Source organism: Vibrio sp. DW001 (genome assembly GCF_029016285.1).
Lineage (GTDB): Bacteria > Pseudomonadota > Gammaproteobacteria > Enterobacterales > Vibrionaceae > Vibrio.
This window is the reverse complement of record NZ_CP091976.1, coordinates 749,730-807,400: the sequence shown is the minus strand read 5'-3', so window position 1 is coordinate 807,400 and position 57,671 is coordinate 749,730. Positions and strand designations below refer to the sequence as shown.

53 protein-coding genes (2 of these 53 cut by a window edge) are annotated in these 57,671 nt (G+C 41.9%); 31 read left to right on the top strand and 22 right to left on the bottom strand.

What is annotated here, in order from left to right; genetic code table 11:
* The 4 genes from L3V77_RS21005 to L3V77_RS20990 all read left to right on the top strand — a co-directional run.
* Positions 1–358, top strand: the 3' end of a protein-coding gene (locus tag L3V77_RS21005) for a hypothetical protein (protein ID WP_275138181.1). 521 nt of this gene lie to the left of the window's left edge; 358 of the gene's 879 nt are visible here — the last part of the coding sequence; its start codon lies beyond the left edge, outside the window; its stop codon occupies positions 356–358.
* A 124-nt stretch (positions 359–482) separates the two neighbouring features.
* Positions 483–668 (top strand): hypothetical protein, encoded by a 186-nt coding sequence (locus L3V77_RS21000; protein ID WP_275138180.1) that lies wholly within the window; start codon positions 483–485, stop codon positions 666–668.
* 1 nt (position 669) lies between these two features.
* Entirely contained in the window at positions 670–1,206 is a 537-nt protein-coding gene (locus L3V77_RS20995) for a lysozyme (RefSeq protein ID WP_275138179.1), read from the top strand.
* A complete protein-coding gene (locus L3V77_RS20990) occupies positions 1,196–1,729 on the top strand; it encodes a hypothetical protein (protein ID WP_275138178.1) in 534 nt (177 codons plus the stop codon). The genes L3V77_RS20995 and L3V77_RS20990 overlap by 11 nt, the downstream gene beginning before the upstream one ends.
* 191 nt (positions 1,730–1,920) lie before the next feature.
* Here L3V77_RS20990 and L3V77_RS20985 read toward each other — a convergent pair whose 3' ends face one another.
* The 3 genes from L3V77_RS20985 to L3V77_RS20975 all read right to left on the bottom strand — a co-directional run bounded on the left by L3V77_RS20985 (position 1,921) and on the right by L3V77_RS20975 (position 5,896).
* Positions 1,921–2,910 (bottom strand): zinc-dependent alcohol dehydrogenase family protein, encoded by a 990-nt coding sequence (locus L3V77_RS20985; protein ID WP_275138177.1) that lies wholly within the window; start codon positions 2,908–2,910, stop codon positions 1,921–1,923.
* Positions 2,911–3,159: 249 nt separating this feature from the next.
* Entirely contained in the window at positions 3,160–4,128 is a 969-nt protein-coding gene (locus tag L3V77_RS20980) for a phage portal protein (RefSeq protein WP_275138176.1), read from the bottom strand.
* 10 nt (positions 4,129–4,138) lie between these two features.
* Positions 4,139–5,896 carry a terminase family protein gene (locus L3V77_RS20975; RefSeq protein ID WP_275138175.1) on the bottom strand — a complete coding sequence of 586 codons (1,758 nt, stop codon included), beginning with the start codon at positions 5,894–5,896 and terminating at the stop codon, positions 4,139–4,141.
* 135 nt (positions 5,897–6,031) lie between these two features.
* Here L3V77_RS20975 and L3V77_RS20970 point away from each other — a divergent pair, with 135 nt between their 5' ends.
* The 12 genes from L3V77_RS20970 (at position 6,032) to L3V77_RS20920 (ending at position 14,303) form a co-directional block, all read left to right on the top strand.
* A complete protein-coding gene (locus tag L3V77_RS20970) occupies positions 6,032–6,865 on the top strand; it encodes a GPO family capsid scaffolding protein (RefSeq protein ID WP_275138174.1) in 834 nt (277 codons plus the stop codon).
* Positions 6,866–6,907: 42 nt separating this feature from the next.
* A complete protein-coding gene (locus L3V77_RS20965; protein WP_275138173.1) occupies positions 6,908–7,942 on the top strand; it encodes a phage major capsid protein, P2 family in 1,035 nt (344 codons plus the stop codon).
* A 119-nt stretch (positions 7,943–8,061) separates the two neighbouring features.
* The gene (locus tag L3V77_RS20960) at positions 8,062–8,511 is read left to right on the top strand and encodes a head completion/stabilization protein (protein WP_275138172.1); all 450 of its coding nucleotides are present in this window, start codon (positions 8,062–8,064) and stop codon (positions 8,509–8,511) included.
* The gene (locus L3V77_RS20955; RefSeq protein WP_275138171.1) at positions 8,511–8,981 is read left to right on the top strand and encodes a phage tail protein; all 471 of its coding nucleotides are present in this window, start codon (positions 8,511–8,513) and stop codon (positions 8,979–8,981) included. The genes L3V77_RS20960 and L3V77_RS20955 overlap by 1 nt, the downstream gene beginning before the upstream one ends.
* The gene (locus L3V77_RS20950) at positions 8,972–9,538 is read left to right on the top strand and encodes a phage virion morphogenesis protein (RefSeq protein ID WP_275138170.1); all 567 of its coding nucleotides are present in this window, start codon (positions 8,972–8,974) and stop codon (positions 9,536–9,538) included. Before L3V77_RS20955 ends, L3V77_RS20950 begins: the two co-directional genes overlap by 10 nt.
* A complete protein-coding gene (locus tag L3V77_RS20945; protein WP_275138169.1) occupies positions 9,539–9,736 on the top strand; it encodes a DUF2635 domain-containing protein in 198 nt (65 codons plus the stop codon).
* Complete coding sequence (locus L3V77_RS20940) at positions 9,733–10,866, top strand: phage tail sheath subtilisin-like domain-containing protein (RefSeq protein WP_275138168.1); 1,134 nt, start codon at positions 9,733–9,735, stop codon at positions 10,864–10,866. Before L3V77_RS20945 ends, L3V77_RS20940 begins: the two co-directional genes overlap by 4 nt.
* 3 nt (positions 10,867–10,869) lie before the next feature.
* Positions 10,870–11,235 (top strand): phage tail tube protein, encoded by a 366-nt coding sequence (locus tag L3V77_RS20935; RefSeq protein ID WP_275138167.1) that lies wholly within the window; start codon positions 10,870–10,872, stop codon positions 11,233–11,235.
* A gap of 9 nt (positions 11,236–11,244) precedes the next feature.
* Positions 11,245–11,961: a phage terminase small subunit gene (gpM, locus tag L3V77_RS20930; RefSeq protein ID WP_275138166.1), complete on the top strand. Its 717-nt coding sequence runs from the start codon at positions 11,245–11,247 to the stop codon at positions 11,959–11,961.
* The gene (locus tag L3V77_RS20925; protein WP_275138165.1) at positions 11,945–12,232 is read left to right on the top strand and encodes a phage tail assembly protein; all 288 of its coding nucleotides are present in this window, start codon (positions 11,945–11,947) and stop codon (positions 12,230–12,232) included. The genes gpM and L3V77_RS20925 overlap by 17 nt, the downstream gene beginning before the upstream one ends.
* A gap of 35 nt (positions 12,233–12,267) precedes the next feature.
* A complete protein-coding gene (locus tag L3V77_RS25085; protein ID WP_342752113.1) occupies positions 12,268–12,375 on the top strand; it encodes a GpE family phage tail protein in 108 nt (35 codons plus the stop codon).
* Positions 12,376–12,407: 32 nt separating this feature from the next.
* Positions 12,408–14,303, top strand: a complete 1,896-nt coding sequence (locus tag L3V77_RS20920) for a hypothetical protein (protein ID WP_275138164.1) — start codon at positions 12,408–12,410, stop codon at positions 14,301–14,303.
* 58 nt (positions 14,304–14,361) lie between these two features.
* On the opposite strand, the gene L3V77_RS20915 is transcribed toward L3V77_RS20920, so the two are convergent.
* The gene (locus L3V77_RS20915; RefSeq protein ID WP_275138163.1) at positions 14,362–14,637 is read right to left on the bottom strand and encodes a hypothetical protein; all 276 of its coding nucleotides are present in this window, start codon (positions 14,635–14,637) and stop codon (positions 14,362–14,364) included.
* Between the two features lies 1 nt (position 14,638).
* The gene (locus L3V77_RS20910; RefSeq protein ID WP_275138162.1) at positions 14,639–14,845 is read right to left on the bottom strand and encodes a hypothetical protein; all 207 of its coding nucleotides are present in this window, start codon (positions 14,843–14,845) and stop codon (positions 14,639–14,641) included.
* 470 nt (positions 14,846–15,315) lie between these two features.
* Here L3V77_RS20910 and L3V77_RS20905 point away from each other — a divergent pair, with 470 nt between their 5' ends.
* A complete protein-coding gene (locus L3V77_RS20905) occupies positions 15,316–16,020 on the top strand; it encodes a DUF445 domain-containing protein (RefSeq protein WP_275138161.1) in 705 nt (234 codons plus the stop codon).
* A gap of 81 nt (positions 16,021–16,101) precedes the next feature.
* Here L3V77_RS20905 and L3V77_RS20900 read toward each other — a convergent pair whose 3' ends face one another.
* The gene (locus L3V77_RS20900; RefSeq protein WP_275138160.1) at positions 16,102–17,958 is read right to left on the bottom strand and encodes a methyl-accepting chemotaxis protein; all 1,857 of its coding nucleotides are present in this window, start codon (positions 17,956–17,958) and stop codon (positions 16,102–16,104) included.
* A gap of 351 nt (positions 17,959–18,309) precedes the next feature.
* On the opposite strand from L3V77_RS20900, the gene L3V77_RS20895 reads away from it, so the two are divergent.
* Entirely contained in the window at positions 18,310–18,675 is a 366-nt protein-coding gene (locus L3V77_RS20895) for a hypothetical protein (protein ID WP_275138159.1), read from the top strand.
* 22 nt (positions 18,676–18,697) lie between these two features.
* Here the strand turns inward: L3V77_RS20895 and L3V77_RS20890 are convergent, their stop codons facing one another.
* From L3V77_RS20890 to L3V77_RS20870, 5 genes are all read right to left on the bottom strand, one after another.
* Positions 18,698–19,180, bottom strand: coding sequence for an Lrp/AsnC ligand binding domain-containing protein (locus L3V77_RS20890; protein ID WP_195705791.1), 483 nt, complete (start codon positions 19,178–19,180; stop codon positions 18,698–18,700).
* 591 nt (positions 19,181–19,771) lie between these two features.
* Complete coding sequence (putP, locus tag L3V77_RS20885; RefSeq protein ID WP_275138158.1) at positions 19,772–21,265, bottom strand: sodium/proline symporter PutP; 1,494 nt, start codon at positions 21,263–21,265, stop codon at positions 19,772–19,774.
* Positions 21,266–21,336: 71 nt separating this feature from the next.
* Positions 21,337–22,026, bottom strand: coding sequence for a 1-pyrroline-5-carboxylate dehydrogenase (locus tag L3V77_RS20880; RefSeq protein ID WP_275138157.1), 690 nt, complete (start codon positions 22,024–22,026; stop codon positions 21,337–21,339).
* The gene (putA, locus tag L3V77_RS20875; RefSeq protein WP_275138156.1) at positions 22,026–25,154 is read right to left on the bottom strand and encodes a bifunctional proline dehydrogenase/L-glutamate gamma-semialdehyde dehydrogenase PutA; all 3,129 of its coding nucleotides are present in this window, start codon (positions 25,152–25,154) and stop codon (positions 22,026–22,028) included. The genes L3V77_RS20880 and putA overlap by 1 nt, the downstream gene beginning before the upstream one ends.
* 175 nt (positions 25,155–25,329) lie before the next feature.
* Entirely contained in the window at positions 25,330–26,148 is an 819-nt protein-coding gene (locus L3V77_RS20870; protein ID WP_275138221.1) for an AraC family transcriptional regulator, read from the bottom strand.
* 357 nt (positions 26,149–26,505) lie between these two features.
* Here L3V77_RS20870 and L3V77_RS20865 point away from each other — a divergent pair, with 357 nt between their 5' ends.
* Positions 26,506–27,609 carry a PEGA domain-containing protein gene (locus L3V77_RS20865; protein ID WP_275138155.1) on the top strand — a complete coding sequence of 368 codons (1,104 nt, stop codon included), beginning with the start codon at positions 26,506–26,508 and terminating at the stop codon, positions 27,607–27,609.
* Between the two features lie 180 nt (positions 27,610–27,789).
* Positions 27,790–29,613 (top strand): SUMF1/EgtB/PvdO family nonheme iron enzyme, encoded by a 1,824-nt coding sequence (locus L3V77_RS20860; RefSeq protein WP_275138154.1) that lies wholly within the window; start codon positions 27,790–27,792, stop codon positions 29,611–29,613.
* 76 nt (positions 29,614–29,689) lie between these two features.
* Here the strand turns inward: L3V77_RS20860 and pdxH are convergent, their stop codons facing one another.
* Positions 29,690–30,361, bottom strand: a complete 672-nt coding sequence (pdxH, locus tag L3V77_RS20855; protein WP_275138153.1) for a pyridoxamine 5'-phosphate oxidase — start codon at positions 30,359–30,361, stop codon at positions 29,690–29,692.
* A 297-nt stretch (positions 30,362–30,658) separates the two neighbouring features.
* Between pdxH and L3V77_RS20850 the strand changes: the two genes are divergently transcribed.
* The 4 genes from L3V77_RS20850 (at position 30,659) to L3V77_RS20835 (ending at position 36,824) form a co-directional block, all read left to right on the top strand.
* Positions 30,659–32,050, top strand: coding sequence for an HlyD family type I secretion periplasmic adaptor subunit (locus L3V77_RS20850; RefSeq protein WP_275138152.1), 1,392 nt, complete (start codon positions 30,659–30,661; stop codon positions 32,048–32,050).
* An 80-nt stretch (positions 32,051–32,130) separates the two neighbouring features.
* The gene (locus L3V77_RS20845; protein WP_342752115.1) at positions 32,131–32,766 is read left to right on the top strand and encodes a transglutaminase-like cysteine peptidase; all 636 of its coding nucleotides are present in this window, start codon (positions 32,131–32,133) and stop codon (positions 32,764–32,766) included.
* Between the two features lie 5 nt (positions 32,767–32,771).
* The gene (locus L3V77_RS20840) at positions 32,772–34,682 is read left to right on the top strand and encodes an EAL domain-containing protein (protein WP_275138150.1); all 1,911 of its coding nucleotides are present in this window, start codon (positions 32,772–32,774) and stop codon (positions 34,680–34,682) included.
* Positions 34,683–34,709: 27 nt separating this feature from the next.
* Entirely contained in the window at positions 34,710–36,824 is a 2,115-nt protein-coding gene (locus L3V77_RS20835; protein ID WP_275138149.1) for a type I secretion system permease/ATPase, read from the top strand.
* Positions 36,825–36,898: 74 nt separating this feature from the next.
* Here L3V77_RS20835 and L3V77_RS20830 read toward each other — a convergent pair whose 3' ends face one another.
* The 4 genes from L3V77_RS20830 to L3V77_RS20815 all read right to left on the bottom strand — a co-directional run bounded on the left by L3V77_RS20830 (position 36,899) and on the right by L3V77_RS20815 (position 43,041).
* Positions 36,899–38,578 (bottom strand): FapA family protein, encoded by a 1,680-nt coding sequence (locus tag L3V77_RS20830; RefSeq protein WP_275138148.1) that lies wholly within the window; start codon positions 38,576–38,578, stop codon positions 36,899–36,901.
* 162 nt (positions 38,579–38,740) lie between these two features.
* Positions 38,741–40,750, bottom strand: coding sequence for a GNAT family N-acetyltransferase (locus tag L3V77_RS20825; RefSeq protein WP_275138147.1), 2,010 nt, complete (start codon positions 40,748–40,750; stop codon positions 38,741–38,743).
* A gap of 77 nt (positions 40,751–40,827) precedes the next feature.
* The gene (locus tag L3V77_RS20820; RefSeq protein WP_275138146.1) at positions 40,828–41,799 is read right to left on the bottom strand and encodes a ParB/RepB/Spo0J family partition protein; all 972 of its coding nucleotides are present in this window, start codon (positions 41,797–41,799) and stop codon (positions 40,828–40,830) included.
* A 6-nt stretch (positions 41,800–41,805) separates the two neighbouring features.
* Entirely contained in the window at positions 41,806–43,041 is a 1,236-nt protein-coding gene (locus L3V77_RS20815) for a ParA family protein (protein ID WP_275138145.1), read from the bottom strand.
* 1,135 nt (positions 43,042–44,176) lie between these two features.
* Here L3V77_RS20815 and L3V77_RS20810 point away from each other — a divergent pair.
* The 5 genes from L3V77_RS20810 to L3V77_RS20790 all read left to right on the top strand — a co-directional run bounded on the left by L3V77_RS20810 (position 44,177) and on the right by L3V77_RS20790 (position 49,412).
* Complete coding sequence (locus L3V77_RS20810) at positions 44,177–46,165, top strand: replication initiator protein RctB domain-containing protein (RefSeq protein WP_275138144.1); 1,989 nt, start codon at positions 44,177–44,179, stop codon at positions 46,163–46,165.
* 575 nt (positions 46,166–46,740) lie between these two features.
* Entirely contained in the window at positions 46,741–46,935 is a 195-nt protein-coding gene (locus L3V77_RS20805) for a hypothetical protein (protein ID WP_275138143.1), read from the top strand.
* 188 nt (positions 46,936–47,123) lie between these two features.
* On the top strand, positions 47,124–47,333 hold the full coding sequence (locus L3V77_RS20800; RefSeq protein WP_275138142.1) for a DUF3283 family protein: 210 nt from the start codon (positions 47,124–47,126) through the stop codon (positions 47,331–47,333).
* A 77-nt stretch (positions 47,334–47,410) separates the two neighbouring features.
* The gene (locus tag L3V77_RS20795) at positions 47,411–48,136 is read left to right on the top strand and encodes a YebC/PmpR family DNA-binding transcriptional regulator (RefSeq protein WP_275138141.1); all 726 of its coding nucleotides are present in this window, start codon (positions 47,411–47,413) and stop codon (positions 48,134–48,136) included.
* Between the two features lie 403 nt (positions 48,137–48,539).
* The gene (locus L3V77_RS20790; protein ID WP_275138140.1) at positions 48,540–49,412 is read left to right on the top strand and encodes an NAD(P)-dependent oxidoreductase; all 873 of its coding nucleotides are present in this window, start codon (positions 48,540–48,542) and stop codon (positions 49,410–49,412) included.
* Positions 49,413–49,586: 174 nt separating this feature from the next.
* Here L3V77_RS20790 and L3V77_RS20785 read toward each other — a convergent pair whose 3' ends face one another.
* Entirely contained in the window at positions 49,587–51,251 is a 1,665-nt protein-coding gene (locus L3V77_RS20785; RefSeq protein WP_275138139.1) for a methyl-accepting chemotaxis protein, read from the bottom strand.
* Between the two features lie 265 nt (positions 51,252–51,516).
* On the opposite strand from L3V77_RS20785, the gene L3V77_RS20780 reads away from it, so the two are divergent.
* Positions 51,517–51,873, top strand: coding sequence for a YibL family ribosome-associated protein (locus L3V77_RS20780; RefSeq protein ID WP_195705811.1), 357 nt, complete (start codon positions 51,517–51,519; stop codon positions 51,871–51,873).
* Between the two features lie 123 nt (positions 51,874–51,996).
* Here L3V77_RS20780 and L3V77_RS20775 read toward each other — a convergent pair whose 3' ends face one another.
* Positions 51,997–52,863, bottom strand: coding sequence for a glycerol kinase (locus L3V77_RS20775; RefSeq protein ID WP_275138138.1), 867 nt, complete (start codon positions 52,861–52,863; stop codon positions 51,997–51,999).
* A 200-nt stretch (positions 52,864–53,063) separates the two neighbouring features.
* Between L3V77_RS20775 and L3V77_RS20770 the strand changes: the two genes are divergently transcribed.
* Positions 53,064–53,315: a DUF3081 domain-containing protein gene (locus L3V77_RS20770; RefSeq protein WP_195705813.1), complete on the top strand. Its 252-nt coding sequence runs from the start codon at positions 53,064–53,066 to the stop codon at positions 53,313–53,315.
* Positions 53,316–53,357: 42 nt separating this feature from the next.
* On the opposite strand, the gene nhaD is transcribed toward L3V77_RS20770, so the two are convergent.
* The 4 genes from nhaD to L3V77_RS20750 form a co-directional block, all read right to left on the bottom strand.
* Positions 53,358–54,797 carry a sodium:proton antiporter NhaD gene (gene nhaD / locus L3V77_RS20765; protein ID WP_275138137.1) on the bottom strand — a complete coding sequence of 480 codons (1,440 nt, stop codon included), beginning with the start codon at positions 54,795–54,797 and terminating at the stop codon, positions 53,358–53,360.
* Between the two features lie 357 nt (positions 54,798–55,154).
* Entirely contained in the window at positions 55,155–56,177 is a 1,023-nt protein-coding gene (locus L3V77_RS20760; protein WP_275138136.1) for a GGDEF domain-containing protein, read from the bottom strand.
* Between the two features lie 260 nt (positions 56,178–56,437).
* Complete coding sequence (locus tag L3V77_RS20755; protein ID WP_275138135.1) at positions 56,438–57,568, bottom strand: HlyD family secretion protein; 1,131 nt, start codon at positions 57,566–57,568, stop codon at positions 56,438–56,440.
* Positions 57,568–57,671: the final stretch of a DUF3302 domain-containing protein gene (locus L3V77_RS20750; RefSeq protein WP_275138134.1), read on the bottom strand. The gene runs 307 nt beyond the window's last position; 104 of the gene's 411 nt are visible here — the last part of the coding sequence; the start codon falls outside the window, past its right edge; it ends in the stop codon at positions 57,568–57,570. The genes L3V77_RS20755 and L3V77_RS20750 overlap by 1 nt, the downstream gene beginning before the upstream one ends.

Sequence of the window (57,671 nt, the reverse complement as noted above, 5' to 3'; positions counted from 1 at the left end):
CGATCATCGTGAGAAAACCATTTTTGATCAGACCGATTGCACACAATCAAAAGAAGTCACCGAATTGGGGGACATTCCGCAAGGTTGGACACTGGATGAACCTGCCACTCAATTTGATGAATGGACAGACGGTATATGGGTAACCAATCTAAGCGAGCAATACATTGATGACTATGACGAGGTGGATAGCACCCGCCGAAGTTTGTATAGCCAAATGTGCGATCCTTTAATCTCAGAAGCCAACATCAAACGGCTACAAGGTGATGAAGCAGGCGCAAAAATGTTGGAAGTACAAGCACTCGCCGCATGGCAAAAAATCCACGACGAAAACCCATGGCCAACGAAACCAATCAGCTAAGTACGCCCTCTATTCAAACCCAGTACCGTACTGGGTTTTCTACATCTACCATCTAGAACTAGCCTAAATATCCGTCACTCATCACGCGCGATACACTAAAGAAAACCAACCATTGAGAGCGCTAATGAACATCGGTAAACCAAGCCTAATCACCAGTATTACGGCCACTTTGGGCTCTATGTCAGTTAATGACATTGCCCAACTTATTGCCTGCATTGTGGCTATCGTATCGGGCTTAATGGCCATGCGTCATTATTGGGTCAGAACTAAATTAGATAGCTTACAAATCCAGAACATTGAGGACAAATAGCATGGGCATGAAACAAAAGGTCATCTCCAGTACGGTATGCTCTGTCATGGCCGTTCTGGCCATTGTGTTTGGTCAATCAACCGTTCTAAAAACCAGTGAACAAGGGTTAGCTCATGTTGCTAATCAAGAGGGGTGTCGACTCGCCGCTTATCAATGCTCCGCCGATAAATGGACGGCAGGTCTCGGCCATACCGAAGGGATAAAAAAGAACGCGAAAGTCACCCTAGAACAAGCGGCCGACTATTTCATTCAAGATGTGGCCATCGCTGAAAAAGTGGTGACAAAGGCCATCACTAAGCAAGCCAGTCAAGGCGAATTCGATATGATGGTGAGTTTTGTGTTTAACCTGGGCGCGGGCAACTTCAAACGTTCAACACTGCTTAAAAAATTTAACGCAGGGCAAAACAAACAAGCCTGCAATGAGTACTTACGGTGGGTGTACGTAAACGGCAAAAATTGCAGGGTAAATAAAAGCAATTGCGCCGGTATTGTGAAAAGGCGCCAGACAGAACGCGAGGTCTGCTTGAATGGTTACTAAATACCTTACTTTAGCCAAAGCGTTGGGCGCCATACTTTTGCTTGCGCTTACTTCGTATTTCTCTTACGACTACGGCGCAACCAGTAACGAGCGCGCCAATCAAGTCGCACAAAATAAGCTACTGGATAAGTTAGAGCAGAAACAAGACGAGGCTTATGTATTGGCCGTCGAGCTCGCCAACCAAGAGCCCATTGTAAATATTCAATACCGAACCATTGAAAAAGAGGTGATCAAATATGCTCAAGCCAATAATGACAAGCAGTGTGTTGCTACTGACGCTCACTGGCTGCGCATCCGCGCCGACGCAGTGCGAGCGCATAATAGAACAATCGGTATTTTCCAACCCGCCACCGTTCCTAATGACTCCGCCCAAACCACTCGAAGCTCAACACCCTACCAACAAGACGTCGAAGTCTTAGCGGAAGATGTAAACAATCTGAAAACATGTGGGGAAAATGCGAAAAAGCTCCAATCCTTGCAAACATGGATTAAAGCTCAGTTACCGGGTTATCCCACAGAATAAGAACCTTACCCCTCTATGATTTAGAAGTGTGCTAGGCTTTAGCAAGCACATTTCTGCCCCGAAGCTTGCTAGGAAAGTTGTGATTCATGGCTAGCCAGTTTGAGTACGATACTTCAATGAGCTATTTCTCAATTAACTATTATGGTTACGAATGGTTCAGGACAAACAGTCTCAAACCATCACATTTTGGCTTACTCGACAGTCAAAATGATCTTTCCGTTTAAAGATTTTGACTCAGATTCAATATGTTCAATCGCTGATAGAACGCTATCTAAGGGAACATAGCGATCCACATCTAGCTGTACTTGGTTCTCAATGAAATGGTCTAACATCACCTTAAACTTACCTTGACGAATATCTCTTCCGACCGAATCCTCCCAGAACCGTAAGAAAAATGTACTAAAATCAATACTCTGACGTTTAATGCACTCGAAAAATATAGGTTCATAAAACTCGAGAGAGAGGGTGCCATAGTTGATATAACGTCCCTGCTTACAGACTGTTTTAACGAGCTCAGTTCCCGCTTTACCGCCAATAGCATCAAAAGCCAAGTTTGGTTTGGGTACGCCAATCTTTTGAATTTGGGACAATAAGTCATCTCTTGCATCTAACACGTGGGCGACAGAGTAGGGGTAGCCTTCTGGTTTAGAGGTTACAACAACCAGAGTAAATCCTAGTGATGCGGATAATTGAGCGAAGATCTTGCCTATTGCAGAGCTACCAGCATTGATAATAACTACGTCTTTTCTTGTCAGTTGGGCAATTTCCGTAGTAAGAACCCAAGCTGTCAACGCATTAATATATAGCTGACATGCATAACCACTTTCCAATGTCAGGGGAATGTGGAAAAGATTCTCGGGTAATACATCAATATACTTCTGCCACGTTCCACTTGTTGCCACGACAACTCGTTGACCAGATATAAATTCCGTTTGATTAGACTCAACCACTGTTCCAACGGCTTCAAACCCTGGAACCCTAGGTGTTCGGTGGTTATGTCTATATTGACCGATACCACGAATAGATAATAAATCACTAGGATTAATGTTGGTTGCTTCGATTCGAACTCGAACTAAACCTTCAATAAGAGTACCTAATGGAACATTTTCTAGTTTCAGTGAGCTTTGGGGATGTCCAAAGCAAATTTGGTTAACTCGTATATTTCGCTCAATATTTGTCATGTATAGATTACTTAAAAATTTTATGAAAAGTGTTGCTGTTGATAAGGTGACCTAGCCACTCGTTTACAGTCAAAGAAGAATCTTTGACTGTATAAACTAAATTCGAGCACGAGTATTTCATAGACTGGTTAACAAAGAAATGTCCACAAGTGAGTTTGTTCAGTAGATCCGCTAAGAAGGTTCTGTCCAAAAGCTTCTTAGAAACGAGCTAAAGCTGATTTTAGCCTAACCAGCTCGTTCTTAACCCAACTAAGTTACTGACTCCAACCCCTCATACTCATTTGCCCCAATAACATCCAGCCCCACAAATTCATTCAATTCACAAAGCGAATCAATCAGCGGCAACAATTCATTCTTATGGAAGATACGGTCGACTTTGCTTAAATCAAGGCTAGCCGTAATGCCTTCACGCCTTACGCTCATTAACTCTAGTGGAACGCGGTGAAGGGAAAGCACATCATTGGTGGTTTGGTTCATTACATCTTTAAACGCGTCTTTAGCTTCAACCTGTCCAATCGGTTTCAGCTCAGGTGCTTTTGAGTCTTTACCTCTGCTATTCACAAACAGGTTCTTGAACGCCATACCTTCTTTTGCGGTAAGTTTATTGCGAATATCCTTCTCGGTATCTTCCGTCATTTTTGGCTCGTTCATATACAATAAGTAACCCGCATGAGAGCCATTCCGATAATATTGGCGACGAAACAAGGTCGCATCATCATTTAGCCAAATCGAGGTAAGCCCACTCACATGCTGCGGCATACCATAAATCTCTTGAGCAATATCATATTCAGCCAGATGAAAAACTTGATCACGTTTAAAATTAATTCGCCCGTCATCGTCATACGCTCTTGGCTTGTAACTGTAACCCAAATCCTCACGCCTACGCATATACAACGCAGGAAGGTGTTTAATTTGTACAACATGGCCAAGAAGGTTGCGCACCACCTGAAAGTAGCCATTACCAAAGGTAAGGTAGTCCTGGATAAAACGTTTTAGATCACGACGAGACAAAATCTCATTAACCGATACCGCATAGGCCAATGTATTTCGCTTAAACTCGATGGCGCTGGAATGCATGGGGTTTACGCGCAACGCCTTCGCCAAGGTATCCAATGCTATCGGTGGCTCATATAAACCGTCAATGAGCGCCACTTCAAGATAACTGAGAATGTCGCTATTCATCACACTCACAGGGTTGGAAAATTCAAGATCGATCACTTTGCCTCTCTTAGAAAAACGCTACGGTCGTATCGTCTTCATTATGAATATCAATCGGCTCCCAACGCATCACGTGCATCGAAGCCCAAGCAAGGTCAGCGTGAGAGCCTATCTTGCTTCGGTTAGAAATAAAGGTTATCTGGTTACTGGCTTTGGTGGTTTGCTGGCGTATCATCAAGAACGAGTGCACCAGATCATCCCACTCGCCATCAAACTGCAATCGACCATCGTTAATGATTTCGCGCGCCTTATAGACCATCATTCGCTTCATTTCTGGTGAGTAATCTAGCTCTTCAAGGCCCGGATAAAACTTACGTACTAATTCGGCAACCGCCGAGCCTACGCCACTGACGTCCATGGCCATGTAGACCACATTGTATTTTTCGGTGATGCCTTTGATAGCTTGCGCCTGGTCTTCGTAGCTTGACCCTTTCAGCCGAACCCGCTCAATAAAGCGAAATACGCCGCCTTTACGTTTCGGTTTAAGTGAAACAACCAGACCCGCATCATCAGAGCCTTCACCTTGACCGCCGCCTCTTGGGTCATAACCAACCAACACTTCGGCATCACTGACAGGACGAGCTTTGTTATGGTCAACGTCTGTCCAGTTGTCGATATCTGTTTTACAAGCCAGTAGTGATTTGAGCGAGAATATAGACGCGGAGTCATCCAAAAATAAGCATCGTAGTAGGTTATTAAACACCTCTTTAACCGGATATTTTCGCTTGAGTTTATCCATACTAAAGAAGGTTGCCCCTTTAGCAATTGCATCATCCACGGTGATCATTTGACGAAATATAAAGTCCGCACCCAGTTGCCCATTTTTTAAGGACTCATGGCTAAGGTCGATTTTTAGCTCTTTTTTGCCCCGCCATTTGGGATACGCTTCGTGCGCTATCGTTGATGGTGTCGAAATATAGGTCGTTCGGTACTTCGATTGGATGGACATACCGCCCGCGTAATCATCTAATTCTGCAAAGCGAGGTATCCAAAATACTTCATCCCAATACATATGGCCGTTAAAGCCCTGAGAGGTTGCTGCGTTGGTCGACATAAAGCCCAAGCTAGCACCATTGCTGAGTGTAAGGTCGTCTTTACCCTTTAGGTCTATGTCACCTATCTCAAGTGCAAACTTACGGATGTAGTTTTTGAATATATACGCCTGTTTTTTAGATGCTGAGATAAATACTTGATTATCACCATTGAGCACCGCGTCCTCGAATGCTTCAAAGGCGAAATAGAAAGTAAGACCGATTTGCCGTGATTTAAGATAAAAACGAGTTTCGTTGATCTCATCATTTAATTTATGGTCATGAATCTCTTTCTGGTATGGGAAGAAAAGTTTTTCGCGGTATTCGTCCAACATTTCTTTGGTGATGTGCGAAACATCATTTTTTACTTTATTCGGTTTTCTGCCTCGCTTGTTGTCACCATTGCGATAACTTGCCGCATTCCGCCTGTTATCCGCATCATCTCGCTTGCGCTTTTGTTCAAGCAGCAACTCCAACTCTTTGAGCTGAGCCTCGTGCTTGTGATCAACCCACATTAGATAAGCAATACGTTGGCGCAACATCAGCTCAACAGGCGCATCGTCCCGCATCTCTTTCCAACCAAACTTAGCAATCCATTTTTGAATCGTTCTGGGAGAGACGTTCACATTCTTCGCTACTTCGGCGATTTTGTGTTGACGTAAATAGAGATTAAACGCCTGCGTTTGGGCGGCGGTATACATTGGCTCGTTTGATGGTGTGACAACATTCGTATTCATAACGGCATAGTGCTACAGGCGTTGAAATTACTCAGCTTGCACCGTTTCTATATCCAACTTCTAGAATCAGTATGAATACAAAAAGGTAAGGGTATTCGCTAAATTGGCATCATCAGATTTAGAAGAGAAAACGGTATGTTTCAATCAGAGCCCATTTGTATTTTACAGGCAGGCACCACGGTAGATGGACGTGTTATAGAGCAAAAACTCATTGACGAGATTGCAGAAACGTATAGCACCGATATTTACACCGCTCGAATCAATGAAGAGCATTACGATTGGAGCTATAAGTTTGGCTCGGTGCAATCGCTAGAAAAGAGAGAAGACAAGCTATTTGCCGTAATTAAACCAAACTCAATGCTACTTCGAGCCGTTGAACAAGGGCAACTACTGCATACCTCATGCGAATACATTGAGAAGTTCTCAGATACGGAAAAAGCCTACCTCACAGGTTTAGCGCTGACGGACAAACCTGCCTCGTTAGGAACAACGCAAATTCACCTTTCTGGCAAAGATGAAGACAAGATTTATGTAAATACAAACTTCCCCATCAAACCTGAACAGTTCTCTTTACAGAGTACCGAGGATGAAACCTCGATGTTCAACAAATTTAAAAGCTGGCTCAAAGGTGAAAAATCCATAGAGCAGCTTTCTCAACAAGAGGAATCAGAAGACATGAGTAAAGAAACAGAAGAACTACTCAAGCAAAGCGTTGAACAAAACAAAGAGCTGAACAGCAACCTTGGTGTGCTCATCACACAATTATCGAAGCAAGATAAAGAAGACGCTTCCGAGCCAAAAGGTGATGAGCCTAAAGGCGATGAAAACACGCAAGTAACCGAGCTTACTGGCAAGGTTGACCTGCTTTCTACTCAAATGACCGACTTGACCGAAAAGCTAAGCAAAATCACCGACGAAGATGCTCGCCAGCTCGCGGGTCAAGGCGGCGAAGACGACGCTTATTTGTAAGTCTTTTCGTTAAGGCAATAACCGATTTTTAAAGGTAGACACATGCAAAAGAATACCCAAGTAAAGCTTAATGCTTACGTTAAACAAGTCGCGGCACAAAACGACGTGGATGATGCGACAGAAAAATTTAATGTAACCCCCAACGGGACGCAGAAAATCATTGCTCAGATGCGTGAGAAAAACTGGTTTCTTAAAATGATAAACGTCATTTCAGTGAAGAACCAGAAAGGTGAATCGATTGGCCTTGGTGTCACAGGTATGATTGCCAGTCGTACTGATACCTCTGGAGCGGGTAAACGTACGCCGAAAGACCATTCAAGCATGGGCACAATGCCGTACATGTGTGAACAGACTAACTTCGATACGGCCATACGCTACGCCAAACTGGATGCGTGGGCACATGACAAGCGATTCAGTAGCATCATTTCATCCCATACACGTGAACAAATTGACGCCAATAAAATTACCATTGGCTGGTATGGCGAAAGTGTGGCAACCAATACAGATGCACAAGCCAATCCGAATGGTGAAGACGTCAACAAAGGCTGGTACCAAGCGATGCGTGCTGACAATGCTGACCGACTCATTACTCGAGGTAAAGTTGAGAACGAGATTCGAATTGGTGAAGCGGGTGATTTCATCAACTTAGATCTTGCGGTATTGGAAACCAAGAACCTATTACACGATGCATGTGAAAACGATGCAAACTTAATCGCTATCATCGGCTCAGACCTATTGGCTTATGACAAAGCCAAATTCTACGAAGCACATGGCAACACGCCAAGCGAAAAAGGCAAGATCCAAGAGCTGCAGGTCATTGGTACTTATGGTGGCCTACCTGCGGTAAAAGTACCGGGCTTCCCATCAACTGGTCTTATGGTGACTAGCTACGATAACTTGTCTATCTACATCCAAGAAGGGTCGGTTCGTCGCTCTGCTGGTAAGAAAAATGAAGAAAAAGACCAGATTGAAAACTTCGAGTCAATGAACATCGCTTACGTTCTTGAAGAGCTGGGTAAAGCGGCAGCCATCGAGTTTAAAAACGTCAAGCTTTGGATTGAAGGTGCGTGGGTATAACCACACGCCATTAACACCCCCCCAATGCAGGCACTATCGCATTCTCAGCAAAGCCTCGGTTTTCACTGTTATTTGCGTGTGTTGCCTGCGTTCTCCAGATTATTTATTAAGGTGCCGTGATGGAATTTGTCGGGAATAAAAACGAAGCTTTTGCATCCGTTCTACCAGCAACAAGCAAGTACCCTGAGCTCAAACTCTCAGAGTTTCAATCTGTGTTTAATTTCCTTAGCAATGAGACAGAGATTGGCATTCTTCAACAGGCCAAAGTGTCACGTATCAAAGTGCATCTAGAGCTGAAAGACACCATTAGGCCGTACTCGACCCTGAGCGAACTATCACAAGAGCGGTTTGGTGATGAAGATTCGGCCAACACACTCTACAAACAAGCCATCTTTGCCTTAACGGCCAGTGAATTAGTCGGCATTCAAATGAGCACGGACGCCACGGCAGAAGCGGCCGACAGACAAGAAGCATTAACCCATAAAAAACAGCACTGTGATGTGCAATATCGTCAGGCGATCGACCTACTTTTGAATGGCCGCGAGACCTACTGTTTTGAGGTGGTGTAATGAAAGCGCTGCAAAGTCTCACTGACCTATTCAAACAACATGTAGTCGATGCCCATAGCCTCGACGTATGGGCCGAAGATGGCGCCATGTTTTGTGGGCAAGGGCCGTTTGTTGATGGCTATGAGTTGGAATACACCGCGATAGTGTTTATCCAGAACACCAAAGTGGCGCCACATATTATGTTTATGCACCTGGTCAACTGGCTAAACCGATTCGATCCAGAGCGCCTTGAAAAAGGCTTACCAGCACCAACGTTTGCGACCGAGCTGCTCGATGGCGGTAAGTGCGACATTAAATTGAAAATTGACCTGCGTGAAAGCTATGAGCTCAAAGAAAACCCGCAAGGTAACTGGAACCAACAAGGTTCGCGTTATGAATGCATCAGTGAATTTGAAGCAACCGTTAATACCGCAGATTTGAATGAACTGGTTTACCTTGTCGGGCATCTGGATGACTTGCCATGCAACTAACGAATCCTGAGCAATTGACTCAGATGGTCGACGCTTTGGTGCTTACCGCCAGTGACAAGTTTGAATTAAACAAGCGCATGGCCAATCGTGCCAGGCAGTTCTTTCGCGCGCAGATACGAGCTCAAAAAGACATAGAGAACAATCCTTATCAGCCGAGAAATACGCGCAAGGTGTCATTGGTTAGCCGTGGAGTCCGAGGTAAGCATGGTGACAAACATCAACGCACTCTGATCGCACTCAATACCGTGAACAATAAAAACATGTTGCTCGGTTTTAGTAAGGCGCTGCGCACCAGTGTGACACATGACAGTTTTGAAGTGGGTATTAAAGGTCTGGCTGGCCGAATGGCGGCCGAGCATAACGAAGGGGCGCAGATTTCATTTACCACCCGAGTTAACGGTTTCTACAACAACAAAACAGGGCAATGGGAAGGTGGCGTCGCGACAAAACGCAATTACAAAATGCCGAAGCGAACACTCATTGGCTGGACGCCCGCGCTCGAGCGCGAATTGATGGCGATGGCTGCCGAGCACTTTACAACCGAGATGGGAAATTAAATGGCAACGTTCAAAGTAAAACCAAAACAAGGGTTACTGGTGCGCGATCCCGACACCCGCACGCCGCTCAAGGCCGAAGGGGAAGAAAAACCGCGTGATACATATTGGCTACGTCGAATCAAAGACGGGTCAGTGACTCAGATGACCAGCAACACGAAAGCCAGCACCGTTAGAGCGAAAAAGGAGACGGCCTCATGAGTATTAGTTTTTCAGAAGTACCGAGTAGTGCTCGCGTTCCCGGCATGTACGTTGAAATAGACAATAGTCTGGCCAACAGCGCCGAAGAGCAACAGCTTGTTCTTGTTATCGGCAACGCGGCGGATGGCGCCGCCGTTGCAGAAAATATCGTCAAACTGTGCATGGATGAAACCATTGCAGCAACGCATTTTGGTACCAGCGATATTGTTGAGATGGTTGCCTTCTTTCGAAAGCAAGATGAAACAATGCCAATCTACGCCATTAGTGTGGCAGACAGCGACACGGTATCTGCACTGGCGGCGTTGGGTGATACGCAGTACCACCATATCCTTTGCTCTCTTAACGATGAAACCACTATTCGAGAGTTGGGCGAGTTCTTAGAAAAACGCTATGACGCGCTCAACCAGATACCCGGCTTGGCCTATCTACCAAAGAAAGGGAGCAATGCCGAGCTGGTCACCTTTGGCGCTAAAAGTAACTGCCCGTTAATCAGTTTTATGGGTATTGATAGCCTCGGTAATTCAGCCAATGAAGCGTTGAGTGATGCCGCCGTCATTGGTGCATGGGCGGGACAAATCGCGCCATCGCTTGCTAACGACCCTTGCAGGCCATTGCAAACGCTCAAGCTCAGCGGTGTGTATTCAATTGCGGAAAGTGAATTTGATTGGGCGGAGCGTAACTTATTGCTGTTTGAAGGCATTGGCACTTACACCGTCACTTCAACCAAAGAAGTACAGGTAGAGCGCCCAGTAACCGCCTATACCGAAAACGCGTCGGGCATTGCCGACAACAGTTATCTGGACATCATGACCCCTGCGACCGCGATGTACTTTCGTCAAAAGCAGCGTTCACGCATTTTAAGTAAATACGCCCGTTATAAAGTGGCCGCCGATGGCACCAGTTTTGCGCCCGGTCAGGTCATTGTTACGCCGAGTCTTTTTAAGACAGAGCTATTAACCCTTTATAAAGAGCTTGAATATAACGGTATCGTGCAAGATTTTGACGGCTATAAAAAGTCGCTCATTGTTGAGCTCGATGAAACCAATAAACAGCGCATCAATTATCAAGATTCACCGCAGTTCGTGAACGGCTTGATTATCGTTGCAGGTAAAATTCAATTTAGGAAGTAAGCCATGAGTACAAAAATTACCAGCCGTGGTTTTTTAGATGCCGGCTCTTTAGGTCGCCTACCTACCAAAGAAGGCGCCACAATAAACTTTGGCAACCTGAAACGCGAAGCGGTGATGGGTGACGAAGGTGTGCTGGGCTTTAGTGAGGCTTATGATGGCGCGCCGTTTATTAAAGTCACGATAGCGCACGCCAACAGTACCGATGAAGACACGATTAAGGATTTTGTGGGCGAGAGTCTGACCTACCAAACCAATAGTGGAAAAATCTATACCTTAATGAATGCCTGGACCGTCGACCCGCTTGAGCTGTCGGTAAAAGATGGCCAGCTTGATGTGCTGTTCAACGGCACAGAGCTTATCTCACAATAAGGAATGGCTATGTTATCCATACTATTAAAACGGCAAGCCAAAGCGAAGCGAGCGCAGGACGAGAAGGTTAAGACAGAAAACGTCACCATCGCGCCTGCAGGTAGCATCGTTAACAAGACTCGCCTCGCACTGCTTGATAAGCCGTGGGATGAAACCCAGAGCATGTTAAAGCAAGATTTATCTCGCTTGCGAACATTGGCCGGCTCTCAGGAAAAAGAGCCTTACAAAAAAGAACTCGTGAAAAAATACCGACCTTTGGTTATTAAACTGGAGAGCTCGCACGACAACCTAGACGGATTAGACGTTGTTTGGTGGTTCTATCAGTGGCAAGTCGATATCGGTCTATTGCCTTTGGTGCATGGCAGACTAAAGGACGCGGTCTTTAAAGGACTAGAAACACCGCACAACTGGAAAGCCAACGGGCAAACCACCTTTTGCGATATTGTCTTCAAATACTCACATAACGCCTACGCCAACAAAGCGGATTTTTGTCGTGAATACTTGATTGACGCCGTACAAGGTTTACTTGAAGGCAAACTTGCCACGAACGCCCCACTCAAAGTGAAAATGTTCCGCCTGGTCGGGGATTGGTATTTTGATGACGGCGAGAACGAGAAAGCGTATCACCTGTTTGATTTAGTGATGAAACTCGATCCTAAAAAAGGTGGTCGCAAAACCAAACTAAACGATTTGAAAGAGGAGCTTGGCTATGGCGACCCCCATTAAAAACCAGAAACAGACGAGAATAGTTGCGCTCGCGGTGCCGATTGAAAAAAACGGTAGTGAGTTTACTGAAATTGAGATCAGTAAACCCAACTCAGGCCAGTTGCGTGGGCTCAGCCTGATTGATGTGTGTGAAATGAAGTTTGAAGCCGGTGAAGTTTTGCTACCGCGTATCACATGCCTGAATGAACGAGACCTGCTCAACATGGCCCCAGAGAATTGGGCGCCATTGCTGACCACTATCGCCTCTTTTTTCGTCAACACGGAACAGTAATAGAACGAGTTGAAGACTATTACGCTGATATCGCCATGGTGTTTCACTGGCCACTCAGCGAGCTAGATAAACTCAGTTACGACGACTTACTGTTGTTCCGTGAACTCGCAAGGCAAAGGCACGAACAAGAAGAGAGCGAATAGGCTCTCTTTTTTTATTTATAAAGGTAACCCTTATGAAAATGAATCTATCTGTGGTTATGGGTGTCGTAGACAAAACGACCGCACCATTGAAAGGCATGTCGAGTGAATCGGACCACTACGCCAAAGCCATCAAAAAAATACAGAAAGCACAGGCCGATGATTCAGCGGCACTAGGCATGATTGACTCATTCAAAAATTCTCAAAAGGCGATGAAAACAAACACCGTATCCATTGCGGCGACCAGTGAGAAGCTAGAAGAACTCAAAGAAAAAGAAAAAGCCGCAGGTAAGCCTAGCGCCGCCTTAACCGAGAAAATCACCAAGCAGCAAGAAAAGTTAGACAAACTAAACAGCGAACAAGATAACTATAAAAACCACTTAACCAAACTTGATCAGCAGCTTAAAAAGACAGGCGTCAATACTGGAAAACTAGACAGTGAATATAACCGGCTAAACAAGAGTTATAAAAAGCACGGCGCCGAAATAGGCAAACTCAGTAAACGCTATAGCAAGCTGCAATCTGTCATGAAGCCCATTCAAAAGCTCAGTGGAAAAATAAAGCTGCCTAACGTTGGCCGAGCGGCCGTAGGAAAAGGCGTCGCATTATTGGGCGGAATTAGTCTTGCGGGTTTATTTAGCGAAGTAAACCGCACCGCTGAAGAAATGGATAAACTGGCGAAAACGGCGGGTAACCTGCAACTACCGATAGGCGAACTGCAGGCGATGCAATCACAAGCGGAACATGCTGGTGTCAGTTCAGATTCGTTAGCCAATTCAATGATACGTTTCAACAAGCGGCTCGGTGTGTTGCAAGAAACAGGCTCTGGTGCATTGGGGTCGTTCTTAAAGAAAAGTGGCAACTCGCTTCATAGAGAGCTTCAAAACGTCACCGATAACCAACAAGCTTATGAGATGCTACTCGATTCCTTTTCTAAGTTAAAAACAACGCAAGAGCAGATGGCCTTCGCCGATGCCGCGTTCGGTCAAGACGGTCGCAGAATGTTGATCATGCTGCGTGAAGGCACCGAAGGGTTAACTGCCGCACGTACAGAACTTAATGAACTGGGCGGCGGAGCAAAAGCAGAAGATGCCGCCAAGGCCGAAGCCTATGACGATGCCTTACAAAAGGTACAAGAAAGCATTCGTTCAATAAAGTTTGCAGCCCTCGCGCCGGTCATGGAAAAAATCACCAAAGCGTTTACCACGTTTTCAAACAAGTTTAAGAACGCAAAGTGGCGAACCGCTTTTATAGAGAAAATCATTACAACCGTCGATGGCCTGTACCAGGGGTTGAAATTTTTGGGAAAAGGGCTTATCTGGGTAGCTGAAAATTTCAAAGGCATTATTGCTACGGTCGCCATATTCAAAGTGGCACTCATTGGTTTGAACGCAGTAATAATGCTCAACCCAATAGGGCTGATCGTTACCGCCGTTGCGGCCGCCATCATCGCGATTACCTACTTAGTCGATAAATTCATTGGTCTGGATAACGTAATAAAGTGGGTGGGTGAAAAAATCTCGTGGTTATGGGATAAGTTCAAGCGCCTGATCAACAAACTACCAGACGCCTTGATTCCCGATGGATGGAAGATAGAAACGGAGGAAGCAGGTATCGAGGTCGATAACCTGGCGAATAAACTCGATAGCATTAAAGACAAAAACACCAAGCTTGGCATTACGACTAACGAGACTAAAAACCAAACCGAACGCAACAGAACAGAGCATTCCTACGGTGGTTATCAATCGGGCAGTTTTAGTTCACCCAAGTCTTCAAGCCAGTATCAGCCATTGGGCAACCAAACCATAAAGAGTAAATCCGAAGTAGCACTCACCATAAAATCTGATAAGCCAGTTACCGTAGATAAAGCTAAAAGTGAAAAAGGAATTGATTTGAATCTGAATGTGGGGAGCTTGGGGTTTAGTTATTAAAATGGCATATACACTGGAGGAGGAAAATTCATAGCCTCCCCCTTTTTACTGCGAGTAATCAATGAGCAGTCAGTAACTCTAAAATATTGTCATATCCCTGCTTTGGTAGCGGCTTAAACTCACACAGGTATTCATAAATTAGTCTTGGGTGAACAATCCCCCTTTGCTCCCCAGCAAATAACGTATAAAGATGGGTTATTTTCTTTAGGCATACCGCTGACTTACTAGAGTCAAAAGGGGAAAAGTGCATTCGTAGATAAGCGACATCCTCAGACGAGGCCATTGCCACATGGTTTCTTACAAAAGAATCTCTCTGATCGTCAACTAAATACATCTTATTTTTCCACATCATCTGTCATTTCAATAAGGCTAGATATGATTTTTATTTTGTTTGAGTCCAACCTACCTTTGTTATCTACGATTAGTAAACCAGCAAGATAAATTCCCGCCTGCGCTCTTTCTTCATCCATTTGACTCTGAGCGACCCCATCAATTATTACCTCAAATGCGTACTGGAAAATATCTTTTTTTATTAGTGTCATAGCCAACCCTCCCCACAAATACCTGTATAAATGTACAGTATTTTTATTCGTGTTTATATAGGCATTTTTAGGATTTTAAATTTGGCCCATTTTCTTCGTTAAAATGTATTCTCAGGATAATGAACAGATACGGAGAAGAGTCAGAGATCCACTACATCGGGTTGCCATATTAAAAAAAAATGGCGACAGATTTTAGATCTGTCGCCACTTTGTCGCCATCTAAGTTAACAATCAAATGTAACTACTTGTTTGTTATATATAAAAAATAAACCTCCATCAAACCGGCGGGTTCATTGGTAAGGAAGAGAATCCCGACAAGCCCGAGTAAATATCACAATGAATGGCGACCTAAATAGTCGCCTTTTTTAACAAGGTATAAAAACTCTATGATTAAATCACTTCACATCTATTCTTTTACTCTCTAAAATCTCGCTCAATCATTACTTGAACAACAGATTCTTGAGCAAAATATGAACAAAAGTTTTATAACTAACTTTATTGCATTGGGTTTACTCGCTGCTGGCTACCAATCTGATAATCAAATCCTACTGTATGCCGGGCTTTTTGCCTTCTCAGGCGCGATCACCAACTTGTTAGCCGTACACATGCTATTTGAAAAAGTCCCAGGGTTATATGGCTCAGGTGTCATACCTGCACGATTTGAAGAATTCAAAATTGCGATAAAGAGTTTGATGATGGAACAATTCTTTACGACTGAGAACATCGACCGCTTTCTCACTCAAGAAATTATTGGCGGCAAAAAGCTCGATTTGGCACCCGTCATTAGCCATATCGATTTCGAACCGACCTTTGAATCGCTCGTTGGCGTTATTGCCAATTCCTCATTCGGTGGCATGCTTGCCATGGTTGGTGGTACCGAAGCACTATTGCCGCTGAAGCAACCATTTGTTGAACAAATGCAGCAATCAGTGATAGAAATCAGTCAAAGCGAAGAGGTTAAACAGGCACTTAAAGACCAACTCGAACAACCACAAATGATGGATGAGATTCAAGCGAATATCGAAAACATCATTGATCAGCGCTTAAACGAGCTCACTCCGAAACTGGTTAAGAAGATGGTGCAAGATATGATCAAACAGCACCTAGGTTGGCTTGTTGTCTGGGGCGGCGTATTTGGTGGAATAATTGGTATTATCTCTTCTTTTATAGCCTGAGGCTCCAACTCTCTACAAATTTGAGCACCATAAGTGACGGTGCTCAAATTATCTGTTCCTCACAAAACAAATAGTGTTTTGCTACAACCTAAATTTATTAATCAGTTGCTTAAGCTGTAAAGTCATCTGTACCAGTTCCTTATTAGCAACAGATAATTGTTCCATTCCCGTTGCCGACTCTACACAAACTTGATTGATATCAGCCATATGATGGCTAATTTCATTGCTTGTTTGGCTTTGTTGTTCCGTCGCAACCGAAATTTGGTTATTCATGTCAGTGACGACTTCGACAGATTGGGTAATATGCATTAACGCATCGTGGGCTAATGTTGCTTGATGTACGGTATTATTCGCCTGTTTTTCGTTATTCGCCATAACCTTAGTCGCGCTTTGCGCATCAATCTGAATACTGTCAGTAATGGTTGCAATTTCTTTCGTTGCATCCTGAGTTCTCATTGCAAGCGTTCTGACTTCATCCGCCACAACAGCAAATCCGCGACCAGACTCACCAGCTCGAGCGGCTTCAATAGCAGCATTAAGTGCGAGTAGATTGGTTTGAGCTGCAATTTCTTGAATGACCGTCAATACGCCTCCAATATCGTTACTATGAGTAACCAGTTTTTTGATAATGTTCGTTGTACCGCCAACATCCTTCGCTAATTCAGTTACATTATTGATACTGAGATCAGACGCCTCACACCCTTGAGAAACATCGTGTCGAGCTTGCACAGCTGCTGCTTCCGCTTGCGTTGAGTTAAGCGTTATATCCTGTACAGTGACATTCATTTCTTCAATGGAAGCTGAAATCTGGCTTATATCTTGTTGTTGTTTGTATACACCGGCTTGAGCTTGATCCATCACAACCGACATTTCTTCCGAGGTAGAAGAAAGCTGTTCAGTCGATTTTGCAACCGTACTTACCGTATGATGAATTTTACTAACAAATACATTAAAAGCTCGTCCTAGCTCTGCAATTTCATCGTTCCCGCTTGTATCAAGTTTTACTCGTAGATCCCCTTCCCCCTCAGCAATATCATTCATAGTCAGAATTACAATTTTAAGGCGGCTGGAGATCTTAGTGGCAATAAAGATTACTAACAAAGCAATAACCAGAGTTATTCCTAAACTCAGCGAAATAAGAGTCAATTTAGTTTCCTTTTGAACCGCTGCGATCTTATCTTTTAATACTTCGGCTTCTTCTGATAGTAGCGACTCGCTCTTCTTAACTGCGCGGCGGAGCGCTCCTATAATGCCTTCGTTTTCAGTCAATCCTTTTTGTTTTGATAGCGAAACAAATAGATTAAATGCGTCTCTATAAACTTTTAAACTAGAAACGAGTTCGATGTTTTCACTGTTAGTTGAATCGACATCGGCCGTCATTTTTGTCAACTGATGATTAAATTGGGTTGCGTACTTTTCATCAAGACGCAACATAAAATCCTTTTCATAACCGCGTAATAAAAGCAGTTGCATCTCCAAAAGCTTGTTATTTTTCTCTTGCGTAATACTTTGGATAGTATGCGCAGCTTCTCTTAAAGAACCATATGCCCCACCTTTTTCATTTAAGCCTATTTCTTGTTGGATACTCACCAGCTTATGAAACTCGTTGTCATACTTATCAAATGCGGAGGTCAAAGAGGACAAATTAAAATTCGGAATATCAGCCTCTGCTAGCATTTGTTCCAATAGGTCTATTTTAGTATGAAGTTTTTCTACATTATTTTGGAATATGTCACGATAACTAAGATCTTTTCGTGACATAAAATCTTTTTCATTTTTTCGCAGCATCAACATATTCACTTCGATATTGACGACGTGTTTAGAGGTTTCGATGGCACCTTCAATTTTTTGTACTAAGTGTTGGGTGCTGAACATTAAAACCGCCATCCCAACAACCAACAGCCCTACTATTGAGCAAAGCATTTTCTTAATTGACACTGTGTAATCCTATATAAATAGACATTTTCGATGTATAGCTAGCTAGCCAAATCTAGCTATAACCCTGATTTTATTATGGATAATATAGTGAATTGCCGTTCATATGAAAGGAGATTATGGGAGTTTTCGGATACTCAGAAAGCAATCGATTGCTTTTTTGGTATGGTGATTACTTCAAAAAAACAAAAGTTGTTATTGATAGAAGGTTAAATCTACTTACAAAGCTGTACAAACAAAAAAAGAGAACTATCTTTATGACAATTCTCTTTTTATTCACTAGCGGGATCCATTTACAGTGTAAAGTGAATTCCATCGAGAAAAACACCCTATTGTCATTTTCGGAGTTAGACAATGTACGTTCATACCAAAGCAATCATCATCTCAGCACTGTTACTTCCATTTTCAACCCTTGCCGAGGAAGCCGACATTATAGATGTACAGGTGAGTAAAACGAGCAAGGATACCTATAGATTTGATGTTACTGTCTCTCATGCTGATAGCGGCTGGGAGCACTACGCAAATAAATGGGATATCGTTGATAAAGATGGGAATGTTCTCGGTACAAGAACTCTGCATCATCCACATGAAAATGAACAACCATTTACGAGAAGTCTTTCAGGTATTCACATCTCACCCCAAAACCACTCTGTTACGGTTAGAGCACATGACTTTGTCCACCAGTACGGAGGTAAAACCATCACTGTCGATCTTCCATAAAAACGATATTGCCAGACTAATACTATTCCGAAGTGATCATATCAGCATTGACGCCGAAACTATCTTTGTGGTCACCGATGACGACTTCACTACGAGTTTGTATAACACCGGGTAAAGTACCTAGCTTCTGAGACATGAAAACTTGATACGTTTTCATGTTCTTAACTCGAATCTTAATCATTGCATCAAAATCGCCTGATAGTGAGTAACACTCTTCTATCTCAGGCATCAAGTTGACCGCTTTGGCAAACCTATCAAATATAGAAAAACTAGATTGGTCTAAACGTATATGAATAAAGACCTGCACGTCTAAACCAAGTTTTTCTGCACTAATTTCTGCGTGATAGCCTTTAATAAAACCTTCTTTTTCAAGACGTTTAACTCTATCGGAACATGGTGAGGTTGTTAAATGGACTTGTTTCGCCAACTCGACCATTGAGAGGCGACCTTTTTTATGCAAGATACGCAATATTTCGCGATCGGTTCTATCTAAGTTTTGAGCCATATCCTTGCTCAACCTTCTTCATCCAAGAATTCATCCATTCAATATAAAGATTTTCCCTAGAAACAAAAGAAAAAAATCCAGATAACTCGTTATCTGGATTTTCTTATCTATTCTGTAATATCTAAACATCGAATCTTATGATATCAATTCAGGCTCACCTGAGTTGTCGTATTCATTTTGGTTCCGCTCATATCACTTTCTAGTTTTATGTGTTGGCAATTGCATTCCCTGCAAAACAGTTGTGCTTTCATATCACAGTAATGATTACCACGGAATATCTGTCCGATAGAATTGAAAAACTGCCCAATAGATGAGTCAGGAACGATCTCGTTTCTGCACATTATTGATTTATGGGCGGTTGTTCTTTTACATGCGGAACAGTACAAATCTGGCATGGTCGATTCCTAAAATCTAAACTTATGAATGAGTTATAAAAAGCGAATCAATAGTAAACCTAAAAAGTCCAGATTTATTAGATTAATGTAAAAACTTTAAATTTATTTTCAATATGTAAGAATTTGATCACAAAAAAAGGGCAGACTACTCTGCCCCTCTACTTCTCATTTTTACGATGTTTGAGCTAGATCAAATTTACTCAAGCTCATCTAACAGTCTTTTATACTTGCTGTGTTGCTCTATCACCGCTTGTTCTGGCTCACTAGATGCTAAGCTTCCAACAACAATCGCGATCGTTGAGAATATAATACCTGGTACAATTTCGTACACATCAAACCAACCGCCAGATAACTGTTTCCAGACAACAATCGTAATACCACCCACAACAATACCCGCTAGAGCACCATTTCTGTTCATCCGAGACCAATACAAGCTAAGCACGATTGCCGGGCCAAATGCAGCGCCGAATCCAGCCCAAGCATAAGAAACAAGACCTAAAACAGAACTGTCAGGGTTTGCAGCCAGAACCAGTGCGAAGATAGATATAAAAATCACACCGATACGCCCTACTTTGACCACTTCTTCTGATGTGGCATCTGGTTTGAATACTTGCTTGTAAAAATCTTCCGCCAGTGCCGATGATGAAACCAGTAGTTGGGAATCAGCAGTACTCATTATGGCAGCAAGGATTGCCGCTAATAAGATACCCGCGATGACAGGATGGAAAATAGCATTCACTAACACCATGAATATTTTTTCACCATCAGCCAGTTCACCCATTGGCGAATTAGTGACATAAATTAAACCCACTAAACCGACAAGTAATGCACCCGCCATGGATATACCCGTCCACACCACAGCGATGCGACGCGCGATGGTAAGATCCCGATTTGTGCGCGTGGCTTTAAAACGTGCCAAGATATGAGGTTGACCGAAATAACCTAGCCCCCACGCAACCAATGAAATAATGGCGACAGCCGTTAAAGGCTCACCCTTGGAATCATTCCAAAGTGTGAGTAATTCAGGGTTAATAGTGGCAAGATCTGCAGTTAGCTGACCGAAACCGCCTTGCATTGCCGCAATCGGCACAATGAGTAACGCCGCCGACATCAATAAACCTTGCACTAAATCAGTCCAAGATACCGCAAGGAATCCACCAAATAAGGTGTAAGAAACCACACAAATCGCACCAATTACTACTGCATAGCTATAATCAAGGCCAAAAACAGTCTCAAACAATTTACCACCTGCAACTAAACCAGAACTGGTATAGAAAAGGAAAAACAACAAAATAAAGAATGCAGAGATACTTTGAATAAGCTTAGATTTATCACCGAAACGACGAGCTAAAAACTCAGGAATCGTCAGTGACTCCGTTGTAACGCTATACGTTCTTAGGCGTTTCGCGCAAATGTACCAGTTTGCCCAAGTACCTATAAGCAACCCTCCGGCCAACCAAAATGCTTCAATACCTGCGGCATACGCGTATCCCGGCAGACCTAATAAGAGCCAACCACTCATATCGGATGCACCCGCAGATAATGCCGCAGGCCAAGGACCTAACGAACGGCCACCAAGAAAGTAATCGCTAGAATTCGATGTACGTTGATATGCATAGTATCCAATCGCCAACATCATGATTAAATATGCAGCAAATGTTGCTGTAATAGCAAAGCTATTTTCTATCATTAAAATATCCTCTATCTCAAAAATCTTCCATGCCCCTCCGTCATTAGAGGAGATAAAAAAGGTACGGGGGATTACCGGGTCTCGCTACCTAATTCAAGTAACGTGGCATTACCACCAACCGCGGTAATATTGATAGTACGAGTACGTTCTGTAATAAAACGAAGTACCAATTTAGGATCTTGCGACTGTGGAAGCCCATCGAGATCCGTTTCCGATACAAGCGCCGTAATCGCGCCAGTACGTAAAGCAAGCAACGTATTCATTTCTAATTCCGCTTGCGTATTACCTACAAAAGCAAAACTTTTAATATCTTTATTCATCAACGCTTTAAAGCTGTCGAAAGGAAGACATTGAACAATATTACTAAGCAAACTTTGTGTTACTAATTCCGTTGCTAATAGCTGCGTCAGTGTTACGTCATCGCAACAAACGATAACGCTATTACCTGCAGCCAACATAGAAACAAGAAAGGCAATGGCAGCGCAATGGGCTCTGTCGTGGGTAGAGTCCATTGCTAATATAGCGACCCCTCTTCCTGCTACATATAGTTCATTCGTTTCGCCTGTTGGCCCAACAAGTTGATAAACCGTGGACGTCACTTTTTGACTTTGATTTAATTGAAATCTACCCGCGGCAGTAACACGACTGGGTAAATTGTCCACAAATTTACTAAGCAACTCAGAACGATATTCTATATTCGTTAGGTTCCACTCTTCCCAAGCCGTGAAAGAGTGATCAACGCTCTTTTGTATCTCGCCCATTATGCGACTCCTCTTTCTGTTTTCGCCTGAGTAAATCGGTAGAGATAATGTGGCCCACCAGCCTTGGGTCCAGTGCCAGATAGCCCTTGTCCACCAAACGGTTGAACACCTACAACCGCACCGACCTGATCTCGATTGATATAGCAGTTACCAACGCGTACGTTTTTCTCAATCCAACGATAAGTAGTTTCATTTCGACTATGGATACCCAGTGTCAAACCGTATCCAGTTTGGTTAATCTCATTCACAATCTGTTGTATTTCATCGGCTTCAAATCGAATTATGTGCAGTACTGGGCCAAAATGTTCTTTCGTCAACGCGCCAATACTATCGATCTCAAACGCACACGGCGGTATGAAATCACCTGAATCACACGCACTAGAAAGGCTGAGTTCTTTGACCAATTTCTGGGTTTGTTTCATATTATCGATATGCTCCAACAGCTTCTTTTTCGAAACAGTATCGATGACTGGGCCTACATCCGTTTTGTGTCGATAAGGTAACCCAACGTATAGTTCATCCATCGCGCCTTGAATAAGTTCTATAATCCTATCGGCGATATCTTCTTGCACATAAAGTACACGCAAAGCTGAGCAACGCTGCCCTGCAGAAGCAAATGCTGAACGTATAACATCTCTCACCACTTGTTCCGGCAATGCCGTACTGTCAACAATCATCGCATTTTGACCACCCGTCTCGGCTATAAATGGAACCGGAGCCGCGTCTCTTTTCGCAAGCGACTGATTGATGCGCATTGCCGTTTCCGTAGAGCCAGTAAAAGCCACACCTGCAATAGCTGGGTGACTCGTCAGGGCTGCGCCTATATCGGCTCCTCGACCAAGCAGTAATTGCACCACACCATTTGGGAAACCGGCGAGATTAATCAATTCAAACGCTTTCGCTGCAATCAAACACGTCTGTTCAGCTGGTTTAGCTATCACTGTATTTCCAGCCATCAACGCGGCCGTAATCTGCCCTAAAAATATGGCTAATGGGAAGTTCCAAGGACTAATACAGACGTAAACACCACGACCACCACGAGTAATGGTCTGCATTGAACCATCGAATCCGGTAAAGGTTTCCGGTTCAAATACGTGATGCTGTTTCGCATAAAAACGGCAAAAGTCTACTGCTTCGCGAACCTCATCTATGCTGTCATGAATCGTCTTGCCCGCTTCGTGATGACATAGAGCGACGAGTTCCGCGAGGTTTTTCTCTAACAAATCGGCTAAGTTTTCTAGATATTGTCCACGCTGGCTAGTTGAGACCCCTTGCCACATGTCGAAAGCATGCTCTGATGCTGCAATCGCCTTGGAAACATGATCAAGGCTGGCAAATTGAACGTTCCCTACTAACTTGCTTCGATCATAAGGTGTTGTCACCTGAACATTGTTGGTTTCATCCTTGATCATGCTTTCGTATATTGAATATCCATCAATGACCGAACCTGCGGTCCATTTCTCGTCAAAGTAAGCGCTCACTCTTCTTTCAAATGGTATCACTTGGCTTTCAATATCAACATTCACTCCTGACGAGTTTTGACGCCCCGGAAATATATCTAACGGTAACGGAATCTTATTATTATGTAATGTGGCGTAACCCAACAACATGTCTACAGGGTGTTCAGTCAAAGAATCTACAGGGCATCGGGCGTCAACGAGTCTATGTACAAAAGAACTATTGGCTCCATTCTCCAATAAGCGCCGCACTAAATAAGGAAGCAAATCTTTATGGTTACCTACCGGTGCATAAATACGAACATTCGATTTATACGTATCGATAACATGATGGTATAGGGATTCTCCCATCCCGTGTAATCGCTGAAATTCATAGTCCGTATGTTTCGCCATCACCGCTATCGAGGTGACAGTTTGAGCATTGTGGCTAGCAAACTGTGGGAAGATATTTCCATGAGCATGTTCACTCAATAAGAAACGCGCACACGCAAGATAAGACACATCTGTCGCCTCTTTTCGTGTGTACACCGCGTAATCTTTATAGCCAGATTGTTGAGCCCATTTAATTTCACTGTCCCAGTAGGCACCTTTAACCAAACGTACTGGAATAACATCTCCTTGATCTTTTGCCAGTTTATTAAGCCACACCAAAACAGGCAACGCACGTTTAGCATAAGACTGAATCACAAGACCAAATTTGCCCCACCCTTTTATTTCGGTACTTTGGTACAGCTTTTTAAACAGGTGTAACGAAAGTTCAAGCCTATCCATCTCTTCGGCATCAATGGTAATAGCCACACCCAACGCTCTGGCCTGCACCGCAAGCTTAAGAATCGAGGCATAGAGTTCACTCATCACACGGTTTTCATTGGCGACTTCGTATCTTGGATGTAACGCAGAAAGCTTGATAGAGATTGACGCGGTAGTCAGGTCAGCGCTAGGGTTACTATTTCCGATAGCTTGAATCGCACTCAGGTACTCATTGAAATATTTCTGTGCATCCCGGGTTGTGAGCGCGGCTTCACCAAGCATATCAAAAGAGAAATCATAGCCTTTGTCTAGATTCGCCTTACCATTCTTCTGCGCTTCTTTGATCGTTCGACCCAATACGAACTGATGCCCCATGATCTTCATCGCTTGGTGCATCGCTTGTCGAATAACAGGTTCAGACATTTTATTCACGAGCCTTGATACCGCAGTTGCTGGACTTTTGGTTTCTGATTGCGACAAACCAACAACCTTACCCGTCAACATAAGTCCCCATGTTGAAGCGTTAACAAATACAGAATCTGAGTTTTGTAGATGGGACTTCCAATCAGCAACAGTCAATTTGTCTTTTATTAATGCATCTGCGGTTGCGCTATCTGGAATACGCATCAATGCTTCTGCAAGGCACATCAACAATATACCCTCTTGAGTATCTAAACTGTACTCAAGCAATAGAGCATCAACCATTTGAATTGATTTTTTGTCTGCTCTAATAGATTCGATCAAATCGGTTGTTTTCTGCTGAATTTGCTTTTTTTCGTCTTCCGAAGGCGTGGCCATTGGAAGTAGTTCTGTTAGCCATCTAGATTCGTCCACCATATAAAGTGGAGAGATAAGTGACCAGATCTCGTCAATAGGTTTATCAACGAGGCCTGTCGTCAGCACATCAGTTGCTCTAAACATCCACATTCCTCAATATCAACATCAGAAAAATCTCTAACGTTTCTTTAGATAGCCGCAGTGTATTTTGCTGAGGAAGGCAGTAGTTGTCAAAAACTCCTGTTTATTTGTCAAAAACTTCGGTTGTTAACAAAATTTGAACAAATCTCACCTGAGTTTTTAATTTATTCGATACAAATTATTTATTATGGATGCGCTTTTTATACTGTGAAGGCGAAAAACCGTGAAGACGAGTAAATACGTGGGTAAAGGTACTTTGACCAGAAAAGCCAGCCAAGTCGGCAATATGACTTAATGAATACTTACCTTGCTCAATAAGCTCTTTAGCAAAATCAATCCGCTTGTTAAGCACATATTGGTGTGGAGTAATCCCTGTTTGCGATTTGAACAGCGTGTGAAACTGACTCTCCCCCAGAAAAACGCTGCCTGCAAGTTGTGTTACCGAGATTTTTCTTCGAAGATGATGAGTGATGTATCTATCGACAACATCGATATCTAACCTTGCGTCTCGATTACTCGTTTGAAAGGTCGACGAATGTCTTTGCAATAACGCCAAAACCGTATCGTTACATGCACGGCTCAACAATAAATCCTGTGGGTACTCTTCCATCTCCATAACCAACATCTTTATTAGCTGACGAATTTGATTGTCTAACTGAAAATAAACATCCGACTGAGAAAGATGGTTTAGTCGTTGCAGTAGAACAGGACTGTCATCGGTTAAAGTAGGTAGATTTAGAACCAAGATATCAGAATGATTATTCACACCACCAAAAGCATGATCCGTCGTCGCGGTAACGACTACCCCCTGCCCCGGTTTTACTAAGTTGCCAACACCGTTAACATTAAATTCGGCCTGCCCCTTTAACCCAATAACAACCTGAGAATAGTCATGGTCATGGCTATTCATATAATTGGGTAACGTCACTAATTCAGCAGGTTTAGGCGCAAACTCAGATGCTGACGTTATCAACGCCTTACGTTTCTCGTCAGATATCGCCACGGTAAAAACACCTTAAAATCATCAATCGTTTTACAGTATAGTCCTGCATTCTAATCATGAATTAAATAAGGAGTCAAAAGCGTTACGGTTGTTCAACATACGGAACGATGATCAAGTGCACATAATTTACGGCTAATGTTTGCTCTAATCTTAAGATAGATATTTTGTGATGGTCAACTCGTAATATATTCTCTACAGCTCAAAAATTAGCATAAAGCTTTAAAGAATATCATTAATAATGCTATGCTTATTGACTGTTATTGAAGAGCTCAGAGAAGTGAAAGCTGAGTAGCAATTTTAATTATTAATCTAGCTCATTTTGCCTTAATCTAAAATGTTATGCAGGGACTTATGATCACACGCCGTATCCCAGCGCTTTTTCTTGCGCTAATTCCCTTTTGGTCGCCAGTATCCTTCGCAGCAGAAGAAACACAACAAGTGGATCCTGTCATTGCGATAGATGGAAAAATTGACCAAAAGAAGGCCGACATCGATGCTGTAAATCAAGAATTTGATTCCGAATCGGCAAATCTCAAACGCTTACAACAAGAAAGTGCGTCTCTAAAGCGAGATGCATCGGATAGAGAAGCGAAGAGAAATCGCTCAAAAGTTGCTCTTGATAAGCAATATTCGAGACTTCTTGATGATCCCGATACTGATTTAACCTCTTTCCAAAAAGAGTATCAAGAATCTTGGGCAGCGCTAAAAGAAACCCAAGCAAGTCAACTGGCTAACCGTCAAGAGATAACGGAAAGCGAAGTGAAGCTTTCTCAGGTAAAACAGAAAAAAGCCCGCTTTAATAATGAATATGAGAATTTACAAGAATCTCATATTGAGGCTCGTGTAAAACGTATTAATGCGGAGCTTCGAGAAAGCAATGTGTTAGAAACAAGCTACACGACAACCTGTTCTACCACAATGACACTTGGCGAATGTGCGAATCAGGGTAAGTACCTGACGAAGCAAAAAGCAGTTAAAGCCTTCAAGTCTAAACTATTGGTAGGATTAACAGAAACGACGCTTGCTAAGCAAAATCTTGATGGTGTTCAATTGAACATCCACGTTCAAGAGAGCCAATTGATTAAAAGTGGCTTTGCTGGTAGCAATTCTTACAGCACACAGATGCAAGCTCAGTTGCAAGCGAAACCAGAAGCCGTTGCGGCATGTAAATTATTGAACGTTGAATCGAGATATTGCTTAAAAGGCCAAGCATCAACGAAAACGGACAATAAAAACAAGCAATGGGCAAATGTGACGGTTCGTTCAGATCAATACAATGATTCGGTGACCATCAATGGTGTTAAGTACGGAAGTACGCCTGTCGAGATCGTATTACCAGCAGGTCGTCACCAAGTCACTGTATCAAAAGAAGGCTACGAAACATACAATCGTGTCATCACGATTAACGGTAGCGACACGGTTTGGGTAAAACTACTCAACAGTAAAGAAAGCTAAGTTAGTTACATTACCGCTATTTTATCTGTGATGTTAACGCTGTGATTACCTGCCGGAATTCACAAAGCTGATTATTAAGCGCCATTTTGTCCAATATCATGCAATGATATGTTCTGACAAAGTGGCGTTTTCGTATAGAATGGATAAATTACCCGATTAATCATTAAAGTAATTACGATCATGCGACAAGGTTTACCTGCATTACTACTAGCATTGTCTCTGTGCTTTATTCCTTTTGCGGTGTTAGCAACGGATAACGTTGCTACCGTAACAGTTCAGCAAGCAGATGATACGCTACAGTCCAAAAAAACAGAAATGGACGCTTCTGCCAAACAAGTAGCAGAGCAAAAAACAGCTATCAAAAAAGCTCAAGATGAACAAAGCCGACTTGAAAGGCAATCTGTTCAACTGAGCAAAAAGCTTGATCAGACAAAAAAAGCGCTCGATCGAGATTACAGTCGAGTCACTAATGAACCTGATTTCGACTTAAGACCAAGCCAAGGTGCTTATCAAAGCGCATGGGCAGATGTCAAAGCGAATCAACAGGTTCGTCTCGAATCCGAACAAAATTTGCAAGAGCTATACGCTGATCTGTCTCTTTTTGAAATCGATCAAAAAAGATTGAATGCCGATTTGGATAAGCTCGCGGACCAGAAAGTAAGGGCACGAATTGAGCGCTTGCGTAGAGAGCTTAAACAACAAGACGAGCTAAAAACCAGTTTCACTAATGTCTGTCAAGAAAACATGACCATTGCACAATGTGCAGACCAAACTAAAAATCTCGCCTTGCAAAAAGCAGTCGGCAAATATCAAAATCAACTCATTGCAAATACGACCGAGCAAAAGCTGATCAAACAACATTTAACCAATGTGTCGCTAAACATCCATGTAGTAGGACAAAAAACATCTAAAGATGGTTTTGCTGATGACAGTCGCTACCAAACCATCTTAGACGTCACCATGGAAGCGCGTCCTGCTAAGAACATTCCGTGTAAATTGTTGGATGTAGAGTCTCGTTACTGCTTTGATGAGAGCGCAAAGCCAAACAACGAACAGAAAAAAGAGGTTCAGTGGGTAACACTCACCATTCGTTCAAACCAGTATGAAGATAAAGTCGCGGTAGATAGTGTCCGTTATGGCAGTACACCTCTCGACATCATGTTACCTGTAGGCAACCATATGGTGACTGTTGAAAAAGAAGGATACCGATCTTTCCATCAAGAACTGAATGTAACGAGCGACCATACGTTAAGAGCTGTATTGCGAGAAAAAGAAAATGTTCCTCATTCAGGTCGAAAGTTTGCCGACGCATTACAGAACAAATCCAAAGCACCAGAAATGGTCGTTATTGGTTCAGGTCAATACCTCATCGGTGAGAACAGTGCTAAACAAGTAAACGTTAACAAAGCTTACGCCATGTCTGCAACACCAATAACGGTTGGTGAGTTTGAAACCTTTGTCAATTTTACAGGTTATCAAACCGACGCAGAGCTTAAGAAGATTTGCACAACGGTAGAAGAGTCTCAAATTGTACCAATTACAGATAGCTACTGGCGTAATCCAGGGTTTAAGCAGAAAGCAAACTCTCCTGCAGTATGTATCAGCCAGACAGATGCGATTTCCTACACTAAGTGGTTATCAAAGCAAACTGGATTTAAATATCGACTACCGAGCGAAACTGAGTGGGAAGTTGCAGCACTTGCTGGCAGTCAATCGCCCTACTGGTGGGGTAATTCATTCGGAGCAGGTCAGGCGAACACAGGATGGGGAGGTACTAAGTGGTCTAATACAAGTACGTCACCTGTTAAAACCTTTGCTCCTAATGGTTTTGGGCTCTATGACGTAGTTGGCAATGTTTGGGAGTGGACGAACGATTCAAGGGGTGTCACTAAGGGTGGGTCTTGGAGTTTCTCTCCAAATCAGGCCACAAGCCACAGCCAACTCTTTATTGCACCTAATACGGCATCAAATTACGTTGGTTTCCGGATACTGCGCCAACTTTAAAGAGACTCACTCTTAATAAGGGTAGATAACTTCAGAGAATCTCCCCTTATTAAGAGGAGATTCAAAAACACATTACCTAAGGGGCTAATCGATCAACTGACCACGAGATCTCATCTTGAGAAGCATCGCCACCTGAAGAACCATCCCTATCGTTTATAAAGATAAATCTATCGTGTAAACGGTGCTCACCACCTTGCCAGAACTCAATACTTTCAGGAACAATACGGAAACCTCCCCAGAAACTAGGAATAGGTATATCTCCGTTTGCAAATTTCTGTTTTAACTCCAAATATTTGCCTTCAAGTAGGCCACGTGCCGACAATCGACTACTCTGCTTACTAGCCCACGCCGCAATCTGACTCTCTTTAGGACGCGAAGAGAAGTATTTCATGTTCTCTAGTGCCGATAATTTGACCGCCGTCCCTGTAATATGAACCTGCCTCTCAATAGCATGCCAAGGGAAGTGAATACTCACTTTATCGTTCACCCCTATTTGATGTGCTTTACGGCTACCTAAGTTTGTATAGAAAACGAAACCATCATTACCGACATTTTTCAGTAACACAATACGTTGGAAAGGTTGACCATGCTCGTCTACCGTTGCGACAGTCATCGCAGTAGGATCAACCAATTCAGCTTTAACCGCTTGCTCTAACCATAGGTTAAACTGATCGATCGGATTTTTTTTCAAATCTTTTCGGCGTAAACCACCTTTAGTATATTCACGACGAATATCCTTCAGTTCCATATTATGTCCTCGATTAATTTTTACTAATTTTGCGCTTATCACACGATGAAAACAAGAATCTTCTCTTCTGGCTCAGCGAAATTTGAGAACACTCTTTGATAATCAAATAAATACTGAAATCCTTTACTCTATCAACAATTAAACTATGCTACTCCCTACTTGGATTCACTCTAACTATTTGAGTAAAAAAATAAAATTGTATTATTGCTTAACATTCTACCCAACAGCTAATAAAATCAATGTTAAATGTCGTTAAAATAACCACCCGTATTTTCCGTGTATTGCCAAGGAAAGCAGATGAGCAGTAAGAAGTTTAAGATGCTAAAAGATGCAGAGTTAGACTATGTGGATGACAAAACCGCCGCTTTGCTTCTAAACACACCAAGTAGTGCCCGAATACTTCTTTGGGTCATGGTGCTGTTTTTTATTGCCGCCATTGTATGGGCTTCTTGGGCTCAGCTAGACAAAGTCACCGTAGGACAAGGTAAGGTTATTCCGAGCTCTCAACTTCAGGTCGTACAGAACCTAGAGGGCGGGTTGGTAAAAAGCCTTTTAGTTCGAGAAGGTGAATCGGTAGTAGAAGGTCAACAACTCATCCTGATTGACGACACGCGATTTCGTTCTGACTTCAGAGAACGAGAACAACAAGTATCAAACTTAACCGCGAGTGTCTTGCAATTGTCTGCCTCAATCACCAGTGTACAAATTCAAGAAGAATTTGATAACTCTAACTGGGAAGATAGCGTAACCATTGATTTCGACAAGCTCGCCTTTCCGCCAATCATAACCGAATTACGACCTCTGTTAGCCAAGCGTCAACGTGCTGAATACCGACAAGACTTAGACAATCTAAATAATAAACTTTCCGTTATAGATCAACAAGTAAAACAAAAAGAACAAGAACTTATTGAGTTAAGAGCTAGGGCGAAAAACCTACAGACCAGTTATAACTTCGCCAAAAGAGAGTTAGATATAACCAAGCCTCTGGCCGATGAAGGCGTTGTTCCAAAAATTGAATTGCTTAAATTACAACGTCAACTTAACGATACTCGCAGAGAGCTTACCTCTACTCAGCTAAAAATCCCAAGTCTGACCTCTTCCGTTAGAGAGTCTATGTTGGGTAGGATTGACGCAGCATTGAAATTTCGTTCAGAACAGCAAGAAAAATTAAATCAGGCACAAGATAAATTATCAGCGCTGACGGAATCGACCATCGGCTTGGAAGACAAAGTCAACAGAACCGTCGTCGTGTCGCCGATAACAGGCACAATCAAGAAACTACACATCAATACTGTTGGTGGGGTTATTCAACCAGGTATGGATTTGGTAGAGATAGTACCAACAGAAGATACACTGTTGGTAGAAGCGAAAATTGCGCCACAGGACATCGCATTTTTACGACCAGGCTTACCTGCTATAGTTAAGTTTAGTGCCTATGACTTCACTCGTTATGGCGGTTTAGAAGGAACCTTAGAGCATATCAGCGCGGACACTATCCAAGACGAAGAAGGGAACAGCTTTTATATGGTAAAAATTAGAACAGATGACCATAAGTTTGGTACAGAGGCTGGCCTGCCTATTATTCCTGGGATGACAACTTCTGTCGATATTATTACCGGAAAACGCACCGTTTTAGACTATCTGTTAAAACCTATTCTAACAGCACAAAAAACCGCACTTAGGGAATAATGACCATCATGCCGTACGACACTCAGACAATAAGCAGTGAATAAGTAATCGTGAGAACCATTATTCCGCTATTAATATTGATGTTTTTTTCTATGACATCATCGGCTCTCAATACAGAAGAACAGCGTTGGGTTAACGCTGTTTCAAAAATATATGGAGCAAGAGCAGGAAAGCGGACAGAAACTTGGCGTTCCGAAATGGCTGCACTTAAAAATCAGTCTGAAAACAATAAGCTTACTGGTGTGAACAACTTTTTTAATCAACTTAACTTTGTGAATGATATCGATTTATGGGCCAAGAAGGATTATTGGGCCACACCACTCGAATTTATCGGCAGCAATGCAGGAGATTGCGAAGACTTCACCATCGCAAAATATTTTTCGTTACTAGAGCTGGGTGTTTCCGACAAAAAGCTACGGCTCGTTTACGTAAAAGCGATTGAATTGAATCAGTTTCATATGGTTCTAGCCTACTATGAAAAATCGAGTTCAGTTCCTGTAATCCTAGACAATATTAATCCAGTAATTAAGCCCGCTACCCAGAGGCGAGATTTACTGCCAATTTATAGTTTCAATGGTAAAAACCTATGGCTAATGAAGGAAAAAGCGAGCGGGCAATTAGCAGGTAACTCTTCTCGCTTAAGCTTATGGAATGATCTTCGCTCACGAAATAAGTCATTGAAACTTAATAAACCAAAACTAAATTACAATGAGTAACCACCATGACATTACATAAACAACTTGTCGCAGGTATGTTGGCTGTTTTCTTGTTACTAGTTGGCTCTGTCTTAGCGATAGAGTTTACGACAACGCGTAACTTTCTGATGCAACAACAGCGCTCAGAAATGAATAACACCATCAATACCGTTGGCCTTGCACTTGCTCCTTATCTTGAACAAAAAGATAGCGTTGCTGTGGAGTCCGTTATCAACGCTTTGTTTGACGGTAGCTCATACTCAATAGTGAAATTGACCTTCTTAGATACAGAAGAGGAGATAATTCGCTCCTACCCAGTAAAGGCTAATGGCGTACCCGATTGGTTTATTAATATGCATTTTTTGACCAAGCTCCATGACCGACGAGTCGTCACAAGTGGTTGGTTACAACTGGCCGAAATAGAGATAATTAGTCATCCCGGTGCCGCCTATGTGCAACTTTGGGGGGCGCTCAAAAACCTAGGTGTCGCATTTCTTGTCGCTTTCACTCTGGGTATGTTACTGATTTCTGCCATGCTAAAAAGAAGCCTACGTCCACTTTCGCTTATCATTATCAAGATGGAAGAAATTGCCCAGAATAAATTTGGTGAACCGCTTAAAAAACCGAAAACCAAAGACTTAGTTGCTGTCGTTAACGGTATAAACACGATGTCACTGCAAGTCGAAAAAAGCTTTAGGGCACAAGCGAAAGAAGCAGAGCAGCTACGAGAAAGGGCTTATATGGACCCGGTATCTCAATTGGGGAACCGATCCTTCTTTATGGGACAGCTCACTCAATGGCTGACTGAGTCTTCCAAAGGTGGTATAGCGCTATTACAAGCTAAGTTTATTAAAGATGCTTACGACGAGTCTGGTTATGAGGCTGGAGATACCCTAATAAGAGAGCTTGCCGATCATCTAAAACTCACCACACACTCTCCCGACGTAACTATTGCGAGAATTAGCACGGAAGAGTTCGCCTTCATTTTCCCTAATATTGAAAATGAAGAGTTGCATATGTTGGCCAAGAATATTGTTGATAATGTGCAAAGTGTGCGTGCAGATCCAACAGGCACAGCCCCTGTCGATATGGCTCTGGGCCTTGTATACAACGAGGTGAGCAAATCATCATCTGAGGTACTCTCTCTTGTTGATAACGCACTATCTCAAGCCGTGGCGCATCCAGAGAGAAATTATGCCATTGTCTCTGACGTAAATGACCAAATTTTACTAGGTAAACAACAGTGGAAGGAGTTGGTTGAAGAAGCCATCAGCAACCGCAATGTCGAATTCAAGTTTCAGTCAGCAAGCAGTAACGACGGTAAAACGTTCCACCGCGAAGTATTCTCCTCAATTGAAAAAGACGGTATTCGCTATACCGCGAACCAGTACCTGTTTGCTCTTGATCAACTCAACGCTGGCTACATATTTGACCAATTTGTCATTGAAACCATGATTGGCAACCTAGAAAACCGGATTATCAACGACACACTCGCAATCAACCTGACCGTAAGCAGTATTTCTGAGCCAAGCTTTATTCGCTGGCTAACCAAAATTCTTACCAAATTTCCTAATGCAGCCAAAAAACTCCATTTCGAAATACCCGAAATATGCTTTATCTCCCATCAACACCATACTGCATTACTTTGCCATGCCATTCGCAGTAGTGGTTCAGAGTTCGGTGTCGACAATTATGGGCGTCACTTCCACTCGCTCGATTACATCAATGAGTTTAGACCTAAGTACGTTAAGTTAGATTATCTCTATACCCATCAAATTGAAGATGAAAAACAACGCTATACATTAACGTCTATCTCTCGTACAGCGCATAATTTAGGTATAACAACTATCGCTTCTAGGGTAGAAACCAAGACTCAATTAGACTTCTTATCTGAGCACTTTATTGAAGTATTCCAAGGCTTTATTGTCGATAAATAACAAAAATTATATTTGAGGTCGCATTGAATGCGAGATCCACTATTAAATTCACTGATTTATGTCAGTCGCTATTATGGCTTAGCAAATTCACCAGATGCTCTTATCAACGGGTTACCGTTATCTGATGGTTTACTGACACCGTTTCTTTTACCTCGCTCTGCGGAACGTGCAGGATTGGTCGCAAAGGAGAACCGATCCCCTTTTAACGAGATCTCTGATCTAGTTCTACCGGCTATTCTCCTTCTCAAAGAAGGTGATGCATGCGTATTAGTCAGTATCAACAGTGACGATGGTGAGGCTGAAATAGTGACCTCTGACTCAGACATGATGCCCGTGTCCATTCCCGTGGAAGAGCTGAACCAACAGTATATTGGCCGATATTTCTTGGTGAAAAAACAGTTCAGATACGACGAGCGATCACCAGAGATATTGAAAACAAGAGATGGGCATTGGTTTTGGGGCACATTATTTGCGTCAAAACATATCTATAGAGATGTATTAATCGCTTCGATACTGGTCAACATGTTTGCCGTTGCGGCACCTATGTTTACTCGGCTCGTTTATGACAAAGTAGTGCCAAATTTAGCCTTTGAATCATTATGGGTTTTAGCTTCGGGTATCTTTGTTGTCTTCATTTTTGACTTTGTGCTCAAGCTACTTCGAAGTTATTTCATTGATGTGGCCGGAAAAAAATCAGATATACTCATTTCGTCAAAGCTGTACAGCAAAGTGTTGGGTATTCGTATGGAGTCGAAACCTCCGTCAGTAGGTGCCTTTGCCCGACACTTACAAGAGTTTGAATCTATTCGTGAATTTTTCACATCTGCAACGATGTCGGCTTTGATAGACTTGCCGTTTGCTCTGCTTTTTTTAGGCATTATTTGGTTATTAGCTGGAAACTTGGTCATCATCCCAATCGCAGGGGTCACCATTTTGATCATTCATTCTTTGATCATTCAGGGTCCGTTGAGAAAAAGTATTGAAGAGGGGTCTCGATTAGCCTCTCAGAAATACGCCAATCTAATCGAAAGCCTAGCAGGGCTTGAGTCCGTTAAGTTATTTGGTGCACAAAGTCAGTTTCAATATCGCTGGGAAGAGTCTGTTGCCCATATGGCAAACTGGAACATTAAAACCCGCAGAATTACCGACACTATCCAGAACATGGCGGGGTTTGTTCAGCAGTCTTGTAATATCGGAATGATCATCCTCGGCGTATATTTGATTGCTGATGGCGAGCTAACAATGGGCGGGTTAATTGCTGCCACTATGTTAAGTGGACGAGCAATTGGTCCACTCGTGCAACTGTCCCTTCTCTCGACTCGTTACAATCAAGCTAAGTCTTCAATGACCATCATCGAACAAGTCATGGCGATGCCCGACGAGCAAGAAGAAGGCAAGCGCTACATCCATAGACCGATAATTCAGGGTAAAATTGAACTTGATAAAGTGACCTTCCACTACCCAGACTCGACGATTGCGTCTATTCGGGATCTGAGCCTAACGATTCACCCCGGTGAGAAAGTGGCGATAATAGGTCGTATTGGTTCAGGCAAGACCACTCTAGAGCGCCTTATTATGGGCCTGTATCAACCCACAGAGGGGCATGTACGCATAGATGACACCGACATAGCTCAACTACATCATGTCGATGTACGGCGCAATATAGGCTGTGTACCTCAAGAAAGCGTCTTATTCTTTGGTTCGATAAGAGACAATATTACGTTAGGACAAACGCTCGTTGATGATAGAGAAGTTATGGATGCGGCTAATCGCGCTGGTGTGACTGTATTTACTCAGCAAGATCCTGCGGGCCTTGAAAGGCAAGTTGGTGAAGGAGGCTTGTTGTTATCTGGTGGACAACGACAATCTGTTTCAATTGCTCGGGCATTACTGGGTCGCCCTCCAGTACTTCTGATGGATGAACCAACAAGTGCCATGGATAATCGTACCGAGATGTATATTAAAAATCAGCTTGGGCAGATGAATAAAAATGAAACGCTCATTTTGATAACGCATAAAACCTCGATGCTGGATATTGTAGATCGAGTAATAGTGATGGAAAAAGGTTCTATCATCGCGGACGGTCCAAAACTTCAGGTATTAAAAGACCTTAAGCAAGGTAAAGTTAGAGCCGTAAGTTAAAGAAGCAGAGTAGCAAAACAAAGAGGAAGCGCAATGCTTCCTCTTTGTTCATTCATTATCTCGTATTGAAAGATTTAAAGTTCTTCGTCTTGTTCAACACCTTCAACCATTGTCCGACAATGAATCTTATTCCGATCATATGAAAATACGCTGACACCTTTGTCTTTTTTGGTCAAGTATGTGTCATCCCCATACTGAATTGAAACACGGGTAAAGACCTTGTTGGCTTTTATCGTATTTAGCTCCAATAACCTTTCAAGCTCAGATTCGGCGTTCTCTATTTTAATTTTAGTTTGTTCAATCAATACGTTGTTTTTTTTCTTTAGATTTTGAATCCCGACGATTTCTCGTTCTGAGCGTTCTTCCTTAGGCCTTTTCATCAACTCCATTTCTTGCCGAATCGCGTCCATGGTTTTGTCTTGCACAACTTTGTAACGTTCTCTCAGCTCGGCCAGACCCTGCTTATACTTATTATATTTAACGAAGGCCTGTATCGTTGTCGCGGTGTCACCTTCCACACCCAAATTGAAGCACTCTACTTTACCGCCCACTCGTGCAATACCGCCACTAAGCGTACCATGTTTGTTGTTCGCGTCTTTGACGGTTAGGTCACCCGTACACATCGTTGTGCAGCTCATACAGTAAAGCTCTAATTCAATGTTCCCCATCGCCTGAAGAAAAGCAAATTGACTATATTTTGATTTGATGTTCCCGTTTGTTTTAACAACACAGGCTTTATCTTCACCTTCGTCTACGGCGTGTCCAATAATACCCTTACCTACAATGATATCTTCTTGAGCTTGAACATCTGCTGATTCTATAAACCCACCAACGGTCACAGAACCAGTAGCACGAACGACCATTCCTGCCTCGATGTTTCCAGAAACAATCAAGCTACCTTTAAATTTGATATGACCAGTTGTAACATCAACATTTTTCAATATAAGAGAAGGATCAACGTCGATTGTCGACTCCCGAATAATTGGCATCCCTGACTGACTAGCACGCAGCAAGTTTGGGTTGTCCCTATCGATATTGGAGCCTTTACCTTCTTTCAATATTTTATCATTGCCGGCTTGAGGTGGAATGGAAACACCAACTACCGTATAACCTTGTTTGCCATTCGTCGCAGGGATGCGTTTCATTATCGCTTGATCTTGTTCAACAGTAATGGTTTCACCAAGGTCACGCATATCAACTTTATGGGTTTTATTGTCTTTTTCTTGGGGAGCCAGCACCCGAGTATTCGCGTCTTCAACCATAGGGACAAATTGCGCGTCTTTACCATTTACTGGTTGTAACCCTCGGGCGACTGGTTGTTCAACGACTTCACCCTTCGGCAAGTCAGTACTCAACGAAAGTATTTTCTTAAGCGCTAGCTTATTTATACCCTTCGTTACATGTGCATTAGCAAGCGCCTGCATGATCTCTACTGGGCTAATTTGTTTTCCCCCAAAAGGGCCAGTGACATGCATTGTCGCGAGCATGTCACTATCTGATAATTCAACTTTAGCTTCTGCATCTTTACGAAAGGCGACAGTAACGCCTTCAAACGCCGATTTTTTATTTTCTCTAGCAGCTCGCACAAATCGTCCAGCAGCTTCATCATCATAATAAAAGCTGCTAACTTCTAGCTCAGTTAAGACTTTTTCTAAGCCGTCAATACTAAACGTAGGCCCAACTTCCTCGCCTCGGGGCAGTTGAGCAATGACGCTGTTGGAGTCTTCAGATAATCGAGTTAACTCTTTCCACATTTTAGAACATAGCTCATTTCATTTGATATTAAGAGTTTATCTTAAAGTATGAGACACTTTGTCAAACTTTGCGAAAAACCCTGTTTGAATCACTTTTTTATTGACAATACAGATAAAAAATAAGATTTACAGTGTAAATCAAGCAACAGTTTACAGTGTAAATTAAAGCAATATGGCGGCACTCCGCCTAAAAAGTTGTTCGGATCGTTTTCTTCCATTAAGTGAGTAAATCGTCGCAATCTCATTCCATGATTTTTTTTGCAACAACTTAGACACCAATATTGGATGAACCTCTTTCGTGTCAATGTACTTTAACAACAACTTGGTCAATGGATAAACGACGTTCTCATATCCGCTACCGCCTTCAACATAAAACTGAACTAGACGAACTTGAGACGGACACACAGAAGCGGGTCTCATATTACACGAACGCAATAAATCCAAAACGAAAGAAGCAGATAATTGTTGAAACATTTCTGGTAGTAAGGCGATAAAATCTTGGTAAAAACGATCTTCAGCCTCCCCTAACCAGCTAGTTTCAGCATCAGAACTGAGCATCAATAAAGAATATGTACCACTAGCATGATCGAGACTAGAGCCCAAACGTACCGGGTAAAAACAATTTCTGATCCAAAAACGATACAACTCTGAGGTAACACCGAAACTAGTAGAAAGGTAATCAAAATGAATTTCGTTTTGAGACCTCAGGTCGCTCAGCATCTGGCTACCGATACCAGAGTGTTGAAACTCCTGTGCGACGGCGATGCGCATCACTCTTAAAGAGCGACAGACGGCGGCTTGTGAAAAACCCATTTGCCCCGCAAGTATAACCGGCGCTAAATGCCCTTTAGGTCTTCTAATTCCTTTCATCACACTTTGAATTAATTCGGGGCAAAGCTCACCTTCGACTTTTGCCACTATGCACCCAACAACATTGTCGCTACTCATTCGAACAAACAGGAAAATAGACTCATCATCCAATATCTGCATCATGTCATTTGGTGAGGTCTGATAATGAGCACTAACCAGTAAAGAAAAAATCTTTTTGAATAGAGTAGGGGAACTCAGTAACTGTTCCTTATTGATAATCGAACTCTGTGTCTGACCAATAAGGCGTTCAGCGCTTTTTGGATAAACTTCTGTGTTCAATAAAAATGTATCGAAAATCCATGCTTCAAGTGGGTCGCCTGTATTCCACCGTATTGGCTGATGAATATGACATTTATTCCAACCAGGTCGGTTCTCGTCAAGCCACTTGAAAAACTTAAGCGTAAATCCTCTACCACAACCTTCGTAACCGTGAATTGTCGAGGAGAACACAGTGCGATGATAGAGAGAAGTGATACGCAGTAACATCGAAACGGGTATCGCCGACGCCTCATCTACTAATACCAAATCGCATTCAATATTCGACCTGATTAATTCATCAGGAGAAACAAACTGAATGAAAGACTGGTTTGACGAAAGCGAATTTTTGCTCTCGTTAGTGATAGTCGTTAAATGTTGTTTAGCGTGAATAAACACAGGATCGACCGCTTTTCGGGAAGGTGCCGTAACAACGATACGGACATCTTTACTGTTGATCAGTTGCGCAGCGGCGATACCTAATGCCGAACTTTTTCCTCTGCCTCTATCAGCAGTAAGAATAAGTGGTCTCTTTCGATGCCCACTTATTACTTTTTTTATTAGTGATATCGCATTTTCTTGTTCATAGAACTGGCTTTCAAGAGCAGAAGGGTTTGAAAATATGGGTAACGAAGGCGTTTTTTTATGTTCAGATATTGTTATCGAGTCGACGAGAGCCGCCTCCAACCATCGACTCGACATGCAGTCATCTTTATTTGACAGCAAGAAGAACAAAATCCCACCATAGCGAAGCGCGCCAGAAGCAGCGGTAAAACTATTGGCGTCAAAGCCATCATTATCATCATAAATAAGGCATTCAACTTCTCTACCTAATAATTGACCACCTTGCTTAGCCGATAATAATTTGGCACCAGCTAATGCTTTTCCTCCCAACTTATAGCATAAATCTTGCGGACGACTAGAGAGATAACTTTCTAACAGTTCATCTTGCCAACAATCATCACCGTTAAGTCTTACTAAATAACGGTGCCCATTTGCTTGAGCTATAGCGGACAAAGATTTTAGATAGGATAGGGGAGAGGTCATTTGATAAACACCGGAGAGAAACAATACTTTATGTTATCACAGCAAAAAAAAAAAGCCGCTAGCGCGGCTTTATTGTCTTAATTTAATTTCGACTCGATGAACACTAGGATATCTTGCATGGCTTTATCATCTACTTTTTTAAGGTTTATCGCTAAATTACTGCCTTTACGCGTATACATGGCTCTCCCCTTTATCAACTCTTTCTTTGTAATAATCTCATGTTTTTTGGGTGCCAGTTCTTCGATCCAGCTTTCTATATGCTCTGTTACATCCTTGGTTAAGCGAGCGACCCCTTGAGCTTCGCTACGTTGCCACGCAAAACCTTCTTTAGACTTGCACTTATCGAGCAATGACTGTCGTCCATTCTCATCCAATTCGTTAAATTGCTTATGTAGTTTAACAATCGTCGGTCGCCCTAATTCACTCACATTAGGATACGCTTGTAATAACTCTAAAGGCAACGCAGCGGCTTTTAACGCGCCACTCACAAGTGCTTCACTGCATTGAAAAATTTCAGCCAAAGTTTTCTGATCATTGGCTTCGCCACTCTCCAACTTATTCAGCATCTCTTTGCCACGTTCATATAACGAAAGTGGCTTATGAGCGTTTGCAACATCAGAAAGAAACTTAGCGTGTTCTGGACCTATCGCCTCTGCCACATATATTAGGAAGTGTTTTTTTGCTAAAATACATGACATTCGACGACGACTACCGTCGAGTACTTCTATCTTGCCATCTTTAGTTTTGCGACCAACAGCTGGATATTGCTGACCACGTTCTTTTAACGTCACAAGAACATCGGATAAAGCATGTTCATTTAAGAATGACTGCTCACGTGCGTTTTGAGCAAATACGGTTGTTCGGCTTTCTATATCTTCAGCCGGAATCTGAACGAGCTCGAACTCGACCATTTCCTGACCAGCAACACTGAGCTCTATAGTTTGCGCTTTTTCCTTAGCCGCTGTCTGTGCTTCTTGAGGAGTTGTCGCGCGGCGCTTGTTGGCTTTGCCAAATAATTTCGCGTTTAACTCAGAAGTTTTTATCGCCATGGTTTATTACTCCTGATTAAGTGAGTTCCAGTTACTATGTAGTACACGCTCTAGTTCTAGAGCCGCTTTTTGTATTGAATCTTGAGCGTTATGAAGTGTTTTCTTACCACCTTCAAAATCACCAACGGTAAGATCAAATACCGTGCTGTACGTATCTGCACAAGTTTCGAACGCACGGCTCCTCGGTATGGTTGCCATCATTACCTGATCATTGAGAAGATAGTTCATCTCAGTTAATACAGACACCTGCTTTTTGTTATCATCTTCAAACATCGTAGGCATAAGTCTTACGAATTCTAAGCCTTTCCAATCATCAGGAAACATTTCATAAACCGTCGGTAGATGTTGAAAAAAGTTCACTGTCGATGCCCAATCCAACCGCTTAGCGGCGCAAGGTATCAGCAATGCATTAGATGCATACATCGCATTCCAAACAAGTGGATCAACGTGAGGTCCCGTATCGATCATAATAATATCGAAATCTTCAGAAATAGGATCAATAAGTTTTTCTTTAAGCAGACGAACAATATCTAAAGATTGGTTTTGCGACAAATGCTGCCAAGCTTCTGCATTAAACATCGCATCTTCAGGGAAAGCAGAAATAGTCTTTAGATTTGGGTATTGCGTGGGTAGCAAAACATTTTTATTGAGAAATTCTCGATCAACAACGGTATTATCCGGTACATTATCTAACATGATATCGACAGCTGAATATATGTTATCGTGATCTTCCATACTGATCTGAGGGTTCAAAAATAGCCTTAACGAACCTTGCGGATCCAAATCGATTAGGCAAATTCTATATCTCTTATCTATATTCAGCGCCAAACACGCCGCTAGGTGAACAGCGGTCATTGACTTACCTGTTCCCCCTTTCTGATTTTGCACATTAATAACCCAAGGTTTGTTGCTCAAGTTAGATTTGGACGCTCGCGTTAGTTTTCTCTCGTGAAACTTAGGTACACCTGCTGCATCCATCAGCATATGAGCTTCAGCCAAAGAAATGGAGTAATGATTCGCGTTATTCTTGGTAAACTGGTGACCAGCGGCTTCTAACTTGTTAATCGCATCATCTAGTTTTCTACGCGTCAGCCCTGACCGAGTTTCCATAAGCGCTTTCGACATTGGAGGAAAATGGTCCTCACTTCTTTCTTCAAGAACAATCTCTATTCTGTCTGCTTGAACTTGTTTCGTTTGTTCAGCTAACCTGTAGAGGTTTTCTATGGTTTGATCTCGTTTCATCGGCAATCATCCGTGCAAAATGGTTTGCAAATATTGTACAGGATTTTAGATCATAAACAATAAATAGCTGAACATTCATTTTAGAGCAATCTCACATTTATTAAGCAGAAATCTGCTGTAAAAGCCGACTAAATGCGATAAATAGGTGCAACATTAAACTATTTACTACTCCCAAATAAACTCAGATTAAAAGTGTTACCACGTCACGCATTTACAGTGTAAAAACATCTATTCTCCGGAACGATGTAAAATAGTCTTCAACTTACGGCTTTTGTCATATAGATAAACGAGTATTACCGACTTATAACCGAATACACCACATCCGGAACGATGATCAAGAAAGTACCTTGATCATCGTTTCGAGGAATTATTGAGGAGTGGAACGATGATCAAGGTAAAATACGACCGTATAAACATCGTTTTCGATCGTAACTAAACTGATCTGCGTTCGGATCAATGATCAAGCTATGTAAAACTCCGGAAGAATGTAACTAACCGTATAAGTTACGGAGATTGCTTATTCAATATAGGATAGAGACCACAACACCTTGCGAATATCAACCAGGCGAAACGGTCAATCTACAAATACGAACCTTGATCATCGTTTCGTTATTGACGTAGGTAACGCATTTTACTTATGTCTATTTTACTAATTGGTATAAGTAGTAAAGACTGGTTAGATAACCATCAAATAGAAAAATTCAACAACCTTGATCATTCTTCTGTACATTTAAAACTCGACTTTCGAGGCCAATTTAATAAATAGGTACACAGTAGAACCATTATTTTGTGGATAACCTGTATAAGAACGTTGATCATATTTCCGATCGAGTGATGATCATAGGTTCGACAAACCAATGATCATCGTTTCACAATACTTTGATCATACTTCTGAAGCTACGTTGATCATAGGTCTGCTGATTACATGATCATGCTTCTAGGCTCACGCAAATATTATCTTTTTATAAACAATAAGTTACAGGCAATTCAAGACTCGGATCATTAGATCATATAATCAATATAGATCACTTTAATCATTAAGATCATCTATTTAAATAACCATAAAAAAGCCTTTATTTATGATCTATTTTTCTTTATTCTTGTGGAACGATAGTAATATTACGGATAATGATTAGTGAACCCGAAAGTCAAACCAAATGACAAATTGCTCATAAAATTACCTAGAACTCATAAAGATGGGCATTTATTTGCCGTATCAGAGCATGCGGTTGATTGGATCGAACAATATCAGCACTTCAAAGGGGTCACTAGAAGCATCATTGAACTACTCAATCTTATCTCTTTAAGAAGCTTTTCGAGTAAAGATGGTTACGTTTCAACAACTGAGATTGTTGAAGCTACGGATCGACATTTAACGAGAGCGGCAATTCAACAAAGACTAAGAGCGGCAGTAAGTATTGGTTTATTTCAACAGATCCCCGTGAGATTTGAAGAAGGGTTAGCCGGTAAAACGATGCTTCATATATTCGTTAACCCAAGCCAGCTTGTATCCGTCTTGGGTGCAACAAGTTTAATGACAGAAAGTTCTAAACAGAATGAGAAACAAAAACGATCTAAAGCATTGGCTCAAACTCAAGTAAATAAACGTCTCTTAAGCGAATACGGCCTACAAACACCTCCAGCACTTAAAGATGAAGCGGATCAATTTATCGTATCTCCAGCAAACTGGGCTGGAATCATAGACCAAGCATTAGCACCACCTAGAACTCGAAAAAACTATCAAAAATCAATGGTTTCTATCTCTGGATCTCGAGCTATCATCGAAACACGGTCATCGAAAAACATCATGACTGTCGATGATCTTATGACGCTGTTCGCTCTGTTTACTCTCACGGTGCAGTACCATGAACATCACCAGGAAGAATACCAGATCAATATTAAGCAAGCCCCTAATAAAACCCCATTGTACATAACGGATATTCTTTCGATGCGTGGGAAGAAAGATAGTGGACCAGCTCGAGATTCTATCCGTGAAAGCATTGATCGAATAGAGTACACCGACTTTCAACTGCATGAGTTGGCAGGTCGTTGGCTTAGCGACAATATGCCGGAAGGCTTTAAAAGTGATCGATTTCGATTTTTAGCACGAACAATTACCGCGTCAGAGGAAGCACCTTCGGAAAATGCGGCGGGTGAAATAAAAATAAAGCCGAACCTTTATATCTTGGTGTGGGAACCTTCATTCTATGAAGAACTACTCACGAAAGATTACTTTTTCCTATTCCCACCTGAAATACTTAAGCAACACACATTGGTATTCCAACTCTATTCATATTTCCGTAGTCGCATGTCGAGAAGATATACGGATAGTATGCTGTTAAGTGAGTTGAATCAAAAGCTTGCGAGGAATATCGAATGGAGACGTTTTTCATCTGAACTTATTCGTGAGTTAAAGAAAATATCCGACGAAGAAAAAAATGACACCCATTTTACAGTGAACCTTTGGGGTTATCACTTAACGATCTCGATGATGGAAGCAAAAGGTAAGGTTTCAGACTATTTAGTTGATATTAAATGTGATGTAGAAGAAGTCTTGCGTTTCTCGCGTGCAAGAACGACCAACGCCGGGAAAAGGAATATGGCACCAACGCTCCCTAATCCATTGCGGAATGAAATGGTTTCAAAGCAAAAACTTGCAGAGTTGTCTGAAATAATCGATGGCGAGTTTGAACCAATTCAACGCAAAGAACGTCAGCCCAAAGGTAAATTAGGACGTCGAGTTAAAGTTCGAAAACACCTTGTAGAAGTGAATGCGGATGAACTAACGATAACTCTATCCAAATATACCTCTTCAGAAGCTCTAGAAAGAAGTATAACGGCTCTTTCTGCAATGACTGGTCATTCGCCATCATCAATTAAAGAAGAGTGTGAGGAGCTTATAGCTAAGCTTGATTGGCTTCGTGTTGCTGATGAAGTGGTGAGCTATCAAGTATTGAGTAAGACGATAGAACTGTATAATTCTCAGACTTCGTCGAAACATCTGTCTATCGAAAAGCTCATTTCTGCTTTGGCCGTGCGTAAAAAGGTTTGTAAATCCGTATTCGAAGGTCATATTGACGAAGAGGTATTTCGTACATTAGACGATGTCGCAATAGGTATTTGATTAACTTCGGACAGAAGATTGACATTAGTCTGACAGTAAATAATCCCTGTTAGCTATAGTTCAATACGAATAGACAACCTTTTATCCTTTCTGAGGAAAGGTATATATTAGCTCATAGAGTTACATTCATTTATGAATTTTTTAGCGAGTAGCGATACTCGCTATTTTTTTGCCTAAAATTCAGTAATATCATTTACATGTACCTTTAAGCCGCCTTGATCATCGTTCTGACCGTATCCGTTTTAACACCCACCGCCCCAAATTGTTCAATACTACCAGTGCCTTTCTTAGAAAGGCCTAACTACTGATGCCATCCATTGAAAACAGACTACTATCTCTAATCGGTAATGCGATGCGGAACGCGACCCATTTTTTTAAGGTCGAGCAAGTGTTTGTTGAACGATTCTTAAGAATAAACGTGGAAAATCTGATAATCAAAGCCATACTGATAGAAATATAATTTTGTTGTCATAACTCTGTAGCAGTTCACACTCTAAGATTGTTCTTCTTAACAATGATCGTGGTATTTGCTACAAAAGTTATGTCCTCGGACATGGTTTTAATCGGAGGTATTTATGTCTATTAATTCTATTGACCATGATGAAATGGCAAATATAGCATCCCATTGGGACTTCAAGGAAGAAGACGCCAAGCACACAGAAAAACAGATTAAATCAGCCGAAGCTCGTCGTCGTATTGAAGCGATGCGCGAAATTCGTGAAAGCGGTTTAACATTGGAAGAAGCCGAGGAACTAGGCTTATTCCATTAATGATCTTTTGAATGCACATGCAAGGGCGGGTTATCACCGCCCCTGATTTTTCTACACTAAATCCGCTTTTTGCCATTAAAGAGGATTGATTACGATCATTTCTCTGTTTCGTTAATCTTGAGCCTTCACTCGTTTCTATTCCCTGTGATATATTGCAGCACCACAAAATAAACTCTATTGAGAACATCATGCCAGTTAATTTATCTTTGCTCTCTGTGGAAGAGAAAAACAAGATTGAGATTGATAAACAAGCGTCGTATTTGGTTTGGCAACTAAAGCAGACTAAAATCGGCCCAAATGAGATGTTAATTCAAAGAGATAAGCTCAAAAACGAAGATGAAAAAATATGTTTTGAGCAATCAGTAGCAAAATATAAAAGAGCCATGGGAGTGGTATAACCTTCCGGCTCCTTAGCAAATTGAATTTACATTTTGCTAAAATTCGTCAAATAAATTGAAGCAGAGAGAAGACCCCAATGGGAAGAAGTTTTGAAGTGCGCAAGGCCTCAATGGCAAAAACACAAGGCGCGAAAATAAAAGTTTATTCCAAGTATGGTAAAGAGATTTACATGAGCGCCAAAAATGGCGGCGGTGATCCGGACATGAATCTCTCTCTAAAACACTTGATCGCTAAAGCAAAGAAAGATCAAGTACCAGCACATGTAATAGACAAAGCGATTGATAAAGCAACGGGTGGTGGTGGTGAAGATTACCAAGCCGCTCGTTACGAAGGTTTTGCCCCTGGTGGTGCAAGCGTCATAGTGGATTGCCTAACCGATAATGGAAACCGTACTTTTCAAGATGTACGTCAGTGCTTTGTAAAAACAGGTGCTAAAATTGGTAGTCCAGGCACCACGGCACATATGTTCGATCATCAGGCAGTGTTTCAATTCAACGGTGATGATGAAGATGCCGTTTTAGAAGCATTAATGATGCAAGATGTTGATGTAACCGACATCGAATTAGAAGACGGTGTCATTACTGTATTCGCGCCGCATACTGAATTTTTCAAGGTAAAAACAGCCTTAAACAGCGAGTTTGCAAACCTTGTTCTTGATGTTGAAGAAATCACCTTTGTTTCCCAAACAAATACACCTATCACCGGTGACGATGCGATCAAGTTTCAGAAGTTCTTAGATTTACTTGACGAGTGCGATGACGTACAACAGGTCTATCACAATGCTGAGTTAGACGCAGAATAGAATTGTACTTGTAGGCTATTACAACAAAAAAACCGAGCTAATTAATCATGCTCGGTTTTTTTATCTTCGAACGAAAGTAAATGGCATGGTTTACATTGAAACTGAATTCGTTGTATGGCGGTAGTGGATGCCCATTGTTAGGTATAAGAGGTTTTAATGATCAGCATGTTGATCTCGAACGTACTTAGCTTTGTTCATTGTCTGGAAAGCTTTGTTACATGGCAGCCCTGATCATGTTTCCGTAGAATCTAAAGATGGGTTAACTAACTTATTGATTAAGCATAGTTAATTAAAAACTGAATTTTTGCTCTCTTTTTGCGGAGATTGAAGAGAAAAGGATGAATAATGTTGATGGCTTTGTTAACGTGTTATTCCATTGTTCAGCTTAAAATAAGGAAATGTAATGAAGATTAGTTTTATTGGATTGGGTGTTATGGGTTACCCCATGGCTGGACATCTTCAAACGGCAGGATTCGACGTAACCGTATATAACCGTACGACAAGGAAGGCACAGGATTGGACCAAATTGTACGGTGGTAATTATAAGGCCACTGTTTCTGAATGCGTGCAAAACGCGGATGTGGTTATAAGTTGTGTGGGGAATGACGACGATGTGCGCAGTGTTATTACAGCCAGTAGTGGTGCAATCTCTGCCATGAAACAAGGCGCGATCTTGATCGACCATACGACGACGTCAGCAAATCTAGCTGAGGAGCTCTTAAAAGCTTGTCAGACAGCTGGAATTACATTTATGGACGCACCAGTATCAGGTGGGCAAGCCGGAGCTGAGAATGGCGTTCTAACCATCATGTGCGGTGGAGATAGAGCGATTTTTGATACGTTACAACCTATATTCAATACCTATGGAAAATCGTCGGTTTTGATGGGGGAAGTTGGTCAAGGTCAACGTGCTAAGATGGTGAACCAGATTTGCATCGCTGGTGTACTTAATGGTCTTTCGGAAGGGTTGATACTCGCTGAAAAAGCAGGATTGGATATTCCGACACTCGTCGACTGTTTGAAAAACGGCGCCGCGGGCTCTTGGCAAATGGAAAATCGTGCAACCACGATGGCACAAGGTAGCTTTGATTTTGGTTTTGCTATTGATTGGATGATCAAAGATCTAGGTTTTTGTTTAGATGAAGCAGATAGACAAGGTATATCTCTGCCGTTAACCAACAAAATAATTAAACAATATGAAGAACTGTCTGAGCAGGGGTTGGGTAGGATGGATACCTCAGTATTAATGACTGCGATAGAAAAAGAAGCCAATTAGTTATTGCTCTACGTCGGAATATTTAACCACCTTCTTAGAAAGTGGTTAAATATAGTTTTCTCTTCTAAGCCCTCGCCTTTAATGTATGGAAACCATCAGAACGATGTACTTATTCCAGATTCCCATTTTCATGGGAATAACGGCATTTCAGATAACGATTTACACTGTAAAAAATTAGACCGTGAATCGACCAACGAGATGAGACAGTTCCGTCGCCTTGGTATTTAATTGACCACTACCCGCTTGGTTTTCCTTGGCAAACTGTGCCGATTGATGGCTCTTATCAGAAATAATAACAACGCGTTCAGATATCTCATGGCCCACTTGACTCTGCTCTTCTGTTGCCGTCGCTATGAGTTCATTCATGTCCATGATGACATTGATCGATTCTTGTATCTTGCTTAACGCATTACTTGCCGCGTTAGCTTCTGCCACGGTGTCTGCACTTTTAGATTTGCTCTTATCCATGGTTTGTACCGCGGCATCGGAAGCGGCTTTAAGCTGATTAATCATCTGATGGATTTCGAGTGTGCTCTCTTGTGTTCGGCTTGCAAGCTTACGAACTTCATCTGCTACAACAGCAAAGCCTCGACCTTGTTCGCCAGCACGTGCGGCTTCGATCGCAGCATTCAGAGCGAGAAGGTTAGTCTGTTCAGCGATATCTTGAATCACCTCTAATGACGTTGAGATATTCTTCACATCGCCTTCCAATTTGGAGACGACCTCGTTGGCTTGTTCAACGTCATTGGCTAATGATTCCACCGAATGAGCGGCAGATACTACGATTTCCATTGCTTTATGAGCACTGCCTTCAACTTCCTTCGCTGACTCTGCCGCTTGAACTGCATTACTCGAAATTTCAGTTGCTGTCATTGTCATCTCTGTCATTGCAGTCGCTACTTGCTCGGTCTCTTCTCGTTGCTGGCTTGCCAACGAATCTACCTGCGTGGCTCTACCTATCATGTTACTGGTTTCGCTGACGACTTCACCGCTGACTAAAGTGACGTTTTTGATGATTGACTGAAGGCTTGCGACAAATAAGTTAAAATTGTTGCCTAGACGGTTGTACTCAGGGATCTTAAATTCTTCCATTCTTGCCGTTAAGTCGGCATCACCATTCGCAAACGAGGCAATAGAACGATCGAAGGCGTTAAGAGGGCGAATAATGCTCTGATTTACAAATACAGCAAATAGACCAGCAATGATCACGATGATAAACGTCGCTATACCTATGCCGATTAAAGCATCGTCGACAAGAACTTGAGATGTCTTTTCCATGTCGACAACCGTTGCTTCAATATCATCAATATAAAAGCCCGTACCAATAACTAGATCCCATTTAGATACATAGATTGAATAGGCCAATTTCGGCGATGCTTCATTCTCACCTGGTTTTGGAAAGTAGTAGGTTGTATAGCCACCACCACTTGTCCCTTGTTTAATAATATCTTGCAGTAAAAGGAAGTTATTAACGTCCTTTAGATTCCAATAGTTCTTGCCTATACCACTGGTGCTTTGGCCTAACAACAATCGGTCACCCTTACTGTTATAGCCATATACATATCCATTTTCACCAAACTTAATTCGGGAAAGCTCAGATATGACATCTTCAATTGGCGCGTTACTTTCTTTTAACGGGCCGAGTACAGAATCTACTATTTCCATGTAAGATTTTAATTCAATCTTCTTGTTATCAGTCATGTAAGCTCTTGATGAGTCCATGTGAGCTTGATTTAGGTTGAAAAGTTCAACGCGGGTAAAGTACATGGTCCCAATTGCAATAATCAGTAACGGAAGGATGGCTAAAATGTATAATCTCGTCTTTATCGTAATATTCATAATGATTAACTCAATTTGACAGGTACTGATAGGTGCATTTAGTAGTTGTAGCGAATATATTCGGCGTTATGCAGATATATGTTGCATGTATTGTTATCGACGATCAGGCCAAAATCTTTAGCTATTATTGATCTAGTGCAACCAGTTGATTGATTGGGATTTCTTTACCAGAATTTAAAAAGAATGGTTAAGGTCGTGAAATAGTTATTCATTTTTTGGCTAGATAGTGGTAGAAAGAGCGTTGATTTTTTATAGGTGCAGACAAATGAGCGTTAAGAAAGAGATACAACAACTGAATGATCGTCTAGATAAGTGTAAAAATAAATTGAGTGCAGCGGTTTCTAGACGAGATCAGCCAGTTATCGCTCAATTTGAGAAAGAAGTAGAGCAACTAAATAAAAAGCTTAATCAGATAAAGCATAAGCAAAGTTATGACCTTAACAAAGAGCGTAAAAGTCTACTTGATATGCCTTTTCAACGAGAGCTGACCAAAGAAGAACAAGCGGATTTGGGGCTATTTAAGAAGAAAATCAAAGGTATTGTGGTTGTTCACCCACTCACTAAACTCGGCAAAGAGTTAAAACTAGACGCAGTAACAGGGTTTGCACCTAAAGAGTTTTGATTTCTGATCGATATATAAAAAAAGCAGCATTTATGGGGTCACTTCATTAACGCTGCTTTTTTTATACGTTGTTTCGTTAAACGTACTTCTGCTATAACCAATATGTTAAAAATAATAACGGATTTAATGAGCTTTAATCCCCAGCTTTCTTAAGGCATGGGGAAGCAATTGGTCAAGTTTATCAATCTCATCGCTTTCTATCTCAATTAAATTGAAACCATGATCAGTATAGGCAAGGCGCTTTTTCTGTTTCGTTATTGCATCAATTGGTCCTGTATCACTTCCCCAAAACTGAATATAAACCTTGCCGTTAGGAAGATAAAAGTTGCTGGTAAACTCTTCCTCTATTGGAAGCTTTCTCTCGTACGCGTGGACTAACCCTGCCATATAAAGCCAGTTATCAATAATTAACTCACCTTTAGAACGCACATAATGACCATCCGAGGTTCTATGCTTAGCCTCAAACTTCTGTTTAAAACTTGAAAAAGATTTGTCGGTTGAGAGAGAATCAGAATCTGCCCCCGAGAACTCTCGAATGGAGTTTTTGAAATTGCGATTCTTAAGTATCGTATCGTGCCACAATGTATAAAGAGCTGAGGTGTTTTTGTCCTCTCGCTGTTCACCACCCGCTCTTAGACCAAGCTCAGATAGTACCCATCCACTTGCTGTTTTATCTATCCAGCCTAATTCATTCAAAATTTGATTGATTTTTTTTGCGTGTAGACCCACTTTGTCACCTACTTGTGTCGCGGTTAATCTCGCTCCAGCGCTCAAGTTTTTATCAATAACAACGTCTTTAGGCCAGACAATAAATTGTCCGTATTCTGCATGTGTAACGTACTCGCCACCAAAACGCTTACCTAAGTCGGTCAATAACCATTTATTTTCATGTCTGACGATATAGCCATACTGGTTAAACTCAGAAAATAACGCCTTTGATTCTACGTTATTCTGTTTTGCTAAGTTGGTCGTCGAGATCTTGTCTTGCATAGTAAATCTTTCCTAAAAATTAACTGAGCGTAAAAAACTGAGTGATCTAAACGCTATCATAAAATACTAACGTTATGAATTAACTTACGTTCTGTTTAGCAATGAAAATTGTGGGTTAAAAATAGATGATTCAATGGCAAATTCGGTTAGTCGTTACCATACTTATTTTATCTGCATTTCATATTAATAGGGTATTTATTGTGAAAAATGAACTGGATCCTAGCAAAGTATTGCGCGCGTACGAAATGGTGATGAACAATGGTACGCCGACTGAATTCGGAAAAATGTATGAAGGGCTAGAAGCCTACTCTGATTACGACGGCTATAATGTTTTTATTCGTGGTAATGGCGTCGAGCTCAAGGTTGGATTCCACAATACCTATCATCTTGAATATGATCAGGAACATCTGAGAGACAGTTTTCTGAAAAAAGTAGATACATTAAGTAAGTAAGCACTAACTTTACAGTGCTTACTTACTTAATCGGTTAGCCTATCAGAAACTTGCACTGTTAATTAGTAAGTGTAGGCCGATACTGACTATGTATCCGATAGCAATTATCGGTGTCCATTTTAGGTGTCCAAAGAAGGTGTATTTGCCGTGAGCGGCTCCCATTAAGGCAACACCTGCTGCTGAACCGATGGACAGTAGGCTACCACCAACACCGGCAGTTAGCGTTACAAGCAACCAATTTCCTAAAGACATGTCTGGATCCATGGTGAGTACAGCGAACATGACGGGAATGTTATCGACCACGGCAGAGAGTAATCCAACGACCACATTAGCCCAAACCGGATCCCATTGGTTATACATGATATCGGAGACTAGGCCTAGATAGCCAAGTATGCTCAAACCTCCGACACTCATTACTACGCCATAGAAGAACAAAAGTGTGTCCCACTCGGCATGAGATACTCGCCTGAATACATCGAATGGAATAATTGAACCCAATCTTTTCAGTGCTGCTTCATCATGTGCAGCAACGGCTTTGGCTTTTTTTCTAGCGATAGAAGCGGGCAGTGTTTTGCGTAAGAAAAACCCAAAAAATTGTAGATAGGCAAGGCCCATCATCATGCCTATCACTGGAGGAAAGTGTAAGAGTCCATGAAAACCTACCGCCGTTAAAATAGTGAGTAAGAATAAGCCAACGATTCGTTTCCCACCTCTTTTCAGTTCAACGTATTCATGAATGGCTTCTGGCTGATCTTTCGGAACAAAATAGGACATCACCAGAGCCGGGATGAGATAGTTGGCAACGGAAGGAATAAAGAGTGCTAAAAATTGTGAGAATGAGACTAAACCAGCCTGCCACACCATCAAAGTAGTGATATCGCCGAAAGGGCTGAATGCGCCACCTGCGTTTGCTGCGACGACTATGTTGATACAGGCAATGTTGATAAATTTAGTGTTATTTCCACCCACTTTCATAACCACAGCACACATTAGCAATGCTGTGGTTAAATTATCCGCGATAGGAGATATGAAAAATGACAGGATCCCTGTTAACCAAAAAAGTGTTCTTAGATTGAAACCTTTCCCGACCATCCATGACCGCAGTACATCAAATAGGCGTCTCTCCTCCATCGCACTGATGTAGGTCATCGCCACTAATAAGAATAGCAAAAGTTCTGCGTACTCTAACAAGTTGTGTTCTATTGCTTGCTTGGCGACTTCTATTTGACCATGTTGTTGATAGACATAACCGATCATTATCCAGATTAGGCCTGCAGCCAGTAACACAGGTTTTGACTTTCTCAGCTGTAGGTACTCTTCCGCCATGACTAAGCTGTAAGCTATCGTAAATATAACTAAAGAGGCATAGCCAACGGTTGATGAAGTTAGTCCTTCAATAACATGACCAGTTGATTCTGCTGCACTGGTGGGAAGAGAAATGAAATAAAAGAGGATGAAAAAAGATGTTGGTTTTAGTTTCATAAGTTCCACTGACTCCATCATAAAATACTTTAATTCTAGTTTAGACAATGAAACAACAACGTCAGGAGAAAAAACGCTAACTAATAGGAATAAAAAGAAATAGTTTGTTAACAATGGTCTAAATTGTGACATTAGTCCGTTAAGTTTCTACTCTTTGGTCGCCAACCTAGCTCAATTCTATACAGGGTGAGGAATGATCGTCGTTGTGAATTAAATGGGTGGATATCGTATTATTGGCTGTATGAAAACCTTCATTCGGAAGTGGGTAGTGTTGTGTTATTACCTGCTATATCTTTATTGCTAAGCGGGCAAAAAAAAAGAGCCATAAGTAGGCTCTTTAATGACGTAACAAAACGTTTAGATAGGCATGACTCTATTTTTGCCTAAGCTTTTCGCTTTATACAGTTGTTGATCTGCACTATCTATTAAAGAGATAGGGCTTTCTGTCTCTTCGAATTGAGCAACCCCAAAAGAAGCTGAAATATTTTTAACTTGCTCACCAGAACGTTTATCTTTGACGGAAATTCGTTCTATAGAGCGACGAACGGTCTCAGCAAATTGCCTTGCAATTCTAAGTGGTTTATTGGGTATAAGTAGAGCAAATTCTTCGCCACCATAACGGTAAGCGGCAATGCCATCTCTACAGCTAGATTGTAGGCGTTTTGCGATGGATTTAATCACCGTATCACCAAATACATGGCCATAGTCATCGTTTAAACTCTTAAAGCTATCGATATCAATTAAAACTAAGCAGAGAGGATAGGATTGTTCTGAGGCACAATAGGCGGCGATATCTTTATCAAAAGCACCTCGGTTCAACAGTCCAGACAGACTATCGTGAAGTGCGTCTTTTTGAACTTTTTCCAGTTTTTCTCGTAGGTTGGATATCTCTGAACTTGCGGTATTAAGTTGCTCGTTGAAGTGGCTAGTAGAACTTCGTATTGCTTCTGATTCATTGACAAACTTTCTAACAAGTGAAAGCAGCTCATCGAATGTGAGCCCTTCGTGATCAATTTTCTCGAGATTGGAGAAACTTTTTTCAATCGATTTCTCAAACGAACTTGTATCGGCAAGGGTGTCTTTCATGGAAAGAAAGATCTCGTTAACCAGAATCTCTAAGTTAGACCTTAACTCGTGTATATCGGATTCTGTTTTCCCTGCGATGTATCTTTTATAAAGGCTTTTATTGTGGCTTGGGAGACAAACGCCGTACTCAGCGATGATCTCGTCTAATTCAACATTAAGCTTTGGTTGCGTTTCTTCAACATAGGTGTACCACAAAGCATAATTTGGTGGTGTTGTCGGTACCTGATGTTTGATCATTAAAGGTACTGCGGTCCTGAGTATTTCAGCCGCTTTTTGGAAGTCTTCTTTTGTCATTTTTTAACCAAACTGATTCGAGGTAGTTATAAATTTGTACCATTATTCTTTATGTTAGCGAATTTATACAATAGTGTCCTGTTTGATGACCAATAAACTCGAAAAAAAGTCATCTTCAAATGGATTACCACTTCATTATTGATAATTACGAATAGTTTTGTTACTGATACTTCTAACTATCCCTAATCTAGGGAAAAAAAATCCGCTTGTATCAAGCGGATTTTGAACACAATACATTTCAAGAATGATTGATAAATAGTTTAGTGATCTAGGTACAAATAGTTTTGCCAGCTTTTCATGCGAATCAAAATTTTCCGCATCATTGAAACATGCTCTAGGTGCTCTGAATAAACAGCAATTTCCGCGGCACTACCAAGTGGAAGATTAAATTCAGATAGGTCATCGTGGACCTTCAGTTTAACTAATAGTCGACCCCCAGTATCCAGCGTTTCGCTACTGATTAATGAACCGTTAGCTTGTACTTGCCCTTCCGCGATCGCGGGTAACATTTCGATGACTTCACCTTGGAATACTCTGCCTGGTAAGGCGCGAAATATAAAGTCAGCTTCATATCCTGGTTTTAATCGCTGTGACGCGTTTTGTCTAAATGCTCCGATATAAAATTTTTCCTCAGAGTGGACAAATGTCATTACAGGAACCAACGGCAATGGTACCGCCATCATACCAGGCCTTAATGCTACTTGAGATACATAGCCGTCTGTAGGAGCGAGCACAACCGTTTCGTCGAGTTTGAACTGAGATTGTTCTAATTCAGATTGTGCGCTGGCAACAGTGGTATTCACACCGTTTATTTGTGATTCAAAGGCTAGTTTTGCTTGGCTTTCACTTGCTTTAGCGGCGAGTAATGCGGCTTCTGAAGCCAAATAAGATTGGCGACGAGTATCCACTTGTTGAGCGGTGAATGCGCCTTTTTTATAACCAGCAGCGTATCTTTTGTATTCTCTATCAAGTTTATCTCGTTGCGCGGCGGCTTGGAGGCTTGTTGCCTGAGCGCCACGATAAATGGCTTCCAGTTGTAAGACGTTCTGTTCTGCTGCTGCTAATTGGGCAAGCTTGTTGATGACATCTGCTTCAAATGGCGTTGGATCTATTTTGAATAGGATGTCTCCTTTCTTGATCGGCTTATTGGCCTCAATAGGAACCTCAATAACTTTACCTCGCACACTAGACACGATTGGAGTAGTGGTAAATACTTGACCGCCTGTAGAGGTAAACGGGTGGTTATAGTTCATAGCCAGAGTAAGAAAACCGACTATAACGATACCACCGAGTCCCGCGGTTGGAATGGTCCATTTATTTTGAGGAATTTTGAATATCTTAAATATCGCAATACACAATGCGGTATAAGTCAGTATCAGTAGTATTTCCATCAGTTAGACTGCTCCTGATTTGTATTATTACCTTCTTGAACAGAAGGTTCTTTTGCGGGCATTGTCTTCGGAGTAGTTCTATCATTTTGCAATTGACTCACTT

Bases quoted from the DNA above. Each gene is read 5' to 3' on its own strand.
- L3V77_RS21000 (WP_275138180.1), top strand. From the start codon at position 483: ATGAACATCGGTAAACCAAGCCTAATCACCAGTATTACGGCCACTTTG.
- L3V77_RS20995 (WP_275138179.1), top strand. From the start codon at position 670: ATGGGCATGAAACAAAAGGTCATCTCCAGTACGGTATGCTCTGTCATG.
- L3V77_RS20990 (WP_275138178.1), top strand. From the start codon at position 1,196: ATGGTTACTAAATACCTTACTTTAGCCAAAGCGTTGGGCGCCATACTT.
- L3V77_RS20985 (WP_275138177.1), bottom strand. From the start codon at position 2,910: ATGACAAATATTGAGCGAAATATACGAGTTAACCAAATTTGCTTTGGA.
- L3V77_RS20975 (WP_275138175.1), bottom strand. From the start codon at position 5,896: ATGAATACGAATGTTGTCACACCATCAAACGAGCCAATGTATACCGCC.
- L3V77_RS20970 (WP_275138174.1), top strand. From the start codon at position 6,032: ATGTTTCAATCAGAGCCCATTTGTATTTTACAGGCAGGCACCACGGTA.
- L3V77_RS20965 (WP_275138173.1), top strand. From the start codon at position 6,908: ATGCAAAAGAATACCCAAGTAAAGCTTAATGCTTACGTTAAACAAGTC.
- L3V77_RS20960 (WP_275138172.1), top strand. From the start codon at position 8,062: ATGGAATTTGTCGGGAATAAAAACGAAGCTTTTGCATCCGTTCTACCA.
- L3V77_RS20955 (WP_275138171.1), top strand. From the start codon at position 8,511: ATGAAAGCGCTGCAAAGTCTCACTGACCTATTCAAACAACATGTAGTC.
- L3V77_RS20950 (WP_275138170.1), top strand. From the start codon at position 8,972: ATGCAACTAACGAATCCTGAGCAATTGACTCAGATGGTCGACGCTTTG.
- L3V77_RS20945 (WP_275138169.1), top strand. From the start codon at position 9,539: ATGGCAACGTTCAAAGTAAAACCAAAACAAGGGTTACTGGTGCGCGAT.
- L3V77_RS20940 (WP_275138168.1), top strand. From the start codon at position 9,733: ATGAGTATTAGTTTTTCAGAAGTACCGAGTAGTGCTCGCGTTCCCGGC.
- L3V77_RS20935 (WP_275138167.1), top strand. From the start codon at position 10,870: ATGAGTACAAAAATTACCAGCCGTGGTTTTTTAGATGCCGGCTCTTTA.
- gpM (WP_275138166.1), top strand. From the start codon at position 11,245: ATGTTATCCATACTATTAAAACGGCAAGCCAAAGCGAAGCGAGCGCAG.
- L3V77_RS20925 (WP_275138165.1), top strand. From the start codon at position 11,945: ATGGCGACCCCCATTAAAAACCAGAAACAGACGAGAATAGTTGCGCTC.
- L3V77_RS25085 (WP_342752113.1), top strand. From the start codon at position 12,268: ATGGTGTTTCACTGGCCACTCAGCGAGCTAGATAAACTCAGTTACGAC.
- L3V77_RS20920 (WP_275138164.1), top strand. From the start codon at position 12,408: ATGAAAATGAATCTATCTGTGGTTATGGGTGTCGTAGACAAAACGACC.
- L3V77_RS20915 (WP_275138163.1), bottom strand. From the start codon at position 14,637: ATGTATTTAGTTGACGATCAGAGAGATTCTTTTGTAAGAAACCATGTG.
- L3V77_RS20910 (WP_275138162.1), bottom strand. From the start codon at position 14,845: ATGACACTAATAAAAAAAGATATTTTCCAGTACGCATTTGAGGTAATA.
- L3V77_RS20905 (WP_275138161.1), top strand. From the start codon at position 15,316: ATGAACAAAAGTTTTATAACTAACTTTATTGCATTGGGTTTACTCGCT.
- L3V77_RS20895 (WP_275138159.1), top strand. From the start codon at position 18,310: ATGTACGTTCATACCAAAGCAATCATCATCTCAGCACTGTTACTTCCA.
- L3V77_RS20890 (WP_195705791.1), bottom strand. From the start codon at position 19,180: ATGGCTCAAAACTTAGATAGAACCGATCGCGAAATATTGCGTATCTTG.
- putP (WP_275138158.1), bottom strand. From the start codon at position 21,265: ATGATAGAAAATAGCTTTGCTATTACAGCAACATTTGCTGCATATTTA.
- L3V77_RS20880 (WP_275138157.1), bottom strand. From the start codon at position 22,026: ATGGGCGAGATACAAAAGAGCGTTGATCACTCTTTCACGGCTTGGGAA.
- putA (WP_275138156.1), bottom strand. From the start codon at position 25,154: ATGTTTAGAGCAACTGATGTGCTGACGACAGGCCTCGTTGATAAACCT.
- L3V77_RS20865 (WP_275138155.1), top strand. From the start codon at position 26,506: ATGATCACACGCCGTATCCCAGCGCTTTTTCTTGCGCTAATTCCCTTT.
- L3V77_RS20860 (WP_275138154.1), top strand. From the start codon at position 27,790: ATGCGACAAGGTTTACCTGCATTACTACTAGCATTGTCTCTGTGCTTT.
- pdxH (WP_275138153.1), bottom strand. From the start codon at position 30,361: ATGGAACTGAAGGATATTCGTCGTGAATATACTAAAGGTGGTTTACGC.
- L3V77_RS20850 (WP_275138152.1), top strand. From the start codon at position 30,659: ATGAGCAGTAAGAAGTTTAAGATGCTAAAAGATGCAGAGTTAGACTAT.
- L3V77_RS20845 (WP_342752115.1), top strand. From the start codon at position 32,131: ATGTTTTTTTCTATGACATCATCGGCTCTCAATACAGAAGAACAGCGT.
- L3V77_RS20840 (WP_275138150.1), top strand. From the start codon at position 32,772: ATGACATTACATAAACAACTTGTCGCAGGTATGTTGGCTGTTTTCTTG.
- L3V77_RS20835 (WP_275138149.1), top strand. From the start codon at position 34,710: ATGCGAGATCCACTATTAAATTCACTGATTTATGTCAGTCGCTATTAT.
- L3V77_RS20830 (WP_275138148.1), bottom strand. From the start codon at position 38,578: ATGTGGAAAGAGTTAACTCGATTATCTGAAGACTCCAACAGCGTCATT.
- L3V77_RS20825 (WP_275138147.1), bottom strand. From the start codon at position 40,750: ATGACCTCTCCCCTATCCTATCTAAAATCTTTGTCCGCTATAGCTCAA.
- L3V77_RS20820 (WP_275138146.1), bottom strand. From the start codon at position 41,799: ATGGCGATAAAAACTTCTGAGTTAAACGCGAAATTATTTGGCAAAGCC.
- L3V77_RS20815 (WP_275138145.1), bottom strand. From the start codon at position 43,041: ATGAAACGAGATCAAACCATAGAAAACCTCTACAGGTTAGCTGAACAA.
- L3V77_RS20805 (WP_275138143.1), top strand. From the start codon at position 46,741: ATGTCTATTAATTCTATTGACCATGATGAAATGGCAAATATAGCATCC.
- L3V77_RS20800 (WP_275138142.1), top strand. From the start codon at position 47,124: ATGCCAGTTAATTTATCTTTGCTCTCTGTGGAAGAGAAAAACAAGATT.
- L3V77_RS20795 (WP_275138141.1), top strand. From the start codon at position 47,411: ATGGGAAGAAGTTTTGAAGTGCGCAAGGCCTCAATGGCAAAAACACAA.
- L3V77_RS20790 (WP_275138140.1), top strand. From the start codon at position 48,540: ATGAAGATTAGTTTTATTGGATTGGGTGTTATGGGTTACCCCATGGCT.
- L3V77_RS20785 (WP_275138139.1), bottom strand. From the start codon at position 51,251: ATGAATATTACGATAAAGACGAGATTATACATTTTAGCCATCCTTCCG.
- L3V77_RS20780 (WP_195705811.1), top strand. From the start codon at position 51,517: ATGAGCGTTAAGAAAGAGATACAACAACTGAATGATCGTCTAGATAAG.
- L3V77_RS20775 (WP_275138138.1), bottom strand. From the start codon at position 52,863: ATGCAAGACAAGATCTCGACGACCAACTTAGCAAAACAGAATAACGTA.
- nhaD (WP_275138137.1), bottom strand. From the start codon at position 54,797: ATGAAACTAAAACCAACATCTTTTTTCATCCTCTTTTATTTCATTTCT.
- L3V77_RS20760 (WP_275138136.1), bottom strand. From the start codon at position 56,177: ATGACAAAAGAAGACTTCCAAAAAGCGGCTGAAATACTCAGGACCGCA.
- L3V77_RS20755 (WP_275138135.1), bottom strand. From the start codon at position 57,568: ATGGAAATACTACTGATACTGACTTATACCGCATTGTGTATTGCGATA.